The sequence below is a fragment of the Candidatus Lernaella stagnicola genome (genome assembly GCA_030765525.1).
Taxonomy (GTDB): domain Bacteria; phylum Lernaellota; class Lernaellaia; order Lernaellales; family Lernaellaceae; genus Lernaella; species Lernaella stagnicola.
On record JAVCCK010000003.1, the window covers coordinates 230687 to 288357 of the forward strand.

The window sequence follows — 57671 nt, forward strand, 5'->3', positions numbered from 1 at the left end:
CGACGCCGCAATGGTTTCCATGATCGGATGGCCGAAGAAACTGCTGGCCACGTCTTGTTTTTCGTAGAGTTCCCGCTCGAAGGGTAGCGCCACGACCATATGATCGATGCGGTCGGCAATGGTGACAATGCGCCCGGTGCGCCACGCCCATACCTGCGGGCTGATGTAGTACACGACCGGAATTCCCCGCCCCTTGGCCTGGTTGGCCAACGCTAGATTGAAGTCGGGTAAATCAAGGCAAACCAGCACGTCGGGGCGACGCTCGTCCATCGCCTTGAGAAGCGCCCGGTATACGCGGCGCAGCGCGAACAAACCCGACACGACGCCGGTGAAGCCGACGATGGCGATTTCTTCGGCTTTGCCCAGCGCGGTGAGGCCCGCGCCCACGGCTTGCTCGCCGCCCACTCCCACAAACTTTGCACCGGGGGTTTTTTCGCGGATGGCGCGGATCAGCCGGGCGGCATAGGTATCGGCGCTGGCTTCCCCGGCCACGATCATGATAAGCGGCTCGTCCGGTGGCGAAGATGACGGCGCCCAGTTTTTCGGCCGCACCAATCCGAAGCCGGTGTAGGGTTTCAACCAATCCAATAGAGCCCATGAGTTGATCACGCCGATTGCCGCGCCCACGGTCACGTCAACGGGAAAGTGAACGCCGACGTAAATCCGGCTTATCGCGATGAAGGCGGCCGGTATGAACAGCAGGTAGGTCCACCGCCGGTAGGCGTAGCTGATCGCGGTCGCCACGCCGAAGACGGCAGCCGAGTGCCCGCTGGGATAGGATCGCGAGCCTAGCTGGGCGCCGATAACATGTAGGAAGCGAAAATCGGAAAGGTTTGGATCGGGCGAGTGCAACGCGTAGATGTTCTTGTTCAGGAACCAAACGACCTGCGTCTTGATCGCCTCGGCGGCGTCGATGCCGAACCACGGTTCGTTCATCGGTCGCGGACGCATCACGAGTTCTTTGACGATTTGCACCCACAAACCGCCCAACAGCACAACGATGCCGAGTGTCAGGAAGTTTTTCGGCCAATTTTTACGGTCGAAGGCGTAAAGGCCCAGTGCGCCGAATATGGGCAACACGAGGCCGTCACCAAGGTTGGTCAGTACGCCGAAGATGGTGTCCAGCGCGGGATTCGACCACCCGCTGTTGATCAGGCAGAAGAGATAGCGGTCGATTTCGGCGATCCGCTCGACCACGTCACCACACCAATTTCCACTCGAAGTAGACCTGCGCCGCGTCGTGTGCGTTCGTGCGGAAATAGTCGCCGGTCATAAACAAGTGGCCGCCGTAGACGGCGAAAATCACGTTGTTGGAGAACAGGTAGTCGACCCGGGCGTCCAGCTCCCAACCGATTTCGGCGTCGTTGGTGTCGGGATTCTGCTCCGCCGCGCGTAGATAACCCCAACTCACGTAGTAGTGATGGTTGTCTTGAAAACCGAGATCGAGACCCAGGTTGGCGAAGATCGTATTTTCGATGCCGCCGCTGCCCAGGCCGTCGCGCAGCCGCCCCGGCACGCCGGCGCCCGGGGAAAGGTGCTCGTACACCGAGAAGTAGCCGCGAGTGATGTACTCGTCCATCAGGTCGTCACGGATACCGAAGTCGTTGTCCGGCGCGAAGAACCCTTCGTAGTCGATGGTGTCCGGGTCGTCGCCCGAACCGTACCCGGTGGTCAGCGCCAGCGTGTCCGCGCCGGTAATCGCGTAGTCGGCCTTCACGATGCCGCCGAAGCCCTTGAAATTGATGTCCTGCGTTCCCTCGACGTCGTCATTGGCCAACAGCTTGCCGAACTGGTGATCGTACTCGGCGTTGAGCGTCAGATCGCCGAATTGGCCGACCCAGTTCGCGCCGAGGTTCCATTGCTGGCTCTCTTGGCTCGTGTATTTCTCCTGCGTGAACTCCGGCAGCAGTCGCAACGGGCTGTTGGGGGCGACGACGTTCGGGAACTGCGTCACTTTCCAATCGTTCACCCAACCAAAGGCCTGCACTTTGTGGTTGTCGTTGATTTGACTTTGGATCCACGCCAAGAACGTGTCTTCATCGTCGTTCCACTTCATTTTCATTTCGTAGTTTTCGCCCTCGTACTGGCGCACGGCCCCGAGACCGGCGGTCAGCCACTTGGGGCCGAAGTAGGTGTAGGCGCCGTCATGCTCGTTACCCATAATGAGGCGGTTGCCGAGGAAATCGATCGGCATGCGGCCGAACACGAGGTACATGGGGATCGGGTAGAGGTCGATGCGCGTATACAGTTCGCGGAAATACAGGTCCACCCGGTCGAACTTGGCCTGACCGTTGCCGCCGACCACCGGCGCTTGCGAGCCCCAAACGATATCGCCCAGTTGCATGAGCATGATCAGGTCGGCGGTGTCGCCGAAGTTGAACGTCGTTTCCATCTGCAGGCGTTGATCCCACCAGCCGTAGTCATTGCTGAGTGTCGATTCAGGATCGTAGGCGAAGACGCGTTCGCCGCCGAAATTCGTATAGGCGTTGCGGGTGTTCGCCTCGACCAGGGCGCGGCTGCGGAACTCGCCGTGGAAGGTGAAATACCAACCGTTGGCCAGCGCGACGCCGTCGCGGTCGCGATCCCAATCCAAGCCCTCGATATGCCCCGGTTTCGGATTGCGCGGCTGGTTTTCCAATTCTTCGATTCGCTTCTCCAGGGTTTCGATTTTTTTCTGCAGATCGACTTGATTCGAATCGTCGTCTCGATCTTCGGTGTCGCCTTGGTCGTCCTGGTCGTCCTGATCGCCGTCGTCTGCGGCAGCGCTTGCCGCGGCGAAGCAGAACAGCACGAAAAGCACCATCAACAGGCGCAAGCAGTTACGTTGTTGCACAGCCATAGCTCCTTACGATTGCGAAACGCCGACAAGCGAAATCGCATGGGCGTCCGCCGCGGCATAGACTTTCTCGGGTTCGAGCAGCAACACGGCCCCGGCCTCCACCGCCAGCGCCGTCGCCCCAACACGCGCCAGGGTCGAGATCGTACTCGGCCCGATGGTCGGCACGTCGAAGCGCGGGTCTTGCTTCGGCCGCGAAACTTTGCACACGGTCAGGCCTCTTCCGGCGAGCTTTCCCGCGCGGCGTACGCACGCGTCAGTATGCTCGAAGGCTTCCACGGCGATCACCGTCCCGGCCTTCACGGCCACGGCCTGGCCGATGTCGTAGCCGGCGACGGCGGTTGCCACTTCGAATCCTAAAGCGATATCGCGCGCGACTTTATCCCCCGGGGTCGGCCCTGCCAAGTGGCCTTCGGGAACGAGTAAATCGGCGAGGATAATCGTCTGTTTCGCCACACGCATACCGCGGCTCTTCAACTCATCGGCGATCACGCCGAACAGGGAAGAATCCTGGCGATCGGGCAGCCGGGCCAGCATGGTCAGAGCGGCGGCGTCGAACTCGATATCGGCGAAATTCAACTGCTTGTCGACCTTGCCGATCAGCAATATTTCTTTGACGCCGTGTTGGGTAAAGTAGTCAAGCATCGCCCCGGCGTGGCCGACGCTTAACGTGACGCATTGGTCGCAATACCGGCCGAGTTTCTTTTGACCCGTTTCGGCGAATTGCACGGCGACGACCGGCCGCCCGGCCGCGCGAACGGTCTTCGCGGCCATGAGCGGCATTTTGCCCGCGCCGGCCAATATTCCGAGAGGGGCTTTTGTCGCCACGTTACGCATCCCGAATTTTCTCGAGCACTTTGAGCGCGACTTTCAAGCTGCGCAATTCCTTATCGACGCTGATCAGCCGGTCGCCGTTGGCCATGGCGTTGTCGAGAAAGTGCTGAATCTCGTGCTTGAGCGGGTTGCCGCGGTGTACGAACAAACGTTCGATGACGCTTTCCTGGCGGTAGTTCAGCGAGTTGCTCATGATCTGGTAGCTGCTGCTGGCGCCGCGGTGGATTTGAATGTCTTGTGTGGCGTAATCCAAGTGGATGTAGGCGTCGCGTTGCTGCACGTCCAGGGTGCGGATCTTCTCTTCGCTGACACGGCTGGCGAGCAACGAGCCCATCGCGCCGTTTTCAAAATCGATATGCAGGCTGACGATGTCCTCGTAATCGCTTCGCACCTTGCGGCCCATGACGTGCAGGTCGGCCACGGGTTTGTCGACCAGATTCAGGACGATATCGATGTCGTGAATCATCAGGTCCATCACGACGCCGGTTTGGACGCTGCGCCCGGTCCACGGGCCGATGCGGCGGCTCTCGACCAAAAACGGATTGCTGATAATCTTTTTCATTTCCTGCAACGCGCCGTTGAAACGCTCGACGTGGCCGATGTGCAGCGCGAGATTGCGCTTGGCGGCCAGTTCGAAAAGTTGCTCGGCTTCGGCGAGGGTCGGCGTAACCGGCTTTTCCAGCAAGACGTGGATATCGTGCTCAAGGAAATCCTTGGCGACCGCGAAATGCAGTTCGGTGGGTACGGCGATGGACACGACGTCTACCTTACCGAACAGGTTGCGGTAGTCGGTGAACCACGGGTAGTTAAACGGCGCGGCGGTGGCTTCGGCCTTTTCGGGGTCGGTGTCGCAGACGCCGATCACTTCGACTTTGAACAGTTCGCTGTAGGCTACGACGTGGTAACGGCCCATGTGACCGACACCGACGACTCCGGCGCGAATTTTCTCAGGTGTTTGCGTCAACGTTCCTTCCTCCTGGCAATGCCGCGTTCGCTGGCCGCGATGAAGTCGAGAAAGCGCTCCACTTCGGGCACCAGCGGTACCTCAGCGCATACTTTATCGATCGCATTGGGTAGCGACAGCGGTAATAGAAAGATGATGCGATACATCTGCTGTAACGCTCGCCGCGCCGCTTTGTCGACGCCGTTGCGTTGCATGCCGATGATGTTAAGACCGCGCGGTTGAGCCGGCGCGCCCTGCATGACGAGATAGGGACACACGTCCCTGCCGGTCAGCGCACCGCCGCCGAGCATGGCCATCGTGCCGATGCGCACTCCCTGATGGGCCCCGGAGTAACCGCCGAGCAGCACGCGATCCTCGATGTGACAATGCCCGGCCAGACCGGCGCAGTTGGTCAAAACGACGTGGTTACCCACGCGGCAATCGTGCCCCACGTGGCTGTATGCCATGAAGTAGTTGTGATCGCCGATACGAGTCGGCGTGTCGGGCGACGTGGCGCGGTGCATCGTCGCGTACTCGCCGAACCAGTTGTCATTTCCGATTACCAATTCGGTCTTTTCGCCGCGGTAGGACAGATGCTGCGGGTCGCCGCCCAGCACGGTCCCGGCCTTCACGACATTGTTCTGGCCGACCGTCGTCCACCGGCGGATCACCGCGTGCGACTCCAGGCGAGAGCCCGCGCCTACCACGGTGTCGGCTTCGATCACGCAGAACGGACCCACCTGGACGCCCTCGCCCAACTCGGCTTTCGGATCGATGATCGCGGTGGGGTGGATGAGCGCCACGTTCACTTCCCTTCCAGTTCGTCCACACGGCGTTCGAGGCGCTTGAGGGTCTTGAGCGCGGTCGGCATTTTGGTCAACGCTGCCAGTTCCCGTTTCCAATCCATGTGGTTCTTGGCCGGCATGCCGGCGACGACCGACCCATCGGGCAGATCCTTCGTAACGCCGCTCAGCGGGCCGACGACGCAGCCTTTGCCGATACGCCCGTGGGGCACGACCGCAACGCGCCCGGCGAGGATGGTGTCATCCCCGACGACCACCGAACCGGCCAACCCGACTTGCGCAATCAGCAGGCAGCGCTTGCCGATCAGGCAGTTGTGCGCGACTTGCACGAGGTTGTCGATTTTCGTGCCCGCGCCCACAACCGTGCGCCCGAATGTCGCTCGATCGACGCACGAATTCGCGCCGATTTCCACGTCGTCTTCGATGACGGCAATGCCCTTTTGGGGAATCTTCACGTGTTCGTCGGCCGAGCGGAAGTAACCGTAGCCGTCACCGCCGATCGCCACGTTGAAGTGGCAAATCACGCGGTCGCCCAATCGGCAGCGATCTCCGACGCGGGTGCCGGAATGCAGGCGGCAATCCGCTCCGACGACAGCGTCGGCGCCGACATACACCTGCGGCATGATGACGCTGCGCGCGCCTACTTGCGCCCGCGGGCCGACGTACGCTCCGGCCATCACCGTAGCGGTCGGGTCGATGGTCGCGGAGGCGTCGCACAAGGCGCCGGTGTCGACGCCAGGAGCGAAGGTAGGTTCAGGCACGAAGACCGCGGCGGCCTGCATGGCAGCCAGTCGCGGTTCCGGCACGATGATCTGCGTGAGGTTCAGATCGGGGATTTCTTCGCTGACCAGGACAGCGGCCGGCGTGCGGTCAGCTACCGCCGCCAAGTATCGTGTGTCGTCGACGAAAGTGATTTCGTCCTCGCGCACGTCGTCGACCTGCGCGATACCGGTCACTTCCACTTCGCCGTCGCCGCAAAGCCGCCCACCGAGCAGCGTAGCCAACTCGTGCAACTTCATTGCACGTTCCTTATTGGTTCATACGGCGGACGACCTCGTCGGTCAGGTCGACCGAGCTTGAACCGTACAGCACGACCGAGCCTTCGGTCATGACGTCTTCGACTTTAAGCAGTACGAGATCGAAGCCTTTTTCACCGGCGATTTTTTCGGCGACGCCTTTTACTTTGGCGATGACGGTGCGGAAGTTTTCGAGTTTGAACGCCTCGAGGTCCATCTGCGCCTTGTACCCGCCTTGCTGCAGTTTCCCTAACATTTGCTGCAATTCCTGCTGCTTTTGGCCCTTGGCTTCGTCGGTTAGCGCGTCTTTGGTCTTCTCGTAGCTGTCGCGCAGTGCCACGAATTCGAGTTCCATTTTCTTCAACTTGATTTTCGCTTCGCTTTGCCGCGCCTCGATATCCCGGCTGATCTGCTGCCCCTGGGAAGTCAGTTCGAGAACGCGCTGCAAATCGACGAAACCCACCTTACCGGCCCACGCCGGCGTGGCCACGGCCACCGCGAGCAGGCAGACGGAGACAATAATCCATTTTCGCATGTGCGAGACTCCTTTCGACTAGAAGAAGGTGCCGATACCAAACTCGAACACCTGATTCTCTTCGTCATCGCGTTTATACAGCGGGAAACCCCATTCAAAGCGCAACGGTCCGATTGGACTGATCCATCGGACACCAAACCCCCAGCTTTGACGGAGATCCCGAAAATCATACCAGTCTTCTTCCACAAAAGCATTGCCCACGTCGTAGAACAACACGCCCTTGATGCCGATCTGCTTGATGATCGGAATGAGCAGCTCAATGTTGCCCTGCAGGTATTTGTTGCCGCCGATGACGCTTTCCACTTCGGCGGTTGTCGTGGCCGGATTGGCCAGGTTGCGCGGGATGACGCTGGTTTCCCGCGGGCCCAAGCTGCGCGAGAAGAAGCCGCGCACGCTGTTGAGGCCGCCGAGGAAGTAACGCTCGGTCACCGGCAAACGTCCGGAATCGAGGTTGTCGGCGTATCCCGCCTCGCCGTTGACCATGATCGCAATGCCCCACACAACCGGCACGTAGCGCCGGCCCATGGCGGTGTATTTGAGGAAGTTCAGATCGCCGCCGAATGATTCGCTGGCCCATTCGGTGGAGAATGAGAGCCGCGAGCCGTCGGTCGGATCGAAAGGATGGTTGACGGTATCGCGCTGCAACGTGCCGCGGGCACTTGTGGTCGTTTTGCGGCCTTCTTGCAGCGTCAAGAACAAAGACGCGTTACTGGCGACGTTGCGGATATCGACATCTTGGTAGGTGTAGGCCAAGTGCGCCTGGATATCCAGATACAAGGGGCGACCGAGGCTGACAATCGCCGCCTTGTCCAGCCGCTGGAACGAGAAGTAATCGCGGTCGGTGTAGTTAAGTGAAAGGCCGAAGATCCAGCGCGTATCCAGCAGGTACGGTTCGCGGAAACGGATGGTGCCGTTCGTGCGATATTGACCGAGTTCGCCTTGCAGCGAGAACTTCCAGCCGTAGCCGAACAAGTTGTTGTGGCTGATCTGCGCCGTGCCGACAAAATTCTCCAAACTCGAGAAGCCTACGCCGATGATGAACTGCCCCTGCATCTTCTCAGCAACTTCAATGACCACGACCACCAAGTCCTCGCGGCTGCCGCGTTTCCATTTGACGGATACTTCGTCGAAGTAGCCCCGCCGCATCAGCAGCGCCTTGGATGCGCGGATGCCCGGACCGGAAAAGAGGTCACCTTCCTTAATAAAGAGCTCGCGGCGGAGAACCTTATCGCGCGTGCGGTCGTTGCCTAGTATTTCGATTCGCTCAATGTAGGCGAGTTTGCCCTTGTTTACCGTGAACTTGATGCGCACGCGGCGGGTCTGCGGATCGGGTTCGACGCCGGGCTCGATGTCGGCGAATGCGTAGCCAACGTCGGTGTAGCGGTTCTTCAATTTGTCGAGGGATTTGTCGAATTCCCCGCGGTTGAAGACCTCGCCGACCTCTACGCTGATCAGTTCCATCAGGTCTTCTTTTTTGAACAGCAGTTCGCCTTCGATGTCGACGCTTTCCACGTAGTACTGCGGCCCCTCGTTGATCGCCACCGACACGTACATCCAGCGTCGATCGGCCGACAGCGAGACGACCGGCTGCCCGATTTGTACGAAGTAACCCGCGTTCGCGTAATACATGCGCAGCAGTTGCAGATCCTGCGCAAACATGGTTTCGCGGTAGACGCCGCTGTTGCCCATGAAGCTGAACACATGCCCCTGCTTGGTCTGCAGCACTTTGCGCAGTTCCTCGTCGGTGAAGGCGTTGTTACCGACGAAATCGATGCGCTTCAAGAAGATTTTGCGGTATTCCGTAATACGAATGACGACCTTGACGCGGTTGTTCGGCAAGGGCTCGATTTCGTAGCCGATATCGACCATGAAAAAGCCCTCGGCCTCGTAAAGCTGCCGCACGCGTTCGATGTTTTCTTTGATTTTCGCGATCGACAGAATCGTGTTCGGTTTGAGATCGACAATTTCTTCGATCTTGTCGTCCTTGACCTTGTCGTTGCCCTCGAACACGAACTCCTTAACCGCCGGTTTTTCCTCGACGACGATCACCATCGTCTTCCCGCGGGGAGCGTCTTCGAGTTCGATGCGCACGTCGGCGAAAAATCCGAGTTCAAATATGGCCCGCAAATCCGCGTCGATGGTCATGGAGTCGAGCAGGTCGCCGGGGCGGGTTTCGAGGGCCGCAAGTATGGCGTCGTCTTCGATACGTTTGCTTCCCTCGATGCGAATGTCGGTGATGATCTCCGTCGTCGTCTGCGCCACGGCCGCCGAGGCGAGCCCGCAAACGAATAGGACCAAAATCAGGGCGAAACGAACCTTCACGACGCCTCCTCAAGTCGGCCGTCGGTCAAACGACACACCCGCGGCAGTCGTCCGGCCAAACGCTCGTTGTGAGTCACGACGATGAAACTCGCCTGCCAGATTTCATTTATTTTGAACATAAGGTCCCATAATTTCTCGCCCGTGGCGATATCGAGGTTGCCGGTAGGTTCATCGGCCAGGATGAGTTGCGGTTCCATCACCAGGGCGCGGGCGAAAGCGACACGCTGCTGCTCGCCGCCGGAGAGTTCGCCCGGCTTATGGGCCAAGCGGTCTCCGAGGCCCAGTTTTTCCAATTTTTCGGTGGCGCGATCGGCGGCGGCTTTGCGATCCAAGCCCGCAATCAACGCCGGCATCATGGTGTTTTCCAGGGAATCGAATTCCGGAATCAGTCCGTGGAATTGGAACACGAAGCCGATGGACCGATTGCGGAACGCGGAAAGAGCGGCGTCGGTTTTGTATGGACGCGGCCGGGCCGGCGCCGGTTCACTGGTGGTGTCTGTCTTCCCGTGCGGGAGGGTACTGTCGTTGTCCGCCGAGCCGTTCACCAGCCGGTCGTCAAAATAGACTTGGCCGGAGGTCGGGTGTTCCAGTCCTCCGATTACGTAGAGCAAGGTCGATTTTCCGGCGCCGGACTCCCCGACCACGGCGAGCATGTCGCCCTGCGGCATGTTTAGATTCACGCCGCGCAACACTTCGATCGGCGCACCGACATCGAAGTAGGTTTTGGTCAGGTTTTTGGTTTCCAGCAATGCCATCGTCGTCCTTATTCATACCGAAGGGTGCGAACCGGATCCAACCGTGCCGCCACCCGGGCGGGAATCCACGTTGCCACAAAAATGAAGCCCAACGAGAAAACCAGAATCATCGCCAGATCCGACACGCGCAGCGTCATCGGCAGAGTGTCGATAAAATACACGGTGGGATCGATTTTCACAATCTTGTGTTCGATTTGCAGCCAACACATAAACAACCCTATGCCGGTTCCCAAAACGCTGCCCAGCAACCCCAGGAACATCCCCTGCACCATGACGATGGCGCGAATCTGCCGGGCTGAAGCGCCCATCGCCCGCAGCATGGCGATACTCTTCTGCTTGTCCATCACAACCATGTAGAGCACCGAGAAAATGTTCAGCGAGGCCACGAACACAATGAGGCCCAGCAAGACGAACATGACGAGTTTTTCCAGCTTGAGCGCCGAAAACAGGCTGCGGTTCATATCCTGCCAGGTTTTTGCCCAGAAGGGCCAGCCCAGGTCGGCGCGAATGCGGTCGGCCACGACCTGCGCGTTCCAGATGTCGTCTAGGCGCAGTTCGATGCCGGTCACCGTGTCGCCGTAGTCGAAGAACTTCTGCGCCTCGGCCAAGTCGATATACGCGAATTTCGTATCGAAATCGTAAAATCCCGTCGCGAATTCGCCGACGATCACAAATTTGGTCGTTTTAGGCACGACGCCGAACGGGCCGATATCACCAATCGGGTTGACGACGTTCAATTCTTCCTTGTCGAAGACCCGCAGCGTCGCGGCCAAATCCCGGCCCAGAATGATACCCGGATACTTGCGGTCGCTGTTTTCGGAGCCCGGCATCGTCAAGGGCGAGTGCTTTTCGTGTAGTTCCTCGAGCGAGCCGGACTGCATGCTTTTGGCGATGTTGTTCACGCCGCTGGCGGATTCGGAATCGATACCCCTTAAAATCACACCGGTGGCGCGGTCGGCCGTGTTGGCCATCACCTCCCCGATGACAAACGGCGTCGCGGCCTTTACGCCCTCGATCTGCAGGATTTTCTTTGTTGTTTCGCGCCAGTCTTCGATGCGCCCGTTGTGCGACAAGACCACGGTGTGGCTTAAGGTGCCGAGGATTTGCTCGGTCACGTCGTCTTGAAAGCCGGTAATTACAGACAGCACGACGATAAGCGTCGCCACGCCGACCGCCACGCCGATAAGCGCAATCAGGCTAATGATCGAAAGCGCCACTTGGCGGCGTTTCGGTCGCAGAAATCGCAAACCGACAAAGCGCGAAAATCTCATCGCCTCAGGACTGTTCCTTTCTCAAGAGCGGAAATAGGATCACGTCCCGAATGCTGGGTTGATCGGTAAGCAGCATGACCAGTCGGTCGATCCCGATCCCCTCCCCCGCCGTGGGCGGAAGTCCGTATTCAAGCGCGCGAATGTAATCGCCGTCGTATTCGTGGGCTTCCTCGTCGCCCGCTTGTTTCGCGGCCAACTGATCCAAGAAGCGCTGCCGTTGATCTTCTGGGTCGGCCAACTCGTTGAAACCGTTGGCGATTTCTCGCCCGTAGATGAACAACTCGAAACGATCGACAACCTCCGGGTTCTCGTCATTCCGCCGTGCCAGCGGGCTGATTTCGGTCGGATAATGGTAGATGAAAGTGGGTTGAATCAGCCGATCTTCAACCTTCGCCTCGAATATCGCGTTCAGGAGACGCCCGGCGCTTGGCCGGCCTTCGATTATGATCTCGTGCCGCGCGCAGAATTCCTGCATGCGCTCCATGTTCTGCAGGTCCGCCTCGGTCAGGTCGGTGAACTGCGTTACGGAGTCGGCCATGGTCAGTCGCCGCCAAGGGCGTTCCAGCTTGATCGTCTGCCCCTGATAGGGGAACTCAATAGCGCCGTAAATGCTTTCACTCAGGAAGCAAAACAGTTCTTCGGTGAGTTCCATGAGCTTTTCGTAGGTAGTATAGGCCTCGTAGAACTCCAGCATCGTGAACTCGGGATTGTGCTTGATGCTGATGCCTTCGTTGCGGAAGTTGCGGTTGATTTCGTAGACCCGCTCGAAGCCGCCGACGACCAATCGCTTCAAATAGAGTTCAGGCGCGATGCGCATAAACAGTTCCATGTCCAGCGCGTTGTGGTGCGTGGTGAACGGCCTGGCGTTGGCTCCGCCCGCCAGGGGTTGCAGCATGGGCGTCTCGACTTCGATGAAATCACGCTCGGCGAAAAACACCCGCACGAGCCGCACGATCTCACTGCGAGCACGAAACACTTCGACGACGTCGGGGTTGGCAATTAAATCGACGTAGCGCTGCCGATACCGGGTTTCCTGGTCCACAAGACCGTGCCACTTTTCGGGCAGCGGGCGCAGCGCCTTGGACAGCAGCGCGCAATCCTCCGCGGCCACCGACAGTTCGCCCGTCCGCGTTTTCGCCACCCGCCCCTCAAACCAGAAAAAGTCGCCTATGTCTGCGCTTTTCTTGAATAATTTATGATTTTCGGGGCCCACTATCTTCTTGATCAGCAAGGCTTGGACACGGCCTGAGCAGTCGTACACGTCGGCGAAAACCGCGTTGCCGAAATCGCGGATGGCCTTGATGCGGCCGGCGATCGACACACGCGCGCCTGCTTCCTCGAGCTCCTCGGCGCTCATTTCGCCGAATAGCTGGTGCAACTCCCCGGCGCCATGGCTTACCGGGCGAGTCGTGGGAAACGGATTGATTCCCATCTCGCGCAGGGCCGCTAGTTTTTCGCGGCGCTGCTCGATGATCTTGTTAGTATCTTCGGGCATTTTTCCTCTCGTTTCAGCCATTCGGAAAAACGCGTCACCCTATGTTTTTTCGCGCTATCCTGTCAAGCGATCACTGCCGAAGTGAAAACAAATAGGCTTCGATAAAGCGGTCGAGATCGCCATCGAGAACGGCGTCGACATTTCCGGTTTCCACGGCGGTACGCAGGTCTTTGGCCATACGGTACGGATGCAGCACATACGAGCGAATCTGGCTCCCCCAACCGATCTCTTTTTTGTCGGCATTCAAAGCGGCGATTTCGTCTTGTTTTTTCTGTAGTTCCAGTTGGTAAAGGCGGGCGCGCAACAGCTTGAAAGCGGTCGCCTTGTTGCGGTGCTGGCTGCGCTCATTCTGGCACTGAACGACAATCCCGGTCGGGAAGTGCGTGATCCGTACGGCGCTGCTGGTCTTGTTGACGTGCTGCCCCCCGGCTCCGCTGGCTCGATAGGTGTCGATGCGAAGGTCTTTCTCGTCGACCTCGATTTCGACCTCGTCCTCGATATCCGGGTACACGAAAACGCTGGCAAACGAGGTGTGTCGGCGGCTGCTGGCATCGAAAGGACTGATGCGCACCAAGCGGTGAATGCCGATTTCCGCCTTCAGCAGGCCGTAGACATTTTTGCCTTTGATTTCAAGGGTGACGCTTTTCAGACCCGCCTCATCGCCGGGTTGATAATCGATTTCCTCCACGTCGAAACCGCGCCGTTCGGCGTACCGCAGGTACATGCGCAGCAACATCGACGCCCAATCGGCGGCTTCGGTGCCCCCGGCGCCGGAGTGGATCTCCATGATCGCGTCGGCGCTGTCGGCCTCTTCGGAGAAAAGCATCTCCAGTTCCATGTTACTCAGGGTTTTTTCGACCTTTTTCACCTTGCCGGGCACTTCGGCGGCTAAGTCGTCGTCTTGGGCTTCTTGCGCAAGTTCGAAAGTGACTTCCATTTCTTCGACGGCGGATTCGAGCCCGCGCCATTCGGCGAGTTCTTTTTCCAGGTCACTTTTTTCTTTGAGAAACGGACGGGTGGCTTCGTTGTTGTCCCAGAATCCGGGGGCAGCGATTTGTTCTACTAGTTGGCCGAGGCGGTCGCGCTTGGCGGCCAGATCAAAGATACCCCCGAAGTTCTTCAAGTTTTTCGCGTGCTTCCGAGATGCGCTCGGCAAAATCTTCCAACATCGTTATTTCTCCTTGCGGTCGCGCAGTCGGCGCGCCACTACGAATATCAAGAGACCAAGATAGATGACAATGCACAAGTAAGGGAAAAGATTTCCTGTGCGTTGATAGAGGCTGACGGTGTCCATCGCGTAGACAGTGCCGACCGGAGCGGCCTCGACGTAAAGGCCGGTTTTTTGAACCGTTCGCCCCAACGGGTCGATGATACCTGAGATGCCGGTATTGGCGGCGCGGGCCACCCAGCGGCGGTTTTCGATCGCGCGAATGCCCACCTGCGCCCAATGTTGATAAGGAGCGGAGGTCGGGCCGAACCAAGCGTCGTTGGTGATCGTCACCAAGAATTTAGCACCCAGCGCGTTTTGGCGTCGGACGACTTCGGGATAGACCGCCTCGTAGCAGATGAACACCGAGAACGGCGCTTTGGGATAAGGCATCATGGCGTAGTAGCCGCCGGTCTCGAAGTTCAGCGTGCCGGCGATTCTTTTGCGCGGCAGCCCCAGGAGGTTCGTGAAAAAGTCGAGGCCGGCCTGGAAGTGGTGCTTAAAGGGGATGTATTCGCTAAAGAGCACCAAGCGGTTTTTGTCGTACCATTGCACGTCGATGCCGGCCGGATTCACCAGGACGGCGCTGTTGTGGCTGGTGTACTGACCGCGGGGGTCGTCGCGGTTCAGCCGCTTGCCCGAGGTGGGCACTCCGGTCAACACCCAAGCGTTGTTTTCGACGGCATAGTGCCGAACTCTCTCGTTCAGCGGACGCCAGCGTCGTTGCCGAACCGGAATCGACGTTTCGGGAAAGATGATCAACTCCGCGCCCTCGGCTTTGACCCGGCGCGCCAATTTCCCGAAGTTATCGAATATCCAGGACCGATATTCCGGCTTCCACTTGCGGTTTTGATCGACATTCCCCTGCACGAAACCGACCTTGACGGCCGTGCCCTCTTTCATGCGGTTTTCGATCTGACCGGAGCGAATGACGCCGTACGCGAAGCCGGCCAGCACGATCACGACGACCGCGGTAATCAAACGGCGCGGCAGGGTCGTCCGCCGGCCGCGGCGATACCACCACAGTTCTGCGAACATGACGTTGCTTAGGGCGAAAACAAGGCCGACCGAAAGCGACCCGAACAGATCGAAGGTCTGGTTGAAGTACGGAATGTGATACGCGGCGTTGCCCAGCAGGTCCCAGGGGAAACCGGTCAGAAACCACGTCAACCAGAAATCCCAGAAAATCCAACCGAGCGGGAAGACCAGCCAAAGGGGCAGCCGGCCCTTTTTAACCGCCCAGTGCAGCACGCCGAAGTTCCAACTCCAGAACGCGCCGAGGCACAGGCAGACAACCGTCGTCACCAAAATCCCGACGGCAAAGGGAATCGGAGAGAAGTAGGTAATCGGATAGACGATCCAATAGACCTTTCCCAGACTGCCGAGAAAGCCGGCGAGGAAACCGAAGAACATGGCGGTCTTGGCACGCTCGGCGTCCATCGCCAATACGAGGACCGGGGCCAGGCAGATGAAGGCAAGAAATCCGAGCCCGGCATGCGGGAAACACAAGGTGTAGAGCGCCGCGGTCAAATACGCCGGCCACCACTCGTGTTTGAGTTTGAAGAGCAAAAACAGAAACACGGGTAGGAAAAACACCCATTGCCACTGCTTAAATAGCGGAAACCCGGCAAGAAAAAACACAAAGGCCGCAATCCCCGGCCAGTTCGACCGGGCAAAATCGAGTGACAGGATTTTCTTCTCGCCGCTTCCCAACACGAATTCTCTCTTTCACCTGTGAGTCAAAGTTGCCGGATCATAGCAAAAGCCGCCGGTCATTCATAGCTTGCCGGGACGCCAACCGGCCGTGAAGCGCGGTCGACAAAAACCGGTTTCGTCTCAATTATCCTCCCCACCTTGCCCCACGGCGCTCGATTGGTATTCTGAACGCCAAAATAAGGGGCACTTTTTGACTCGATACGGGCAGACATCTCGGATTTGGTGTGTCGTTCTCCTGCTTTTTGTGGTCGTATCCTGCAAGCCCAATGGCAACCACAGCCGCGGGGCCGGTAACCACGACGCAGAGGGGAATCGTACGCCCATCGCCGCCACGCCGCTGGCCGGACCGCCGCGCAACGTCTTGCTGATCACCATCGATTCCTTGCGTTGGGACCACGTCGGTAGCTACGGCTATGACAAACCGACGACGCCGAAGCTCGACGCCTTCGGTGAATCCGCGGTGCGTTTCCAGCGAGCCTACGCGCCCAGCCCCTGGACCCTGCCCAGCCACGCCAGTCTGCTTACCGGGCTTTATCCGGATACGCACGGCGTGGATCAAGAGCGTTCGGTGCTCGGCCCCGAATTGCCGACCCTCGGCGAAATTCTACAAGCCCACGGGTACCGGACCGGCGCGGTGGTGTGCGCACCTTTCCTTTGGACGTTTTACGGTTTGCAGCGCGGCTTCGACACCTACGACACCGAATTGATGGATTTGCTGCCGATCAAAAGCCTGCGCCGCAAAGTCGGCCCGGACGTCACCAAGCGGGGCTTGGATTGGATCGACCAAAATCGCGACCAACCGTTTTTTCTTTTCCTGCACTACTGGGACGTGCACCACGACTACAATCCGCCGCAGGAATACGTCGATCTTTTCGATCCCGGTTACGAGGGTGACGAAGACGGCTTGCGTATCGCCGAGCGAGAGCACGGGGAACTTGCGCCCGGGTATCCGAAACGCGACCTGAAGCATCTGCTTGCGCTATACGACGGCGAAATCCGTTACACCGACGATGCGCTGGGCGATCTGCTTGCCGGGCTCGAGCAGCGCGGCCTGATGCAGAATACGCTGATCTGGATCACCTCCGACCACGGCGAGGAATTTCTCGATCACGGACAGGTGGCGCACAAGAAAACCTGTTACGAAGAAGTGATCCGCATTCCGCTCATCGTTCGCATCCCTTGGATGGAGACGGCCTCGTCGGTGATCGATGACGCGGTGAGTCTGCTCGACTTTTTCCCCACCGCCCTCGACGCGCTGGGTATCAAGACGAAGCGTTTTCTACACCAGGGATTAAGCCTGGTTCCGGCCATCGCCAAGGGCAAACGCTTAGAGAGGCGTCCGCTATTCGCCGAGACCGCGACCGGCGTGCTGCCCACGGGGAACAAAAAGGTTCATTGGTCGGCGATGTTGGCACCCGACGGCGTCAAGCTGCACGCGATCCGCCCCTACGGCAAACGCCGCGGCAGGCTGAAATTCAGCATGTTTGATCTGCGGTTGGACAAAGAAGAAGCGAACGACGTGGCGGTCAACCGCCGGCAAACCGCCAACGGCATGAAGCGGCAATTTCGCTACAACAAGAAAACCCACCGCAAAATACGCAAGTCCCTACACGTGGGCGAAGACACTCAAAAAAACCTCGACAAGAAACTCGACGAAACCCTCAAGGGATTGGGGTATCTGCAGTAGGGTCATTCGTGCACGATCGCCGCTCGGGCGCGTAATGTTACCGTCACTCGAATCGCGTGAGCCGAAACAGGGCGAAATCCTTTGTCGTTATGACCGGTGAGAAGTCGGTGGCGAAGTCTCCGGTAGCCCAAGTGAATTCGACGGGGAACCCGGCGGATTCGGCGCGCAGAAAGCGGCGTTCGGACGGCGAAAGTGTCTCGACGAAGAGATACTCCACGCCCTGCTTACGAAGATTTTCCAGCCAAGCCTCGGGGTTCGGATTCGCGCGACGCCACGGAGCCTTCTCACGCGTGCGGTCCAAATCCCCGGCCGCAGCCGACTCACCGACATAATCGTGCAGCAGCTTGTCGCCGCCGTCGAGGTTGAGGTAGCGAACGCGCGTCAATCCGCCGCGGCCCGCCAGATAATACGGCCGGTTGCGCCCGGCGTAGGCCACGCATTCGGGGCGCGTTTCCCAAATGCGCTGATACCCCCGCAAAGGCAGGTGGCGCAGGGCGTTGATGTCGGTCTTGACGAACACGCCGCCGGTCGGTTGTGCGGCGATAACCGCCAAAAGCGATCCGACCGCGAACGCCACGGCCAATCCACGAAAAACGCGTCGCCGCATCAGGTAAAACACGAGGGCCATCGTCGCCAACACGAGTAGCGCCAGCGGCCATCCCCGCCACGCGAGCACCGAACGCAGGTAGCGACTATCGAAAAACTCGCCGCCCACCAACACCATCACAACCGTGGCCGCGATCACAACGCCGGTAACGTACGAGGCCACACGGCTTTCGCGCGCCTTTGCGCCCAACCACGCCCACGGCAGCAAAGTCAGCGCAACGATCCATAAGAGGAAGCGGTCTTGCGAACTGTAGGGCACGATCAGAAAATGCCACACTAGGGCCACCGGCGCGATCCAGCCGACCATTCGCCAGCGCGGTTCCCGCCAAGCGGCGATCAACCCGCCGACTACGCCAATCAGCGCAACCGGTACGAACCAAAAACCGAAGGCCTGGCCGATGACCGGCAGCGCGTCAATGAAGCTTGGCACATGGAAGGGACTGGCCAGCATCGCCTCGCGCGTGAACGCGCCGGAAAATAAACTGAGCGAGCCGAGCGAGACATGCAACGGGAACAGCGGATTGCCGGTGACGATCCAGTTGCGCACATACCACGGGGCCGCCGTCACCGCCGCCGCGCCGAGCCACCAGGCGAACAGGCGTTTCTCGCGGCGACGCACGAAGGTCACAAGCAAGGGCGCGGCCACCAGAGGCGCATAGCTGAGCGCCAGAAACTTCACCCCCGCCGCCAGACCCAGCGAAGCCCCGGCGAACAGCGCGAAACGGCGATCGCTGCGATGGGCGTGCTCCACGGCAAAGGCCAGCGCGGTCAACAGCAACGAGGACATCATCAGATCGACCGCCGGGCTCGACGCCTGGCGAATCACCCACGGCACCAGCGCGAACATCGCGGCCGGAAGGTACGCGGCGGAGTGTTTGCCTACCAACCGTCGTCCCATTGCTGCCAAAGCGGCGAGCGCCAGGATCAAAAAGGGAAATTGGCCGACTTTCGCCAGGGCGTCCACGCCGCTGAGCTTGAAGGCGAAGACGTTGTCGACCGCGCCCCGCCAGGGGGCCATCAGCCACGCGTACCAGAGTTCACCGGTGGCCGGGGCGTAACCGGGCGCGGCATCGCCGAAAGGGGTATCGATGAGAAACACGCGCCCCGCGGCGAGCCACTGCGCCGGGAAATGCAGGTGGTAAGTCAGCGCGTCGTACTCGACTGCCGGTTGGGCGAGCTTGGCGCCCAAGTAGCCCGCGTGTACCGCCGCGGCGGCCAAAACCAATCCGGCGAGGGCGACGCCGCTTCGCGACCACGAGGGGGACGCAACGCGAGTCGCGGTTGGTGGTTGGGGGCCAAACCACGCCGCCGCAGCGCCGCCCCACAACAACACCAGATAGCCCGGCACGCCAAGCAAACCGACGATCCCCAAGATTCCGCCGACGCCGGTCACGAATCCGAAGGCAATCAGTAAGGCGGCGAGTAGGCGCAGGGGGGCGTCGTCTTCCGGCACGGCCCATGCAGCAAGACGCGCGGCGACCAAAAGCACCGGGGCCGTGAACGCCGCGGTAAGCAGCAAATGATGAAGCAGATAGAGCATCACGGCATTTTGGCACGCGGGCATACGGCTCACAAGCGAGGTGAACTATGATAAGCTGAAAGGCGCATCTCAGGGAGGTTTGTATGACGACCGCGTCGCGTACCGGTTCGATGCGATCGGTGTGGATTTTGTTGCTGCTTTTGCTTGCCCTGCCCGCCACCCGTCATGCCGGCAGCAACGTGATGGTGCGCTTTGCCACGACCGTGCGGATCGTCGACGCGGGCACCACGGAGTTGGGTTCCTACGCTTCCCAAACCAATGATTTGGCCACGCACGGCGGCAAGTTCTACAACGACAAAGCGCCGGGCGTATCGCTGATCAACGTGCCCGCCTACGCGCTGGTGCGGCTAATTACGGACAACTTCGATGCCGCGCGCCACGCGTGCCGCCTCCTTACCTTGACGCTGTTTACCTTGTTTACCGCGTGGTGGCTGCACCGGCGACTGCCCGCGTGGGGCGTGGAAGGCATCACCCGCGACACGGCGGCGGTGGCGTATTGCGTGAGCACGGTCGGCTGGGCGTATTTCGCCATGCTGTTCGGGCACGGTTACGTGGCGAATTTCATCATGTTGGGCGTACTGTTTCTCGTGGATTACCGCCGCGAACCCGAATCGGTGCGCTCGCTGGTCGTGGCCGGAGTATGTTTCGGCGCGGCCATCGCCACGGAGTACCCGGTCGCGGTGCTCGGTTTGATCGCCGGGATTTACTTGCTGCTATTCGAACGCCGGGTCAGCCGCGTCGCCGTGTTCGCGGCGTTGGGCGCGGCGGCACCGTTGTTGGTGATCCTGGCGATCAATTACGCGAACTTCGGCGATCCCTTTCGACTCGGCTATTCCATCGTCAAGGACCCGCGCTATTTCGGCGCTATGAACCAGGGTTTCATGGGCATCAACCTGCCGACGCTCGGCAACTTCTTCGAGATCACGCTCTCGCCGGGCAAGGGCGTTTTCTTTTGGAGCCCGCTGTTGCTGATGGGTTTGGCGGGATTGCCGATCGCGTTCCGGCAGCGTCGCGCCGAGCAGTTTTTACTCGGCGGCATGGTCCTGGCGTACCTATTCGTCTTTTCCGGCTACTTCGAAGCCGGAGGCGGCGCCTGCCTGGCCTGTCGCCACCTGACACCGGTTTTCGGTCCGCTGATCCTGGTCGCCGCGTTGGCGGCATCCCGCAGTCCGCGCCGCGCCGATTTGTTTTTCTTGCTGGCCGCAGCCTCCAGCGTGTTGGCGCTTGTGGGTGTTTTCGCCGAGCCGCAGATGCCCGAACGCCTAGCCAATCCCCTGTGGGAATTCGCCCTCCCCTTGTGGCGGGAAGGTCTTGGGCCGGGCAATATTTTGGGCTTGCCTGACCGCGTCGCGCAGATCGCGGCGGCAGTGCTGCTGGCCACGACGTGGCTTTTCGTCGCCCAAGGTAACGGCATGTTCCGCCGGAAACGAGGCAAATGGGACATGGCGGCTCCGGCGGTCGTGTTGGCGGCGGTTTTCATTTTTCTGTTGGCGCTACCGTTTCTCCCACGTACGGAGCCGGGCTTGTATCACCAGGTGCGCGGCAACAACTTCATGGTGCGCGAGGATTACACGCGCGCCGTCGGCGAATACGAGCAGGCCTTCGCGACGCGTCCGGACCCGTGGGTGCTTTACTATCTGGCCCGCGCGCACCTGAAGCTGGGCAACGAGCAAAAGGCCGAAGCGGTGCTGGAAAAGTTGCTGGCGATCGACCCGGAGATTTTGCGGCCCGATGCAAAAAAAGGTACCGTAGAAAGCACGGACGAAGCGACTACCAACGACGCTCCGACGCCCGCCGGAGAGGATCAGACGAATGACTCGTCGGGAGCGGTGACACCGTGAATCGATTTCTATCGTTGCTTCTGCTCGGTGTGATGCTGCTGCTCGCGGCGTGGCCGCTGTTGCGCCCGTACCAAGTCGCGGGGCACAGCGCGTACGTCGACCTCTCGCGGGCCGAGGCCTTTCACCAATCGGTGTCGAACGGCGATTTCACGCCGCGTTGGGTTCCCGATTTCTACAACCGCCTGGGCAGTCCGATTTTCAATTTCTACGCGCCGCTTACCTACTACGTGATCGAGTCCTTTCGACTATGCGGTTTCGACGGCATGTGGTCGTTGAAGCTGGCGTATCTGCTCTTTTGGGCGGCCGCGGTGTTGGGAATGTTTTTGCTGGCGGGCGAACTGATCGACTGGGACGGCGCGGCGGCCGCGGCGGCGGCTTACGGCGTGGCGCCCTATTTGCTGGTAGACATTTACGTACGCGTCGGCATCGCGGAATTCGCCTGCTTCGCCTGGCTGCCGTGGATTCTTTGGGGCATCTGGCGAACCGTTCAGGATGTCGGGCGTTTCGGCCCGGTGGTGGCGTCCCTGGCGTACGCCGGGCTGGTATTGACGCACAACATTACGGCGATGATCGCCACGCCGTTGATTGTCGGCTTCGTGATTGTGGCGGCGCCCGATTGGCGGTGGGCGGGCCGCGGTTTCATAACGATCGGCTTGGGCATGGCCGCGTCGGCGTTTTTCTGGTTACCGGCGCTGGCCGAAATGAAGTACGTGCAAGCGGTTGAAAGCCTGACGGGCGGTTTCTTTCATTACGAAAACCATTTTCTGACCATGCCGCAGCTTTTCATCAACAAGTGGGACTACGGCTCAAGCCGTCCCGGGACCAACGACGGCATGGGGTTTATGTTCGGCAGTGTTTTGTGGCTGGGCGTGCTCGCGGTGCCGGCACTTATCGCCCTGCGCCGCACGCGCGAAGGCCTTGAGCGGTTCCACCTGCCCCTATACTTCGCCGGGGCCGCGTTTTTGTGCCTACTGATGACGCAGGCTTTCATGAGTTGGCTGTGGTGGCTTTTGCCGCTGATTTCCTTCACGCAGTTTCCGTGGCGATTCCTGCTGCCGGCCACGTTTTTCGGCGCGTTGCCGGTCGCGGTCTTCCCCGCGCTGGTGCATGAGCGTTACCGGCCGTGGTCGGCCTGGGCGATGGTCGCACTGATCACGATCCTCAGCATTCCGTTCTTTGCGCCACGCTACGTTTTTCACGACGTCAAACGCAACGGCTTCGTGTTCGTTCCCGCCGAGAGCGCGGATGTCGCCGCAGCGCTGCCGAACCTGGTGCGCCCGGACAAGTTCCTCACCATCCCGACGATCCGCAAGCTGGGCGTAACCAGTACGGCCGGTCACGATTACTTGCCCGTCGGATGCACAAAGCTGCCTACCGGCGAGCCGGAGCACGCCGCGGAAGCCGGCGACGAACAAGTCGAGATCATCGCGTCGCATTGGGGTTATCCCTACGTACTGGCGGAAGTTCAGGCCTCGGTGCAGGGTTCGGTAGTGATCAACCACTTCTTTTTTCCCGGTTGGGAAGCGAAGATCGACGGCGTTTTCGTGCCCATCTCGGTGGAGCCGGGGACCGGTCGTATGACCGTGACCGTGACGCCGGGCCGCCACGTGGTGGAACTGCAGTTCACCGACACCCTCGTGCGTATCATCGGCAAGTTGATTAGCGCGCTGGCGATGCTGCTAATCGCGGCGTGGGGCTTGTTGATCTTCCGCTTCGAGACGCTATGAGGACCCGTCGGATTCCCGAAGCCATCGCCTTTTTCGCACCGCTGGGGCTCTACCTGGCGACGCTGGCGCCTACGATTCACCTGGGCGACTCGGGAGAATTAACCGTCGCGGGCGCGTTGTTGGGCGTGGCGCACGTACCCGGTTACCCCCTGCTGACGCAACTGACCCACTTGGCTGCGCAACTCCCACTCGGCCACATTGCCTGGCGGGCCAATTTCATGTCGGCGCTTTTCGGGGCGCTGGCGGTATGGGCGACCTACCGCTTGTTGCTGGAAATCACCGGACGGCGTTGGGCGTCCCTCGCGGCGGCGCTGACCTTGGCGACGACCTACACGTTGTGGGAACAGTCGCTGAAGATTCGCGCCTATCCGTTGAACACGTTTTTCGCCGCCGCGGTGATCTACCTCACGCTGCGATGGCGGGCGACAGCGGATAAGCGTTTCCTGTTTACCGCCTTTGCCTTGTGCGGCGTGGGCTTGGGCAACCATGAAATCCTCTTGGTGGTCGTCGCGGTGCCCGGCGTGTTGATGCTTGCCCACCGCAGGCAACTACGTCTCGTCGATTGGTTGCTGTGTGGCGTGCTGGCGACCGTCGGCGTGACCCTCTACTTGTACCTGCCGTTGCGGGCAGCCGCCAATCCGGCCCTCAATTGGGGCGACCCGAGCACGCTGTCTCGATTTCTGGACGCCCTGCTGCAACGGCAGTACTCGCACAAGATGCTCAATGCCGACTGGGCCGCCAAGGGCGAAATGCTGTTGGTCATCGCGCGGAGTTTCACCGACGAACTCGGTCTGGTCGCTTTCGCCCTGGGCGCGGGCGGTCTCATTGCGTTGGGTCGCCGGGACCGAGCACTGACGGCCGGGTTGCTACTGCTTGTCGCGGGAAACATCGCCCTGCGCATCAACTATATCGGCGAAGACGAGATGTTCCAGGTGCGCCGGTATTTGATCAGCACGTACTTGGTGATCGTCATCGGCCTGGCCTATACGCTGGCTTGGCTGGAGCGGCGCGTCTCCGAATCGCCCCGCCGACCTTGGTTGCGGGCGGCCTTCGGCGCGCTGCTGGTGTTGATCGTCGCCTGGCCGTTGCTGCATCACCTGCGGGCCAACCAACAACAGGGAAACTGGGTGGCGTACGAGGCCTGGCAAAACACGCTGGCCCATCCCGAGCCGGAATACGGCCTGTTCGTCGGCGGCGACAACAATGTGTTTCCCTTGTGGTACCTGCAAATGGCCGAGCGGCGGCGGCCGACGGTATCGATCTTGCCGCGCGGTGGCTTTCGCGCCGACTGGATGATCGAGATGATGGCGCTTCAACTACCCGCCGACGTGGTGCGTAGCCGTCCCGAATTCTCCGGCGCGGCGTACGAGGATCCACTGTTTCTGTCGACGGTGAGCAATCTGCTTGAGTATCGCGAATTCCCCTTCGCGATGGTCTTCGATAACCTGCAAGCGCCGGCCGACAATTTGGCCCTTAGCGAGATGAGCAAGCGCGCGGCGCCCTTCCACGCCGGGGCGTTGACGTGGTGGGCGAATCCGTCCTCGGCAGACCGACAGCGCGTTTGGCGGTTCTATCAGACGGCGGCGATTACTGATCCCGATCTGCCGCGCGACCATCACACGCAGACTGTCGCGACCGACTACGGCGCGTATTTCGACCGGCTGGCCCGCGATTTGGAAGGGGCCGGCGACGCACGCAAAGCTGTCGAGGCCTACGCGCGAGCGCTGGCTGCCGATCCGCAAAACGACGCCTCGATGGCCAATTTGGGAAACCTGTACGCGCGGTTGGGCGAGTGGCCCAGCGCGGTCTTCTGGTACGAGCGGGCGTTGGAGATTGCGCCGGAACAATGGCAGCACCATCACAACCTGGCCATCATTTTCGAGGCGATGGGCGAAACCGAAAAAGCCGCGGCGGCGCGGACGCGCGCCGGGCAACTGCAATCGCTGTAGCGCCTACAGGAACTCCGCCTTCACCCCGGCGAAGGGGATGACGGGCAACTGGTAGATCGGCACGCGCTTGGGCTTGTCGAGCCCCTCTTCGGCCTCGTAATAGTACCCCCACAAATTCCGTTGGTTGTACACGTTGTAGACTTCGCTGAAGACCGTCAGGTCGACGCGCGGGTGCACGTGCCAGGTTCGTTCCACGCGCATGTCGAGACGGTGGTAGAGCGGAAAACGCGCCTCGTTGAGCGCGCCGTTTTGCGCCTGCCAGTAGCGAAAGAAGGTGCCCGGAAAAGTCTCGACCCAATCGTTGACCGGCGTGTAGGGCCGCCCGGAGGCGAGGCGGAACGTCGAGGAGAAGACCCAGTCGGTCAGGGGCCTGAAATTGGCGACCAGGTTCAAGGTGTGCCGCTGGTCTTGCTGCGGGTAATAGCTGCCGTATTCGCCGCGGCCGTCGTTGTAACGCACTTCGCCAAGGGTGTAGGCCAGCCACCCGTCCCACCAACCGCCAAGCTTCTTCTGAAAGAATACTTCGACCCCTAAGGCGCGTCCCGAGCCCGAATTGAAGTAGTTGATAGTGGGCAATCGTCCTTCCAGCAGGAATTGCGACTGCTGCAGGCCGCCCTCGTCGGAGCCGCCGATCTCCATGAAAATCAGGTCGTCGAGTTCCTTGTAGTAGCTCTCGACGCGCAAGACCATCTGCCCGCCCAATCCCTGCTCTAGACCGACAACGTAGTGCGTGGATTTCTGCGAGCGCAGGTTGGGATTGCCGATGTCCGTGTCCGTAATGAAACTGCTGTACGGAGGCAGGTAATAGATGCCCCAGGCGGTTTTCAACACGGTCTGTCGCGCCAGGTTGACGGCCAGCGCCGCGCGGGGGCTGACCACCCACCCGTTCTGCGTGGCCATGTAATGGTCGACCCGTACGCCGATGTTGGTGCGCAGCCGTTGGGGGACAACCTCGGTCTCGTGCTGGACGTACCCCCCCCAAAGCTGTTTGGGATCCTGGTCGCCGAATTCGATCGTGAATTGCTCTTGCTCGTTGGCGAAGCGGGCGCCGGGAACGAACTGGCTGAGGGGAAAACGCGCGCCGATGTCCAGGTCGACCCGCCCGTACACGGCCCCACTCTTGAACACGTTGCGCCCGAGGTCGAACTGAACTTCGTTGTTGACGTACATGCCGTTGATTTGGGCGCGGCCGAAAAAGGTGTCGGTGTCGCTGGTCAGGTTGCCGTCGGCGGTGACGATCTGGTAGCTGAGCGAGGTTTTGTATAGAAACCATGAGGTCGGCAAAAAGTTGTAGGAGAGCCCGTACATCTGCGTGATCTGGTTGTAGTACCCCTCGCCTTCGTCGATCGTGCTCGGGTTTTCCTCCAACGCCGCCTCCGCGCCGTCTTCGCTGCGGATCAGCAGCGCCACAAATCGATGCTTGTCGTTCGGGTAGAACGAGCCGCGCAGCATGACGTCGGAGAACACGGGAATGGGCACGTCGGTCCAGTCTAGAGCGCGCAGCATGTAGTCGTAATAGCTGCGGCGCGCGTTGATGATCCACGTCATCTTGTCGCCGGCCGGTCCCGAGACGAGCGCGGAGGCCGACAGTAACGACACGTCTGCAACGGCGTCGACGTGATCGCGGTTGCCGTCGCGGTAAGTGACATCGAGCACGCTGCCGGTCGCAAAGGGGTACTGGGCCGGAAAGCCGGCGGCGTAAAACGTAAAGCGCTCGACTAGGTCGGTGTCGATAATCGAAAGGCCGATGCCGAAATGGTAGGGATTGGATAGAAGTTGGCCATCGATGACGATCAGGTTTTCGTAGTTTTCCGAACCCCGCACGTACATGTCGCTCGTGAAATCGGTGCTCGCCACAATTCCCGGCAACTGCTGAATCGCTTTGGTAATGTCCTCGAATGCGCCGGCGTTGTCTTCGATTTCCTCCCGCTCGAAAGTGTGGGCGCTGGTTTGCGGCGACTGGTCGATGGGCGCCTTGTCGGTAACAACGATTTCCTTTTCCTCGAACTCCACGCCGAAGGAAAGCTCGGCGTCGGCAACCACTGCGCCGTCGCCCGGCACGGTGACGCGTCGGCGCGTCTTCTCGTAGCCCTCGGTAAAGAATTCGAGCGTGTAGGAGCCCGCCGGGAGGTTATCGAAGACATACGAACCGTCTTCGCCGGAATAGGCCGTGCGCTTGGTTTCACGCACGGTGATCTGGCACCCGAACACGACGGTGCCGTCTTGGTCGGTGACGACGCCACGCAACGTGCCGGCCCACCCGAGCGCGGGCCACAATGCAAGCAGAATGACGAGCCAAAAAACGCCGCGGCGCACGTGCGCCCTCCGGTAGTTAGATGGCGGCCGGACCTTTCGTCAATTGCCGTTGCGCCGACGCCAAAATACGGCGGCGAACAGGGGGATCAAGAGCAGCGAAAGATCGCCGACGGTTTTCTTTTGCGGTTGCCGTTGAGGTTTGGGTAGGACTTCCCATTGCCGCAGCGGTGCGGACGGATCGGGGTTTTTTTGCGGCGCAGCTTCCAGACCGGTAGCGGGCGGCAGCAGGGCCTGTTGATCCTCACCGCAGGCGTCGGCGGGGTCGCCCTCGGCGTCTTGAATCGGTTCGCCGTCGCCGATCGGCGGTTGTGGATCGGCAGAGGGAACCTCGACGAACTCGGGCTTGTCGCCGGTGCCGCAGGCGAGTCCCAGGGCGAGAGCCACGGCGAAGGCAAACAAGAGGTAACGCGTGCGCATAATCGCTCCTTATCAGTACTCAACCCCGAAGGTCGCCGCGAAGGAATGAATTTGGCCGCCGTAGTCGATGGGGCCGAAGACGTCTTCGCGGTCGTTGTCGAGGTGGCTGTCCATTAAATAGTGGAGTTGATAGACCAGATCAAACCGCACGGGCAGCAAAAAGATACCCATCGGGTCGTTGAATAGGAAACCCGCGCCCGTCGCGGCCACGTGCTTGTCGGGATCGAGAATATTCATGTAGCCGTTCATGCTCTGCGTCGGCGAGGGTTCGTAGTAGTAGCCGGCGCGGGCCGTGATGCCGAAAACCCATTCCCAATCGATATCGAAAGCGTGTTGAAACCCGAGGCGCGCATGGTAGGTGTCCAGGAAGGGCGGAGACGGCTTGTTCTCGGCACCGGTCAACCAGGCCGACCAATTGCGCCAGATGCCGTCGGCGGTAACGGTAACGGCGTCGGTGGGTTTCCAGGCGAAACCCAAGGTGGCGCTCATGGGGGAAAAGCCGGTTAGCTGATGCATGTCGACCGTGGTTTTCGGCACTTCGATTTGCTCGCCGGTTTCGCTGAGCGTAATGCGTACGACGTTGGTGAACTCGCCGCTGCCGTCCAAAGTAGTGACCTCGTCGTGCCAGGCCATTCCCACGCGCACGCCGTCGCTACGGCCGTGGGCGGGGATCAGGAACATCGCGCCGAGCACCGGTTCGACCTTACTGTAGGAAGCGGTCGCCATGCCCTGCCGCGTTTCCCAACGAATGACGGGCATCTCGATATCCGAGTGCGCAATGACGTCGGAATGGGTGTCGGATGGGGCGACGTTGATGCTGGCGCCGAAGCTGGCCCAGTCGAAAACCTTGATCGCGAAGCCCGCATAGAGGCTGAGAATGCTCACGGGCCGGTCGCGATACCGAAAGAAGTAGGGCGTGTTGGGATCGGCAAAGAGCGTAAAGGATTTGAAGTAGGCCGAGATCGCCAGCGCCAATCCGGCCGAAAAACGATCGGACACGTTCTTGTTGATGGCGTCGGAAAAATCGAAATCGGTGCTCAGCCCCACGAGTAGGAAGTCGGCCGGGAAACCGCCGCTGAGGTCGCGGCCGGGGTCCGGCGTCAGGTTCATATAGAGATCGGGGTACACGCCCTTGTACCCTATGTCGAAATGGTTGCCGCGAATATAGGAGAAGCCCGCCGGGTTGTAGAACGCTGCCGAGTAGTCGTCGGCCAGGGCGGTGAAGGCGTTGCCCATTGCCGCGTCGCGCGGGCCGACGCCGTGCTCGTCGAACATCTGGTTGCCACCGGCGAGACATGGCGGTGTCGCTCCGGGCATTAACCAAGTTCCAATCACTATGATGACTAGAGCAAGCCAACAACTGTTTCGCATGGTCGCCTTATTCCGCCGCACGACGGGCGGTTCACTTATCATCGGAACCTTTTAGCCTATTTCATCGGGAAGGCACAAGAACAGGTTATGGAATACGGGCCTGTAGCCATTGACCGACGCGGACCGTGGCGCTGACTCCGCCGCTGACCATAAACACCGAACGCAGGCGGTATCCCGCCAGTTCCCAATCGACGGTAAGCGACATTTTGCCGCGAATGCGCATCCGTTCCGACAGTACAACTTCCGCCCGGCGCATCGTAAAATACGGAATCCAAAAGGGCTTTTTCGCGCCGCGACGCCAGAAATGAAAACCGCGGGGGGTCATTACGATCATCCCGTTACCGCGCGCCAGCATTCCCCATCCAACGAACCGACCGGCCTCGGTATCGTCTTCGACGATGCGGGTCTCGAGGTAGTAGCCGCCGAATTCGGCCTCCGATGCTTCCCTGGGGTCGGGGCTTTGGAGGTCTTCGGGAAGTGGGTACTTCCGCTTCAAGCGGGTAAGAAGCCACCACCAGAAGCCGACATTGACCACAGTCACGGCGGCAAGGATGAGGACGATGAGAACGGCGACGTCCATGGCCGTTATTGGAGGTATTGCTTGATGTTGGGCTCGAAATACACAACCGGATAGCGATGCGCCGTCAGGGATTGAGCAAGGCTGCGCGTGGCCTCGACCCGCAATTCCTCGGTGGCGCGCTCGATCATCACGTCTCGAATGGAATCAAAGGGGGGCGGATCGCCGCCGAAGCTCAGTTCGTCTTTGTGCGCCTCGTAATAGGCGCGCGCGTTATTCGAGGATGCCTTGATGTCCTCCCCGAGGATTTCCTCACGCGTGACGCGGCTGAGCGTGCCGACCTCGACGATCTTTTTGCGTGTTTCGAATTCCGGGCCCGAGTCCCACCCTTCGCGTTTGACCCACGTGTGGATGATATCTTCCCCGATGATGTATTCGACAACCTTTTTGGGATTTGGGTGCTTGCGAAGTAATTTCCTGGTTTCCGGCGGCGTTTCGTCCAATCGCATGAGGAGGTTGCCGACGGTGTATTGATAATCCTGGCCGGTGGCGATCGTTTCCTCCAGCTTGGGCCAGTCTTTTTTCCCTTCCGATTGAAAGACATTGAAGCGGGACAGCAGTTCGAAATCGATCTTTACTCCCCACTCTTTGGCCAGTTCGCGTTTTTTCATATTGTACGCGTTGTCCAACATGCGCCCGAGGAGTCGGTGGCGGGTGTCCTCTTGGTGCTCGGCGAACGGATACTTCTCTTTGTCTTTGACGACCCTGTCATATTCCGCGCGGACCTGTTCGTCGGTGAGTTTGATATCCTTGAGCAACTCGACCTTCGCCAGTTCGTTGACCGCACCATAGGAATGCAGGCGCAACGACTTACGAAATGCCTTTTTCTTGAAAAACTTCCGGCGCACGCCTTCCAGGTAAAACGTCGATTCGACCACGAGCTTCTCCAGAAAATCGCGTTTGCCCTCAAGGGTGAGGTACTGGGCGCGGTTTTGGATCGGTACGCGGGAAACGGCGGCCTCGAAATACGAGTGTGTAACCTGAAACTTCCCCTTGCCGATATCGGCGAGGATCGGGTCGCCGTCTTCGGTCATCGGCTGTTGATCGGATCGTGGTCCGGTACAAGAAGCGCATGCAAATGCGCCGATTGCCAGCAAAACCATAAAAATTTTCGTCAAACGTCGCACGTTCTTCCACCTCCGATTACGGTAGCAGCTAACTAAACACAAAGCGGGCCGGTGCTCAAGTGGGCCGGCAATGAGCCGCAGTGCCCCGCTTTTGCTGGACATTCCGGGTGTTGGGGAGAATTCCGCCAAACTCTCAGGTATTTAGCCAAAATGATAATCTCCTTCTATTCCTTGACGCCTTGGTTATTGCACCTCTATAATTCCGCCTCGGAGAAGCCGTAAAATCGAATCGGTGAGAATCGATTCCTTCGATGTTCAACGAGTGCCCGCAGGCCCAAAGGAGCAATCTTCCATGAAACGCCTGATTTTGTTGTTTACCGTGGTCTTTATGTTTTTCGGCGTCGGTCCGGCCGCGGCAACGTGGTTCGACGTGCTGAACGTTGAGCCGACGCCCGCGCAGGTGGACGTCATCACCGCCGATGTCGACGGATTCACCTTGCGCCTGACGGTGCCCGGTTTCGATGTTACCGAACCTGAACCAGGGTTCGCGAAAATTGAAATTCCCGGCGCCGGTATCGCCGGAGCCGCCGGTCAGCCGCAATTGCCGACGATCACCCGCCTCGTGCGCGTCCCGCTGGGCGCCGACGTGCGCGTCACCGTGCGCGCCTCGTTCGAGGAAATCGCGCTCTCGGCCCTCAACGGCGCACCTCGGCTGATGCCTGTGCAACCCTCGGTCCCGAAGATTCCGGGGGCCCTGGAAAACGCCGTGTTTATGATCGACGAAAGCGCTTACCGGCAAACCACGTCCGTGTTCGCCTCGGGCGTGAAAATCGTTGATGAAGGCATGATGCGTGGGTACCGGGTCGTCACACTGCGGATGCAGCCGGTCAATTACAATCCGGCACGTCAAGCGATTCAAGTGGCGGGCGAGATGGAAGTCGACGTGGAATTCGAGGGTGCCGATTGGGCCGAAACCCAGTACCTCGAAGACCGTTTGGGCGACCCGCGCTCCGCGGCGATGGCTCAGATTTCGTTGGTCAATTTCAACAACTTCCCGAAGCCTTTCAAGGACAAGCCGGCGCCCTTCACGGCCACCAGTTACGTGATGATCGCCCCGGCGGCGGTATACAACAATCCGGACATTCAGGAACTCATCGAATGGAAAGCCCAGCGCGGTTTCGATGTGGTCCCCTTGACGCTGGAGGAAATCGGCAGCACACCGGCGGATATCACGTTGTACCTGCGTGACGCTTACGAGAACTGGGAACGCCCGCCCTCGTATGTGCTGGTGCTCGGCGATACGCCCATCGTTCCGCAATTCTCCGGTACGACCGGCGGTGCCCTGGCGACGGACTTGTACTTCGGATCGATGACCGAAGGCGACTACTTCCCCGACATCGGCGTCGGCCGCCTGCCCTTCCGCACGGACCAACACGTTCGGAATATGGTCAACAAGATCCTGAGTTACGAGCAGCAAGAATGGACGACCAACGACAGTTGGACACGGCACGCCACCTTCATGGCCAGCCGCGACAACTGGAACATTTCCGAAGGTACGCATAACGCGGTGTGCAGCTACTTCCTGGAGCCCAACGGCTTCTCGTGCACCAAGGTGTTTTCTCAGCACGGCGGCACGACCGCGCAGGCGATGGCCGCGCTCAACTCCGGTCCGACGATTCATGCCTACTCCGGGCACGGCTCCCAAACCAGTTGGGCCGACGGTCCGCCGATCAGCCAAGCCAACGTGCGCAACCTCACGAATCCGACGACGCCGCTGATACTGTCGCACTCGTGCCTGACCGGCAGCTACGCAATGCCCGAATGCTTCGGCGAAACCTGGGTGCGCGTGGCCCGCGGCGGTCTCGCTTTCTGGGGGGCTTCGGACAGCACGTACTGGGATGAGGACGACATCCTCGAAAAAGCCATGTTCCAAGGGTGGATGACCGGCGGCGGCAAACTCACGTCGATGCCCTGGACCAGCGCGATGCTCGATTACTCGCTGATCAAGCTGCACGAATTCTACAGCGGCGGCGGGCGTACGAAGCATTACTTCGAAATGTACAACCTGTTCGGCGATCCGGAAGTCATGCTTTACAGCCGGCCGCCGGTGGAATTCACGCCGCTGCTCCCGTCTTACGTAACGCCGGGCTCCACTTCCATCGACGTCACGGTGCCGGGTGTGGCCGGCGCGATGGTCGGCATCTACGCCGACGGCGAAACCTGCGGTTGCGGCTTCACCGACGCATCGGGACAGGTGACGGTGGAATTGTTCCGCAATCTCCCGACCAAGGCCGATGAGCTGACGTTGACCATCACCGGCGAAAACCTCGCCGCGTACAGCGTCGAGATTCCGATCGGATCGAGTGTCGATGACGATGACGACGACACGACCGGTGACGATGACGCCACCGATGACGACGCCACCGACGACGATGACGCCACCGACGATGACGCAATCGATGACGATGCGGTCGACGACGACGACACGACCGGCGCCGACGATGACGATGACGACGACGATAACGACAGCGGCGGCGGCTGCGGCTGATCGCTCAACCATAGACATTCCCATACCGGCAAAGCCTTCGGGCTTTGCCGGTATGCTTTTAACCCACCGCGTCGCTTCCTTCGACTCAAGTTTGCCAGCCGGCCCCTCGTCGCGTAGAACACGAAAGATCCTGGAGGGCTTCTTTTGACGCGCAATTCGGTTCGCGAAATGACATTCGGCCGGCGTGTAATTTACGCGTCGGGTGAACTTGGTGTTGCACTGACTCCGGCGATGGTCGTGGGTTGGCTGATGTATTTTTATCTCGGCAGAACCGATGGCGACGGCGGGAAAACCGTCCTCGTCCCCTACCTTGCCTTCGCCGCCATTAACATGCTGGGACGCATCATCGACGGCTTCGCGGATCCCCTGATCGGGTTCTTTTCCGACCGGACGCGCTCGCGCCACGGACGCCGCCGGCCATGGATTCTCATTGGCGCGCCGTTTCTGAGTTTGTTCGGCATCATGTTGTGGTACCCGCCGGATAGCGCCGCTTCGTGGCTTAATATCATTTGGCTGGCCATCGGCCTGGGCGGTTTTTGGGTTTCGTTCACGGTGGTGGTCGCCCCGTACATTTCCCTGCTACCGGAGATTTCACGCGACGACCGCGAACGCGTCGAGCTTTCCATTTACATGAGCGCGGCCGATATCATTGGAATGCTCATGGCCACAGTGGGCATCGGCCTGCTGATCAAAGCCGCCGCGGGCGGGCTTCGGCTCGGGCCATTGGCTTTCGGCGATGGCTACAAATTGGCGGCGTGGCTCCTGGCGATCGTATCGCTTTTGTCTTTCTGGCTCGTCGTATTGGGCACGCGGGAAAAGCCGGACTCAAAAGCCAAACGCGTGCCCTTTGATTTTTTCGAAGCCTTCAGTCGTTGCTGGAGCAATCCGTCGTTTTCGCCGTATTTGATTTCGATCGCCTTTTTCCGGATGTCGATCGACCTATTGCTGGCGATGATTCCTTTTCTCGTCACGATCGTGATGGGCTACGGCGAACACGTCGCCGGTTATTTACAGGGCGGCATTATCCTGCTTGCCGTGCCGCTGGTCGCCGCGCTTTATCCATTGGCCGAGCGGTTAACCAAACGGCGCGTGTTTTTGGTGTCGCAGTTTGTGATGGGCGCAGTGCTGTTCATGCTCGTCACGGTGCGCGACCTGCCCTTCTTCGGTTGGTTGGTGAACGCCGCAGTGGGCGGCATGCTGTCGGACTCGGAAGTCATGATGGCGCACGTCGTGGTGTTGTTTCTGCCGGCGTTGCTGCCGATTGCCGTCCTGTTCGCCATCCCGCGACCGATGATGGCCGACGTGATCGATATGGACACCCGCCTGACCGGGTACCGCCGCGAGGCCATGTACGTCGGTCTAGAAAGCTTTGTGACGAAACTCGCCGCCGGGCTGGCAGGTGTTTTCGGCCCGGCGATGCTGGCGATTTTCGGCGACACCACGGCCTCACCGTGGGGAATATTGCTCATCGGCCCGTTGTGCGGATTCTTTTTATTGGCGAGCGGCTTCGTGTTCCGCTACTACCCGATCAACAAGTAGACTCGCCGCGGAACATCGCTCGTCCCAAGGCCGGCGGCGCGTTATTCCACCGCCTCCAACACCGCAGCCCCCGACAACCCGCCGGCGGCACAAATCGCCAGCAGCGCCATGTTTTTATCGGTCCGGTACAGTTCGTTAACCATCGTGGTAACCATCCGCGCGCCGGTCGCCCCAAAAGGGTGCCCCAACGCGATCGAGCCGCCGTAAAGGTTGATCTCTTCCGGCGCGACCTCGCCCACCGCCTTCTCGCGCCCCAGCCGCTGTCGCGCCCAGGATTCGCTCCCGAGCATTTTCAGGACGCTGAGCACTTGCGCGGCGAACGCCTCGTGGATGTCGATGACATCGATGTCGGCCAAGGTCGCCCCGGCGCGGTCTAACGCTTCGGGAATGGAAATGGCCGGCCCGATAAGCAACTGATCGGCGGGGTCCACGGCGCCGTAGGACCAACTGCGGAATGCCGCCCGCGGCGTGTAGCCGAGCGCCCGCGCCTTGGCTTCATTCATCAACAACACGCCCGCCGCGCCGTCGGTGAGCGCGCTGGAGTTGCCGGCGGTAAGCGTGCCGTTCTTTTTGAACGCCGGGCGCAATTTCGCCAACTTTTCGAGGGAAGAATCGCCGCGCACGATTCCATCGGCGTGAATGCGCTTACCATCGGGGGTGTCGACTGGGACGATTTCGTCGGCGAAGCGACCGGTGGCAACAGCCGCGGCGGCCCTTTGATGGGATTGCAGCGCGAAGCGATCCTGCGCCTCGCGGCTGATCGCGTTTCGCTTGGCCATTTTTTCGCTGGACTCACCCATCAGTTCACCGGTCGTGCGTTCTCGAACCGAAGGGGTTCGCGGCACGAGATCGCGTCTGACGTCCAACTTGCCCAGCAATGCGAAATAGTCTTTCACCGTGGAACGCGAACTCATGAACACCGGGGCGGCTTTGTGAACGAAGCTGCGAGGCATCATGACCTCGGCGTTGCTCGTGGAGTCGCTACCACCCGCAACCACGACGTCGGCCTCGCCGCGCTCGATCATGCCGACAGCGTCGGTGATCGCTTTCAGGCTCGTGGTGCACGCGCGGGTGACGGTCGTCGCCTCCACCTCGGGCAGGCCCAGGTCCAGGATAATCTCGCGCCCAATATTGACGGCGGTGCTGGGCAGGATGACTCCGCCCCACATGATGCTGTCGATTTCCCGCCACGGCAGTTGCAGCTTCTCCAACAGGCCGCGCACGACAATGACGCCCAGGTCAATCGTGTCCAACTTGGTGAAGTCGCCAAAAGCCCTCAGGAAAGGCGTCCGCACGCCGCCCACGATAACCGCGCGACGCTTGCTGCTCTGTTGTTTCCGCTTCGCCATGATCGATCCTTTCCGCTTAAGCGCCTACGTAGTTTCCGCCGCAGATCCGCCAGATTTGCCCGCTCAGCGACCACGCGCCGGGCCCGGCTAGGTAGGTGATGACTTCGGCCACGTCTTCGGGCAAGCCGCCCTGCCCCAGGTTCGCCAAACGCCGCGCCACTTCCCGCGTCGCCACGGGAATGGCCGCGGTCAGCCGGGTCTCGATAAAGCCCGGCGCTACGGCATTCACCGCGATGCCCTTTGGCGCCAAGGTCGGCGCCAACGCTTCGACATATCCAATGACGCCGGCTTTCGACGCCGCGTAATTCGTCTGCCCCACGTTGCCGGCAATGCCCGCGATCGAGGAGAGGAACACGATGCGACCACCCGCGTTCATGCGCGGCAGCAGCTTTTCATTCACCGCCATCATCCGGACGAGGTTGACGTTGAGCGTCGTGTCCCACCGTTCTTCGTCCATGTTTTGCAGCATCTTGTCGCGCGTGACGCCCGCGTTGTGAACGACAATATCCAGACCGCCGAACTGTTTCTTCACATAGTCGGCGATGATTTTGGGAGCGTCGGCGTCGGTGATGTCGCACAGCAGCAAGGAGCCCTTGACCTCGCCGGCCAACACGCTGGCCGGGCCGTCGTCGGCCGGTCGGTCAAGCACGATGACCCGCGCCCCTTCGCGAGCGAACGCCCTGGCGATGGCAGCGCCGATGCCGCGGGCCGCACCGGTCACCAGCGCGGTTTTGCCGTCGAGCGGTCGCTGAAAGGATTCCGGCTTCGTGCCGACGACCGCGTTGGACACGGTCAGTTGCTGTCCCGACACATAAGCCGAGCGGTACGACAGCAAGAAGCGCAGCAGCGGCTCGATTCGTTCTTCGGCGCCTGGGTCGACGAACAACAAATTGGCCGTGGCGCCTTTTTTGCCGATCTCCCGCCCGGCGCTTTTCGTGAAACCAACGAGGGCGCGCGCCGCCGCCGCGGCCAGCGGATTTTTCGTCGCCGCGGGCGATGGGGCAAGGATCAGCACGCGCCCGCAAGCCGCCAAGGAGCGGACATTGTGATGGTAGAAATCGTAAACCTGTTTGAGCTGTTCAGGCTTCTCGATCGCCGTGGCGTCGAATACGAGCGCGTGCGGTTTTTTTGCCGCCGACTGCTCATCGGGTTGGAAGGCACGCGGCAATCGGCCCCAGGCTTCTCCCTCTTTTTTGAACGCCGCGATGAGTTTGTCGTCGCCGGCTAAAAAGGTTTCGGCTCCGGCCGCGGCCAGCGCGTGCGCCGCAAACCGCGTCGTCGTGGAGTGGCCAAGCTGCGCGAACACGACGGGTAGGCCCTCCAATTCCTGCTGCCGCCACGGTGTGTGGTCACGCTTGAGTTTTTGCGGCATGGGAATCGGCAACCCCATGGCTTTAATGATTTTGCGCGCCGTGGGTCGAGCGCCGAGGTCGACAAGAAAATCACTCATCATCTTGCTCCCTGATTGTGTAGTGACCGGATAAATAGGAAGGCCCGCCCGGCCCGTCGCCGATGTAGACGCCGCCCAGGTCATCGACGAATACGCCGACGTTGCCCGGCAGCACGAGCGGCCGGTTGAAACGCACGTCCCAGCTTTTCAGGTAATCGACCCGTCCCGACCAAAGCGCTTGGTTTAGCGTTTCGATCGCGCGGGCGGCGGTGGAAAAGCCGTGGAGGATCGTGTTGCGGAAACCGGCGGCCTTGGCGTAGGCCGGAATCCAATGAATGGGGTTGAAATCGCCGGTAAGAAAAGCGAATTCCAAACCAGCGTTTGGGCCGAGCCGCCAGCGGCCGATTTCGCGCACGTCGGTGGGCACACGCGGCTTATCTTTTTTTGCACCGGATTTCTCGCCCGGCTTTTTCAAAGGGATCAACGCGTTGACCTCGGCCAGCAGGGCGTCCGGGGCGGAGTCGGTTTCGGTGATGAGGCGCTCGGTGATGATGATGCGCCGTCCGTTGTCGTCGATCGCGGCTAGGTTGCCTTTCATACGCAGCGGTTCATCGGCGGGCAGAGCGCGTCTGATCTCCATGCGAAAGCCCGCGTTGACGACCCGCGACATGTCATACGGTACGGCCTGCAAAGTCTTGCTGAGCAGCGGAAAACCCCATTGCGGAAACAGATGGGGCGGCACGGTGTTTTTGTATGCGTCGGGATTACCGCCGACGTGTCGCACGTAGTCACGAATCAACGAGCGAGCCAGGGGCGGCAGGGTACGTTCGATCACCGGACCGGGTGCCGTGGGCTCGCCTTTGGCGCCGCCGCCTCGCGCGGACAGCACACCGGCTTCCAACAACGCCCGCAACACCTTTCCCTGACGAAACAAGTGGCGATAGGAGACGCTCATTTCACCCTCCCCTGCGGCTACGTGGCCGCGTTCTCGTCGGCTTCGGTTTCTTCCAGATGGGCCAACAACCGCGCGCCGGTCGTCGTGATTTCCTCGTGCAGGAATTTGCAGCGCGGTTCGGCGCGTTCGAGATAGCGCTCGAGCACCTCGCGGCGTTCGGGAAAACGTTCGGCCTGTTCCAGCAGCAACTCGCACACCGCGACGTCGGCCAGGATGCGGGTCAAGCGTTCGGCGTGGAGCATGGCGAGGGCGAAATCCGTCTTGGGATCCCACTCGCCGAAGAAGGTTTTCCATTGGCTGATCGGTTGACGACGCAGCCCGGCGATCTTTTTGCCGGCTAGGCGAGAAAGCAGAAACTGCAACGCCGAATACTGCAGCGCTTGGAGTCGGGCGACGCGCTTCGCGTCACGGTCGGAGGCGGTGCGGGCACGCAGTTTGGTGCGGGCCATGCCTTCCAGGAAACGCCGCGGATTCTTGAGCACTCCCATCAGGCTGTCTTTCATGGCCATGAGCGCTTGGATTTGACTCGTGCCCTCGTAAATCGGCATCACCAGCGCATCGCGCAGAAGCTTCTCGGCGCCGAATTCCGTGCTGTACCCGTAACCGCCGTGGATTTGGATGCAACGGCGGGCCATCTCCACGGCCTTCTCGGCGGCGAGGTATTTGACCAGCGGCGTCAATCGCCGGGCGCTGCTCACATGATGTCGGTGCTGCCGCGCTGTATCTTTCTTTTCGGCTTCGTCGGCGGGCGGGCGAAAGCGCAGGATGAGGTCGAGTTTCTTGGCCATTTCCTCGTGGTAAGCGCCGTTGACCGCCAGGGCGCGGAGGCCTTGGATATCGGTGCGCATTTCGTCGAGGTAGTCGGCGATCATTTCGTGCCGCGCGATATTCTTGCCCATGCTCGGCCGTTCAGCGGCGTAGGCGGCGGCCATGCGGTAGGCGGTTTCGCAAACGCCGATGCACTCAAAGCCGACGCCGACGCGCGCGTTGTTCATCAGTTGGAGCATGAGGCGGAAGCCGTCACCGCGCTCGCCGATGAGCAAGGCGGGCGAACGGTCGAAGTTGATCGTGACCGTCGCCGAAGCGTGGTGGCCCAGTTTTTCCTCCAGCTTTTCGAACGAGGCGTAATGCCGTCGTTTGCCGTCGGCGTCGATTTCAAACGCGGGCACGAGAAACATCGACAAGCCTTTGAGACCGGCGAACGCGTCGTTGGGGTCGGCCGCTTTTTCAGTGCGCGCGATGACGAAGTGATACTTGGCGTGGCCGGAAGTGATGAAGATTTTTTCGCCGGTGACCAGCCAATTGCCGTCTTCGTCCTGTTCGCCCTTGGTGCGCAGCGCGGCCATGTCGCTGCCGGCGCCGGGTTCGGTGATGTCCATCGACCCCCATGCCTCGCCGGAAATGATTTCGGTGATGGCGTCGGCGAAGCGTGTTTTGGAGATCATACCCGCCTCGGTGTCGAACTCGGTCGTGCCTTCCATGATGGAATATAGAAGCATCGCCATGGCCATGCCGCCGTGGAAGCCTTGATGCGTGCTGACCGAGACGTCGCCGCGCGCGAAAAGTTCGGTGCAAATCATAAAGAGTAAAAACGGCGTGTTCATGCCGCCCAGCTCACGCGGCAACGCCATGCCGTGCAATTCGAGCGCGCGAATGTTGTCGAACAGTTGCTGGAAGAGCGGTGGAAAGCGGACAACGCCGTCTTCGAGGACGGGGTGGCCATGGTCCAGTTCGGCGCTGAGGGGGGCGACTTCCTCGGCGACGAAATTGCCGACCAGGTCCAGCACACCGCGGTAAAACTCGAGCGCATCATCGACATTCCGGAAGCCGTCCGCGGCGGTCCATTGGTATTCGGTTAACTCCACCAACGGCGCCCAATCGATGGCGTGATCCACGTAGAACCGCAGGTCATGGTTGTCGTCGTAGAAATTAGCCATCACTTCTCCTTTTCGCCGAAAGCGACGGCGAACTCGGATCGACGAAGAGCGATTCGCGGGCAACGCGAACTAGTTCGGCAATGCGAGGCGCCAAGTTGGTTCTCTTTTTTTGCGGGAAGAAATCGTCGGCGGTGCGGCCCATGGCCACAGTGCCGATGACCATCATCATTACTTGAAAGACGTAGGATTCCGGGTCGACATCCGATTTGATGACATCGCTTCGCTGGCCGAGTCGGATGTAATTCGTGATCAAGTCGAGCCACGGCCGCAAGTGTTGCCGCACCAATTCCGGCGCGCCTTCAGGGCGATCAAGCATCTCCCGCACGACGTGACGGGCGCGGTTCTCGTCGTCGAGGAAAAAATCTACCAGCGCGGTGATCATGTCGGCAAAGCGGTCGTGACCGCTGGCCGTGTCGGAAAGCAGGCGCGGCAACTCGCGGCTCCAATGCTGCATCAGGTCGTCGTTGACCGCCTCGCGCAACGTTTTCTTGCTGTTGAAATGGTAGAGCAAGGATTGCTTGCGGATGCCGACCGATTCGGCAATCGCCTGTAACGATGTGCCCTCGAAGCCGTTGCTGCCGAAAAGGCGGATCGCCTCGTCCAAAATTCGACGCCTTACTTCTCCGGCCTGAATATGATTATCATGTGACATAGATGAAAACCGCCGTGACTACCAATTGGTAGGCGGAAACGTAACAATCGGTAGACAGGCAGTCAACCGCGTTTCTGCATCCAAATCGCGTTTTTTTCCTTGTTGGAGGACAGCATGTTTTCCTACGCCGACCTTCCGGAAACGAACATGGCCGCCATCGCGCTGAATCGCGCCAAGCAGCACCGAAGCCGCGTCAAGTTGATTTCGATGTACCGCGGGGGGCGGCACACCGGACGCTGGCAAGAGCATACGTGGGAAGACTTGCAGCCCGAGCAATTTAAGCTCAACGCCGCGTGGCGGAAGCTGGGGCTCAAGCCGGGTGATCGCGTGGCCATTCTGGCCGGCAACCGGCCGCGTTGGGTGAACACTTTTGTAAGCCTGGTGGCCGGGAGTTGTGTCGTCGTGCCGATCTATCCCACGCTGACGGCCGAAGCTGTCGCGTACATCTTGAAAGATTCCGGCGCGCGTTATCTTGTTGCCGAATCGGCCGACCAAGCTGAAAAGGCGTTGAGCCACATCGAAAGCCTGCCGCGGCTGGAGCGCGTTTTCGTCATGGAGTCCGATGGCGACGAAGCCGACGAACGCGTGGCGAGCTATAAGACGCTCTTGGCGCTGGGCGAAAGCAGCGTGAGCGTCCCGGACCTCATCGAGCACGTCCGGGGCATCGATCCCGACGACCCGGTGGCGATCATTTACACATCGGGCACAACGGGCCGCCCCAAGGGCGTGATGCTCAGTCACAACAACTTCCTCAGCCAGCGCCCGGTGTTGAAACATTTCAACCTGAATGAAAATGACGTGTTCCTGAACCACCTGCCCTTCTGTCATTCCTTCGGGCTGACGGCGGACCTCCTGGCGAGCACCGACGTGGGGGCCGTGTTGGCCATCGCGGACGGCATCGGCAACGAGCAAATCCGGCACGGCCTGACGACGATTCGCCCGACGGTCTTGATGAGCGTGCCGCGCCTTTTCGAGAAGCTGTTTGTCGAGGTGCAACGGGTTGCCGGTATGCGGCCCGCCTTCGCCCAAAAGATGTTCCGTAACGCATTAGCGGTGGGTAAGCAGGTTTTCGATCTACGCAATGAGGGCAAAGCGCTACCGCCGATGCTGGCGTTGCGAAACCGGCTGGCCTCACGCATCGCCGAACGCATCCGCCGCCAGGCCGGGCTGGATCGCGTACGCATCGCTTTCGCCGGGGGCGGGCCAACGAGCCGGCTGCTTTGTTACTTTTTCCAGGGCATCGGCATCGACATTTACCAGGGCTACGGCTTGACGGAAACCAGCCCCATCGTGACCGTCAACATCCCGGGAAAAAACAAGCTGGGCACGGTCGGCCCACCGATTGACGGCGCCGAAGTGGAGATCGCCGAGGACGGCGAAATCATGCTACGCGGGCCGATGCTCATGCGCGGTTACTACAACGATCCGGAGAGCACGGCGGAAGCGATCGACGAAAAGCGTTGGTTTCACACCGGCGACATCGGCCATTTGGACGCGGATGGCTACCTGACGATTACCGACCGCAAGAAGGAACTGCTGGTCACTTCCGGCGGCAAGAACATCGCACCACTGGCCATCGAAACCCAATTCAACACCGAGCAATACCTCGAGCGCGTCGTGATGATCGGCGACGATCGCAAATTCCTCACGGCGCTGGTCTGCCCCAATTTCGAGCGTGTGCGCGATTGGGCCGCTGGGAAAGACCTGGCCTTCGAATCCAACGCCGAACTCGCGGCACACCCCGATGTGCGGGCACTCATGCAGGAAAGCGTCGATCGCGTAAACGCGAGCTTGGCGCGGTACGAGCAGATCAAGAAATTCGCGGTGATGGATCACGAGTTTTCCGAGGCGACCGGCGAACTGACGCCCACGATGAAAGTCAAACGCCGAATCGTCGACAAGCTTTACAAAAGCATCATCGACGGCATGTACCCGCGCGACTAACCGCCAATCGCGCGGCACCTAGTTTCATGGTTTCGGTTCGCCTCGGGCGAGTAACGCATCGACATCGACTTCAAAAAGCCCGCAACTGGATGCCGCGAAGAGGCGGCCGCTTGTCGGTTCGAGGTGCAGGCCGCGGGCGAGTTTGCCGACGAAAAGGCGCGCCCGGCGCGTTCGGTCATGCAGGTCGTAAAAGTCCAGCATCCCGTCAACGTAACCCGCGGTGACGATCAGCCCGCGACGATGATCCAGGTACAACTCGCGCACGGTCGTTTCGGTGGGAATGCGGTCGAGCACCGCGAGGCTGTCGCCGTCAAGCACGATAATCTCGCGCGTCAACGTGCCCGCCGCGTAAAGGCGGTTGCCGGCCGGATCGTAATCCATGCCGATGGTCGGCGCGCCGACCGAGCCGCGTTTGCGAATCGTGAAGTCGTCCGCGTCGAGCAAAAGCACGTCGCTGGCGACCATCGAGGCGAAGTAGCCGGAGCCGTCGCGGTTGGGCACGAGGGTATCAAACATCCCGATGAAGCCGAGGTCGTCGTACTCCCGAAAGAGTCGCGGCTGCTTCCCGTCGCGGGGAAACACGCCCACCGCGCCGCCGTATCCCAAAACGATCAACTCATCTTTTGCCGAGTCGACGTAGACACGAATCGGCTCGTAGTCCAGATCAAGGCGTCGCACCTCGCGCAACGTGTCGTCGGTGTAATCATACGTTCGCACCGAGTGAGCGCCGCCCCGATCGAGCACCACGACATGGATTTCCTTTCGCCGCGGGTCAACGGTGATGCGCTGCGGATACGAGCCGCCCGCCTCACCGATAACCGTCGCCAATCGGGCGCTCGCGAAATCCGGCGCGGAGAAGCTGGTCACACCCACGGCGTCGTTCGCGGGCTGCTTCTTGCTCCATGACCGCAGAAAGCCGGAACGCCGTTGCTTCAACGTGAAGAAAAGTCGGTCGGCAACAGGGTCGCTTTTCACGTCGTAGGGGAAACAGGAATCGACGGCGCCGCTTCGCGCGATGTCCTCGCGGCTGATGATCGGCGTGAGGAAAGGGCTTTGCGCGACCGTTTGGCAGGCCCGGTCGCCGGAGCCGAAATACGTCAGGCCGATCGACGCGATGCCGAAGTAAGTTGGAATAAGAAGCAGTAGCGGGATATCGAGTCGTACACATCGGGGCCAGCGTTCGCGCAAACGCCATTGGGCGATCCACCACCCGGCAAGCCCGACCGCCAAGATGTAGAACGCGATGCGCTGCAGCCCGTAGCCGATGATCGTCAGCATCAGCGACGGCGCGGCCAACCATGCCAGAAAAACCAGGCCGACCGCCAGGCGCACCAGCAGCGCCGTTCTTGGCCGGGGTTGTTCCCACCATGCTCGATAGGCGGGCCGCTTGCGGAGAAGGACGTAGTGTGTCGCCACGAGGGCGAGCAGCGGCGCGAAGAAGTAGACGATCCGCAGGTAGTAATGCAGCCGGCGCGCGGCGTCGGCAATACCCATCACGTACGCGATCGGGAAAAGCAGGGCGACGTAAACGCTCAGGCGCAGAAGGCAAGGTACAGCCGCGTTTGGCTTGGCGGCGATCGGGTGGCCCATCACGACGCCGCCTTTCGCGCGACGACCGTACGGCGAATGCGTCGGCGCTCGGCATATTCCACAACGAAGCCCGCTTCGCGCAGCATCGTCAGCGGCCGTTCAAAACGCGGCGCGGCAAGGATGGAACGGTACGCGGCTTCGCCGATCGGCCAACCCAAACGCAGGCGGCGCAGGATGCCATAGCCGAAGCGGAACACGCGGGTCATCGTGTTGGTCGGGTCGATATCGCCCAGCACGAAGAGCCCGCCGGGTCGCAAAACACGATGCACTTCGCGCGCGGCGTCGTCGGGCCGGGCGAGGTGATGCCACGTGTACAGCGAGTGCACCACGCCGAAGGAGCCCTCGGAGAAAGGCAAAGGCTGCTGGATATCGGCCGCGAAGGTTTTCAGGTTGTCGAGGCTCGCTGCCTCTTGCTCGGCGAAGGCTACCATTTGCGGATCGACGTCGACGCCCGTGACTTCTCCTGGGTAGCCGCGGGCCAGACACGCCAATCCAATGCCGACCCCGAAACCGATATCAAGCAGCGCGCCTTCCCCACCGAATCTCGCGATGAGCGCCGCAATACGGCGGGCGTCACGTTGAATATCGCGGCGCCGCCGCTGCTGGGCCCAGCGGAATTGCTCGTGGCTGATGCCGTCGTCGGCGATCGTGCCATCGAGAATGGAGGCTTGTTTTGCGGGTCGTTCCGTCATTGTTCTTGATGATAATCGCAAACGGCGGCGAGAGTAAAACTCAATGGCGACAAAGGAACGAACTTCTTGACATGAAAAATGGGCGTGGCATATGATTCAACCAACGTAGAAACGCGGGGTCGGCACACGTTTGAACGGTGTTGCGGCGAGTCGGCCCGATGCAAAGGAGAACAACATGGACTATCGTCCCTCCCCGAAACCGAAACCGAAACCGCGCCCCTAAGCAAACGGTCATTGGCGTTTTTGGTGTCACGCGCGACGTCTCGCCGCCGGCGAGGCGCTCGTTGTGTGTTTTATTAACCATAACTTGGTAAGCGATTTTCAATGTGGGATTACCGTGCCGCGTTGCGCCGGTGGGAGCGCGCTTACTTTCGCTCGCGCTGGAGTCGTCTGTTCGCCGAACTGATGAGTCGCAAGGCAACCCATCTTTACGATCGCGCGGCCGACGAATTGGGATCCCTGCCGCCGGGTAGCCGGTTGGCGGATATCGGCTGCGGCCACGGGACCTTCTTGCTTCGCTACCTGCAACGCTACCCGGAGGCAAAGGGTTTCGGTCTCGACCAAAGCGCGGAGCTGATTCGCTTCGCCGACCAGCAATGCACGGCGGCCGGGGTCGATTGTGAATTCATGGTCGGTGACGTGCATGACGCGCCCCTGCCCGCCGCCGCCTTCGACGCGATGGTATCGACAAGTTCCATCTACTGCTGGCACGACCCCACGCGGGCCCTCGACAATCTATACGGCGCCCTGAAACCCGGCGGTCGTTTTCTGCTTTGGGAAATGTTGCCGGTGCGCAGTTTCGCCGACGCCTGGACCAGTCTGTTCGATCACAAAGTGTACGGGCTGAGTTTGCCTGCCTATACCGAGACTGAGATGCGCGAATTCGTACGTCGCAGCCGCTTCCAAGAAGCGAAGGTCGAGATCGACCGGTTGATTATCCGCTTTGAGTTTTCGCGCCCGCTAGCCGACAATGAGCGGTAATGAACGTACTGCTCGTTAATCCGACATCCCTTCGCGACCAGCGTGCCGGGCCTTACAGCAAGCTGATGTTTCCGGTCGCGCCGTTGGGCCTGGCCTACTTGGCGGCCGTGGCGCGCGACGCCGGGCACAACGTGCGGGTCGAGGATCAATACGCGTCGGGATGCAGCGCCTCGGAGATCGGTGCGCTGGCGGCGGAGCACCGGGCCGACGTCGTAGGATTCAGTTGTCTTTCGCCGAACGTTCTGGCGGTGCGGGAAAACGTGGCTGCCGTACGGGAGCGCCTGCCCGAAACACACATCGTGCTTGGCAACATGCACGCCGCCTATTTTGCCGCCGAGATGTTGCGCGACCTGCCGATCGACAGCGTTGTTGTCGGTGAAGGGGAAAACGCGTTTCGGATGCTGCTGCAAAAGTTGGCGGCAAACGAAGAACTCGCGGGGACGCCGGGGCTCGCGGTTCGAGTCGGCGACGAAGTTGTCACCCGCCCGACGGGCGACGGCGTGAACCCGGTGGAGGTTCCGCGACCGGCCTGGGACCTTTTCCATCTGCCCTATTATCACTGCCCACCCCGCTTCATGATGCGCGAGGTCATGCTGCCGGTGCAGGCGGCGCGCGGCTGCCCGTACAACTGCGCGTATTGCTCGCAGAACATGTTCCATCCGACTGTGCGCAAACGGCCGTTGGTGGAGGTTGTCGAGGAAATCGCCTGGCTGGGCGAAGCGTTCGGCGTGCATGGCTTTGGTTTCACGGACTCATTGTTCCCGTTTACCGAAGCCGAGGGGCTGGAGTTCTGCCACCTGCTGGACGCACGCGGCTTGGTGGGCCGGGTAAATTGGTTTACCGAGACGCGCTACGACCGCATGACGCCGCGCCTGCTACGGGAAATAAAACGATGCGGCTGCCGATTCGTCATGTACGGCTTCGAAACCGCCAGTCGTCGGCTGCTCGAGATGATGGGGAAGCAAGTCGATCCGGAGCAAGCGTTCCAGACGATGCGCTGGACCAAAGAGGCGGGCTTGGGCTCCTACGGTCTGTTCATGATCGGGTTTCCCACGGAGACCGTCGCGGAGGCCAAGGAAACGATTCGTTTTGCCCGGCGGCTGGATTGCGACGTGGTCAGCTTCGCGCGGGTTACGCCCTACCCCGGCTCACGGTTGTACGAGGACCACAAGAATTCGTTTCCGCCCGACGTTCAACCCTGGCAGTGGAACAACCAGTACCGGCCGGCTGTCGGCGAGACGATTTGGGCGATGCCGGGGCTGTCGCACGAGCAAATCACGGGCCTGGTGCGCGACGCCATGGTTTCCTACTACCTGCGCCCCCGCATTATCCTGCGCCACTTGCGTCGCGGTACGTTTTCGGCGCCGGAGTTGGCGACCGCGGCTTGGTCTCTCCTGCGGGAAATGGGCGGTAAAGTGCTCGGCGGTTTTCGGCGCGGGAAGGTCAGCGCCGCACCGCGGCCCGAATAATTCTCCATCCCTGCCGCACGGTTTGCCGTAGCGACTGCCAGTCACGCAGCGCCGCCAGTCGCCGCAGAATGTACCCAACGCGGAAGTAGAAGGAACGCATCATGCGGGCCTGCGCGCTCTCCAAAGCCGCGTAATCCAGTTCGGCGGCGTACGATTGCGACCCCGGTGAGAAGGGATCGATACTCTCGCCAAGCAGGCCGGCCCCGGGTCGTGGGGCGAAAAGGTTGAATGAGGCGAAATCAAGCGGCAGCGACAGGGCAAGGCGCCGCGTCTTCTCGAGGGTGCCTTCGGTTTCGCCGGGCAAACCGAGGATGAAATGACCCACGGTTTGAATGCCGTGGCGGCGGCAGGCGCGAATTGCTTCGGCGGCGACGGCCGGCTCGTAGCGGTCTTTGTGATCGCCGAGTAGTTGCCGATCGCCGGTCTCGATTCCGAAGCCGACATAGCGGCAGCCCGCGCGGGCCATCAGCTTGATCTGGGCGGGCGAAAGCTTGTCGGGCCGAGCGAAGCAGAACCACTGAAATCGCCATTCCTTTTGCAGCAGAAGTTCGCAGAAGCGTTCGACGTGGGCGTCGCTCCAGTTGAATGTCGCCTCACGCAACTGCAGGCTGGGCACGTGCTGAGCGTGCAACCAAGCCAGTTCCTCGGCGAGGTTGTCCTCATCGCGCGGTGCGAAATGAATCATCCCCGTATTGCAAAAGTCGCAGCGATACGGGCAGCCGTGCATGCCCACGGTGCTCGCTACCGGCTCGGGCAAGGGCAAAGCGAAGCGATAGGGTCGCCGAAAGAACATGTCGTGCGAGGGAAGCGGATAGGCAAAGGGCTCGGGTCCCGGCAATCGGCCGTCGATAATGTCCTCGCCGTCGCGGTGGGTGACGGAGGTGCCCGGCGGGAGACGCCCTTCCCGCACAAAAGTCGCGAGATCGGGCGTGGTGAGGTCGAGCAAAACACCGTCGATAAACGGATTTTCGGCCAAGGTGCGGCTTGCTTGGAAACGCGGCCAATCACCGCTGACGAAGAGCGCGGCCCCGGTTTCTTGTTTCGCCCGGCGCAGGAATTCGACGTCTTCGGACCACGATAAGAGGCTGGTTAAAGCGACAATGACCTCGGGGCGGCGGTGATGTAGGTGGGCCAGCGCCGCGGGCGGATCGAGGCCTTCGATGATCGCGTCGAGCAGAGAAACTTCGGCTACCTGAGAAAGCCATCCGCTTTGCACGACCAGATCAAAAGGTTGCCAATAGTAGCCGGCCTTATCGATGCTGCCGCAATAGCAGTCACGCAAATAGCGCTTGGAACCGGGCGGATTTACCAGGGCCACCCCGACCGCATGAGCCGGGTTATTTCTGGCATCCTCCACCTTAACATCATGCAAAATCGACCGCCCGCTGTGTGCCATTAATCGTTGCTTTTCCAATAGTTCCGTTCTACCCTCCCAACGGGAGGACTAGGCAATCCGACAGTTTGGGACCATAGCATCCCGAAGGTGGAACATTGGGCATGTGCGCATCGGTTAAGGAAGTTTCGGTGTGTCCCCGTTCGACGCCCACTTGGTTGTCTATTCAAGGATTTGTCCTCATCCTCGCCGCTTTTGCCGCCGCAGTTCCGGGGTTGCGGGAAGTGCTGGCAAACGGATATATCGGCGCCGGCATGAACGGTGCGGCCCTGTCGTTGTTTCTCGCACGTTATTGGCAATGGTTTCCGTCCTTGTTGATCGCCGGCCTGCTTTGGTTCGCGGTGGCGTATTGGAACCGGAGACGTAAGGCAACGCTGCGATATTCGATGATTTTCGCGGCGATGGTTCTGCTTGTTACCGTCGCGCTTCATTATGCTTCGACGTTGCTGGTCACTGCATTTCTTAGCGACTATACGATAAACCTGCAAATGGCGGTACACCAGTTTCCGGAAGCCGTGCGCGAAACGCTTCTCCGCCAAATCGAGCTGATGTTCGGCGGCATGCGGCGCGATCCTTTGGCGATTTACGAATTCTTTGTCACCGGAAGATGGACCGGAATGGTCACGTTCGCGTTCTTCTTCGCCGGAGCGTACGGATTGACGCTCATGGGCGCTCGGCTCGGGGAGCGGCGCCTATGGCAGCGTCTCGATCGACAGTTCACGCCGATGAAATGGGCTACACCAGGGTCGATCTGGCTGCCCGTCATCGGGTTGTTGATCGCCGGGGCGATGGGCGTGCTGAGTCCCTCCGCGCTCACCGCCGGAGAGGCTAGCCGCCCCAACATCATTCTGGTCAGTATCGACACGGTGCGCGCGGACCACGTCTCGGCCTACGGGTATGAACGGAGCACGACGCCCAACATCGACGCGTTGGCCAAACGCGGTGTCCTGTTCGAGAAGGCGATCAGCCAAAGCAGTTGGACGCTGCCGGCGCACGCGTCGATGCTGACCGGCAAATACCCCGTCGAACACGACTGCACCGCCGTGGAGGGCACTGTCTTGCAGGCGCGCGAAACCACGGTGGCCGAACTGCTTGCCGACGCCGGTTACCGCACGATCGGGATCACGTCGTCGCACTTCGTGAGTGGGATTTACGGCCTCGACCAAGGTTTCGAGACTTTTGCTTTTCGGCAGACTGACGCGGCCAAGCTGGTCGACGCGGCCATTGCGCAACTGCGACGCACCGATGACAGGCCGTTCTTTTTGTTTCTGCATCTCTTCGATCCGCATGACCCTTACACGCCGCCGGAGGAATATGCGGAGCTCTATCTTTCACGCGGGGAGTTGGAAGAAGTCAGCGGCAACCTGAATCACGACATGCTCAAAAACGGGCCGCACGCGTTCAGTACACGACAACTGGAGATCCTCAAGGGCCGCTACGATGCCGAGATACGCTACTCGGACAACGAATTGGGCCGCCTGTTGGACGAACTGCGCCGGGCGGGTATGGATCGGCAAACCGCGATTATCGTCACGTCGGATCACGGCGAATCGTTCAATGAACACGGCATCATGGCTCACGGCACGAGCCTGTACACGGAGGAACTGCACGTCCCGTTAGTCATCAAGCCGCCGCAAGAGCTAAGTGAAGGCAAACGAGTGGGAGGCCTCGTGGAAGCCTCTGTGACCATCGCGCCAACGATTTTGGAATTCGCCGGGGTGTCTCACGACATTGCGGGTCGTCCAAGCTTGCAGTCGTTGTGGCGGCGCGACTCGTTGGACGAAACGGCGCACGCCGAAACCGCTCTCTCGATCTTCCCGCTATACAGTTATCAAGATGCCGATTGGAAAATCATCACGCCGGCGCAGGCCACGGTTGACGATTCCCTCCCGAGTCAATTGTTCGATGCAAAACACGACTGGGCTGACGAAAAGAACGTCGCCGCGATCCATCTTGACGTCGTGCGGCGATACGTGGACGACCACGTTTTTCCTTATATTGCCGTCTCCGGCACCGATCCGACGGCCCGCAAAGTGAATCTCTCCCCGCTGGAAATCCAGAAGCTTCGCTCACTGGGCTACCTGAGTCGCTAAGTTTCCCGAACCTCATGCGGACGCACGGCCGGCTCGACGATCGCCGGCCACCGGCGTTTTGAGCGCGATCGATAGAAAACCCGACGCAACGCAAAGATGCCGTAGTTCCAGATCGTTTCGTAGTGAGTGGAAATCAGCGGAATGCGTTTCTTGCGAAAGCGAATCCAGGCGAAAAAATCCGCGAACACCATCTGCACCAACCACAGCGGGAATTTTGGCACGAACCGTAACCGCCGCTTTTCGGCCAGGAGCCACGAGGTAACGCGACGTGGCAGGCTTCCAGCGAACAGCAGCAGATTGCTCAGGCGCCGAAATTTGTCGTCGGTCATGGCGTCGGGCAGGATGAATGTATGACTCGATCCTCGCGTCTCGATTTCCCGAACCTGCTGCGCTGTGACCGCCCCCTCCCGCAGCGCCGTTTCGATGAGAGGAATTTTCGGGTAGTAGCGCAGGAAGAAGGCGATGGTCAGGTCGGGCGGGTGGTCCATGTACAAACGAATCAATTTTCGGACGTCGTCGCCGTCCTGACCCGGCATGCCAAAAATGTTGTCGGCGACGACGAAGATGTTCGCCGCCCGCAGCAGATCGAGCGCCGTGACCACCGCGCCGTCAAAACGCCCGCGATCCCCGGGGTCGCTTTTCACGCCGGGCGCTTGGGTGATGCCGACCCAGGCGTTGGTACAGTGGCTTTCCTTGAGCAGGGCGACGGTTTCTTCGTCGATGGAATCGGGCGATATCCAGCAGAAGTAGGGGATGTCGACATGCCGCCGATATTGTTCGGCGAACTCCCGAAACCACTTGCGGTTGACGATCAAGGCGTTGTCGTGAATCAACACGGAACGCGGCCGGTAGCGCTCTTTCGCCTCCACCAACTCGGCGATGAAATCCTCGACACTGCGCGCCCGGTAATAGGGGCCCAGCCCTTTGTACATCGGCGCCAGGAAGGAATGGCAGCAGTACTTGCAGCGGTTCGGACAACCGCGGGAGGCGATGGTGTGGTACCGCCGCCGATACAACTTCGGCCAAACGTGCGCCAAAACGTCCTTGTCCGGCCACGGCAGGGAATCCAGATCGGTGATCAAAGGCCGCAACGGGTTAATCTGAACGTCGCCGTTGCGAAAACCCAGGTTGCGAATCGACGTGACCGAACCGCCGTCCTCCAGCGCGCGGGCCAGTTCGCCAAGCGCTCCCTCCCCTTCGCCGACGACGACGTAGTCCACCTCCGGATAGGCCAGTACTTCGCGCGGCACCGACGTCGGGTGTATGCCTCCGAAGACAATCGGTATGTCGAAATACGCCTTGATGGCTCTCGCGCGATTCAGCGCCCATTGGAAGTAGTCGGTCACGACGGAGAAGCAAATCAACTGCGGCTGATAATCGGCGACGCAATCAAGCAGCGGACGTTGGTAGTCGAAAACGCGCGCCAGCGCCGGAATGGGCGCGAGGCTATCGGCGAAAAGCGCCGGATCAAAGAAGGCGCGCACTTCGTGGCCCTCGCGTTTCAGGTAGGCCGAGAGCGCCTCGATCGCGAGTGTCACCTGCACGTGTTCGACAAATAAAATACGCAATATCCTGCCTTTCGTCCCGGTACTCCGCCGCTGAAGGTAGCAGCAAAGCCCATTCCGGGCAAGAAACCGAGCCGCCCCGACGACGCGACAGTTGATTTCAGTGCGACCGCGATCTACCCTGCCACTGGGGGTTTTTCACCCCGCCGCCACGGGTCCGAGCACGAGGTAACCGACCGCATGAGCCAGTACGACGTCGTGATGATCAACACCCCCCTTGTACGGTACGGGTTCAACTTGAGCGGCGTGGTCTCGATCCCGCACCTGGGCTTGGGTTATCTCGGAGCCGTCTTGGATCGGGCGGGGTATCGCGTCGCGTATCGCAACGCGCAGTTTACGCCGGAAAATCCGCTGCTGCATCCCGCCGGTCTGCCGGATGCGCCGATCTATTTTCTGACGGCAAAAATCACGAACCTCGCGCCGACTCACGAAATCGCCGTTGGCCTCAAACGCCTCAAGCCCAACGCGCGCGTCGTTCTGGGCGGACCGTGCAACATTGTCCAGCCGGATTTGCTGTTCGAACAGTTCCCCGCCTTCGACCTACTGGCGACCGGCGAAGGTGAAGCGATCGTCGTGCCGCTGGTCGAAGCGTTGCTGGCGGGCGGCGACATGGATGCGCTCCGTGCGGTGCCCGGCATGGCGATACGGCACGGGGATTCCACCATCGACACCGGCCCCGCGCCTTCGGCTGACCTGAACGAGAAGCTCTTTCCGCTGCGGCGATTGTGGCGGCATCACCCGCTGCGCTTGCATCCACCCTACGGCATCTTTCCGCCTGCCACGCTCATGGAAACGGCTCGCGGCTGCAGTTACAACTGCCGTTTTTGCTGCATATCGAAAGAACCCCGCTCTCGGCCCATCGATTGGGTCGTCGAAGAAGCGCGCGAATTGGTGGAAGACCGCGGCGTGCGCGAGATACATTTCGTCGACCCCACATTCACGATGGACCCTGACCGGGCGCTGGCGCTTTGCCGACGGTTGCAGGATGTCCGCGGCTCGCTGCACTGGAGTTGTAAAACCCGCCCGGATTGTGTTTCACCGGCCTTGCTGCGCGAGATGGCCGCCTCCGGCTGCTACATGATCGCCTACGGCATCGAGTCGGCCGCTTCGGAAGTATTGGATCAAGTCAACAAGTCGATTGACTTGGAACAGACGCGGCGGGCACTGGAAGAAACCCACGCCGCCGGGATTCGCAGCATCGGCTATGTGCTCGTGGGTTCGCCGGGGGAGACCAGCGCCACGATTCGCCGGACCAATCGCTTTATCAGAAAGGCGAATACGTGGTTCGTGTTGTTCGGCGTCTACCTGCCGTTGCCGGATGCCGAACGGGAGCCCGATAAAGCCGCGCTGATTCCGGAAATCATCCGCTATTACACAACCGGTCGATCGAAAGAATTTGAGACCGTCGCACCGGCGGGCTTCACTCACCGGCAGCTCAACCGCTGGCTGCTACATTCGGTTCTGAGTTTCTACTTCTATCCACCCGCCGTTTGGCGGATCCTGCGGGGCTTCGGATCGCTAAGGGAAGTGCTGCACTATGGACGCGGCGCGGCGTTTTTGGTGGCGGAACTCGGTCGCTTTGCCCTCCGTCGCTTCCGGAGCCGTTTCGCCCGAAACGTGCAGTTCAGCGACAGCAACAAAGCTTGATCGTTACGGCCGGCCCGTCAGCCTCTCGAGGTTGCGCGCGACGATGCGCTTTTCCTTTTCCTCCGATGTCATTACCGACGACTGGCAGATAAGGAAATCGATCAGTCGCGAACCGCGCAGCGCGAATAGCCAGCGAACGAGCAAACGCAACTGGCCCTTCGTCTCCCCGAGATAGACGCCCTGACGCCGCCACGCCCGCCAGAGACGCTGCGGCCATACGCGACTTGCCACGGCGACCAGAATGTGAACGGAGCGGCGCAACACCGAATCACGGTGAAAATGGGACAGGTGAATAAAGTTGTAGAAGCTATCCTTGATCGGCATCTGTTCGTCGCGTGCCTGCCGCTCCAGGTCCGTAAATAGATGCGGTTCCCAGTTCGTCGTGCCGAACCCGTCACTGATCTTGGACGCTTTCATAAAAACCCTTAGGTCGTGCGTGAAAGGTTGGCCCGAGTTCACGATGAAGTTGGCGTAGAGAAAGATTCCGGCGCGGCGCGTGATTTCGTACACCTCCGGGTGCTGCGCGACGGTGAATCCTGGCGGATATCCCTTGTTGAAGTACTCCAACCCCTCGTCGGTCAGCGACTCATAACCGACGAGAATCCGGGCCAAGCCGCCGCGCCCGGCCAGTTCGAACAACTCGGGGTCGCGCAAAATGGAGTCGGCGCGCACGAACGCGTGAAATTTAATGGGGGCGCCGCGCCGCGCGAGTTCTTCGAATATCTCCCGATCCCGCTTGGCGTAGACGCCGAAGTTGTCGTCGACAATCCCCGCCTCGTCGACGCCACGTGCCTGCAACTCGGTAATTTCGTCCAGCACGCGCGCAGCGGATTTCCTCCGCTGCCGGTTCTTCCAAAAGTAAGGAACGAAGCAGAACGCGCAATGGTTCGTGCAGCCGCGCGAGAACTCAATCGCCGCCGATTTTCCGCTGCGGGAATGCGGCGTGAGGTTGGCGTTGTACAAGCTCAGGTTGCAGATCGACCAATCCGGCGGCGGGCTGTCGTCCAGGTTCTCCAGAAAGGGTGCGTCGGGATTGTTGCGCATGGAGCCGTTGTCACGATATGTAATGCCACGCACCCGCGAAAGGTCGCCATCGCCTGCAAGGGTTTCAATCAGCTTGGTGAATTCCGTTTCCGCTTCGTGGCGGAACACCGCGTCGGCACCGCGTTCGACCCAGGGCTCGGGGTACGCAGTGGCGTGCGGGCCGCCCAGAATAATTTTCGCTCGTGGATTGTATTGTCGAATCAATCGCATGGCGATTTCGACGCCGAGTGCGCCGCGACTGTTAATGGATTTCATCGCGACGATGTCCTGTCGCTGAATCAACTCGATGAATTGCCGCCGCGTGATCGACTCGTTGAAGCCGTCGAAAAACGAAACGTTGGTGCCCTCGGGCGCCAGGCGCGCCAGTAGCGGAAACGCGACCGAAGGAATGTTGCAGAAGTCGCGTGCCGCATCAAGCGGAATCGGCCACGTATCGAAAAACCGAGGTGGATTCAGAAACAGCAGATTCATCCGCGGCCCCTATCGCTCGCCGTCCACGCGCACCCGCGCGAGGATCTGCTCGATCCGTTCCAATTGCCGTTGCACTGCGGAATCATCGAATCGAACGCTTTGGTCGGCAAAATGGCGGCAATGGCCACAGGTATCACAGTCGGTGTCCAGGCAATCGATTTCCCTGAAACGGTCGAGAAAACCATCGAGCACGCGGTTATCGATCTCCACCTGCGGCGTTTGTTCATAGTACTCCAGTAATAAGTGCGCGAGGTCGCCGGGCATGCGGCCGAAAGAGGCGAAAGTGTTGCGACCGCGAAATCCGGGCAACCGCGACGCCACCGCCGCCATCGCTTTGAACAAAGGACCCGGCACGCGGCGGGCCAGTGCGATCTTGCGGGAAAAGCGCGGATCGTGTTGGCGCTGATACTCCACGTATCCTTCTATGGAGTTGAGGATGTCGAGCAAATTGCCGTCGTAGTGACGTTCGTGGTACGCCGTGGCGCAACGCACGATCCAGCCTGTGGACTTATCGCGTGTGGCGAGTTTGACGACGTTGACGCCCATCTCTTCGTACGTGTCGAGGTCTTCGGGACGCAGCCACCGCGCCTTGAGAAATTCTTCCGGATGCCGGTAACGGTCGCCGGTGCAGCGCAGCACCCAGTAGTTGTGAGCGAGCGGCGATCCGCCACGATCGAACCCCTGGGAATCGTGCGCCACCGCGCAGCCGTGGAAAGGCGTATACATGCATTTGAACAGGCACAATTCGTTGCCGACCAAAGTAAAACGCGCGTCGGTGGCGGCGCGGGCGGCTTTGAGGAACTCAAAATTCCGGTTGGCGTCGAAGGGAAAGGCCACTTCGGTGACGCCCGCCGCCAAGTAGTATTGCAGGCGGGAAATCGAATCAATCTGACAAAAGACGGAGGCCTTGATGGCCACATCGGGAAAGCGTCGCGACAGCAAGTCGATCAAAAACGGCGACGCCACCGTGAAGCCGGTGACGCCCCAATCAACGAGTTCGGCTGCGTAGTCGAGCAACGTGTGTTGGTGGCGAGCGATAAATTCGTGGTTGCCGTAGCATGCCGCGTTGAACAGGTAGGAAAAACGGAATCCGGCGTCGCGAGCGTTCCGAATATGCTCCTGCACGCGTTCGGCGGAGAGGTGCGGTAACACCATTTTGGGCCGTCCGCCGCCGAATGGCGTTGCGCTTGTCGCGCCGTACAATTCGGCGACGTGCAAACCGCGGAGGCGCTCGATGAGGTCGTTATCGAAATTCGTGCCGACCGCGAGAACAAGCTTCGTTGTTGTTTCTTCTGCCATGTTCCATCTCGAACCGGCTGACGTACGCCGTTTCTTTTTCGTTAGTCGAGCCATCATTATAACATGGCGTTTCGTCGGTCACCAAAGAAAGCCGGCGGTCGTTACGGTGTGTCGCTTTTCTCCACGTAGCCGGTGCCCGCGGGTTGGTTTGTCGCGATTCCCAGAGCGTTGAGTTTCCGCGCCACAACTTGCCGGTAACGATTGAAATCCTGCTTCATATCGGGAAAGCCGTGCGCGGCGCAATTCACCACGGTTACTTGACGCGGCGGATTTCGAAGAACG

42 protein-coding genes (2 of these 42 running past the window's edge) are annotated in these 57671 nt (G+C 60.4%); 11 read left to right on the plus strand and 31 right to left on the minus strand.

The window, feature by feature from the left end; genetic code table 11:
• From lpxB to lnt, 13 genes are all read right to left on the minus strand, one after another.
• Positions 1-1197, minus strand: partial view of a lipid-A-disaccharide synthase gene (lpxB, locus tag P9L99_01570; GenBank protein ID MDP8222023.1) — the 5' portion only. It extends 654 nt beyond the left edge of the window; the window shows 1197 of its 1851 coding nt (coding positions 1-1197); its start codon is at positions 1195-1197; the stop codon falls past the left edge of the window.
• Position 1198: 1 nt separating this feature from the next.
• Positions 1199-2839 carry a hypothetical protein gene (locus P9L99_01575; GenBank protein ID MDP8222024.1) on the minus strand — a complete coding sequence of 547 codons (1641 nt, stop codon included), beginning with the start codon at positions 2837-2839 and terminating at the stop codon, positions 1199-1201.
• A 6-nt stretch (positions 2840-2845) separates the two neighbouring features.
• On the minus strand, positions 2846-3664 hold the full coding sequence (gene lpxI / locus P9L99_01580) for a UDP-2,3-diacylglucosamine diphosphatase LpxI (GenBank protein MDP8222025.1): 819 nt from the start codon (positions 3662-3664) through the stop codon (positions 2846-2848).
• Between the two features lies 1 nt (position 3665).
• Complete coding sequence (locus P9L99_01585; protein ID MDP8222026.1) at positions 3666-4634, minus strand: Gfo/Idh/MocA family oxidoreductase; 969 nt, start codon at positions 4632-4634, stop codon at positions 3666-3668.
• Positions 4631-5422: an acyl-ACP--UDP-N-acetylglucosamine O-acyltransferase gene (gene lpxA, locus P9L99_01590; protein MDP8222027.1), complete on the minus strand. Its 792-nt coding sequence runs from the start codon at positions 5420-5422 to the stop codon at positions 4631-4633. Before lpxA ends, P9L99_01585 begins: the two co-directional genes overlap by 4 nt.
• Positions 5419-6435, minus strand: a complete 1017-nt coding sequence (lpxD, locus tag P9L99_01595) for a UDP-3-O-(3-hydroxymyristoyl)glucosamine N-acyltransferase (GenBank protein ID MDP8222028.1) — start codon at positions 6433-6435, stop codon at positions 5419-5421. Before lpxD ends, lpxA begins: the two co-directional genes overlap by 4 nt.
• Before the next feature lie 10 nt (positions 6436-6445).
• Positions 6446-6967: an OmpH family outer membrane protein gene (locus P9L99_01600; GenBank protein ID MDP8222029.1), complete on the minus strand. Its 522-nt coding sequence runs from the start codon at positions 6965-6967 to the stop codon at positions 6446-6448.
• Positions 6968-6985: 18 nt separating this feature from the next.
• Complete coding sequence (gene bamA / locus P9L99_01605) at positions 6986-9289, minus strand: outer membrane protein assembly factor BamA (GenBank protein MDP8222030.1); 2304 nt, start codon at positions 9287-9289, stop codon at positions 6986-6988.
• Positions 9286-10044, minus strand: coding sequence for an ABC transporter ATP-binding protein (locus P9L99_01610; GenBank protein MDP8222031.1), 759 nt, complete (start codon positions 10042-10044; stop codon positions 9286-9288). The genes bamA and P9L99_01610 overlap by 4 nt, the downstream gene beginning before the upstream one ends.
• Positions 10045-10052: 8 nt before the next feature.
• Positions 10053-11315, minus strand: a complete 1263-nt coding sequence (locus P9L99_01615; protein ID MDP8222032.1) for an ABC transporter permease — start codon at positions 11313-11315, stop codon at positions 10053-10055.
• Between the two features lie 4 nt (positions 11316-11319).
• The gene (gene lysS, locus P9L99_01620) at positions 11320-12810 is read right to left on the minus strand and encodes a lysine--tRNA ligase (GenBank protein MDP8222033.1); all 1491 of its coding nucleotides are present in this window, start codon (positions 12808-12810) and stop codon (positions 11320-11322) included.
• A 70-nt stretch (positions 12811-12880) separates the two neighbouring features.
• The gene (gene prfB, locus P9L99_01625) at positions 12881-13933 is read right to left on the minus strand and encodes a peptide chain release factor 2 (protein MDP8222034.1); all 1053 of its coding nucleotides are present in this window, start codon (positions 13931-13933) and stop codon (positions 12881-12883) included.
• A gap of 48 nt (positions 13934-13981) precedes the next feature.
• Positions 13982-15733, minus strand: coding sequence for an apolipoprotein N-acyltransferase (gene lnt, locus P9L99_01630; GenBank protein ID MDP8222035.1), 1752 nt, complete (start codon positions 15731-15733; stop codon positions 13982-13984).
• A gap of 190 nt (positions 15734-15923) precedes the next feature.
• Here lnt and P9L99_01635 point away from each other — a divergent pair, with 190 nt between their 5' ends.
• Positions 15924-17420 (plus strand): sulfatase, encoded by a 1497-nt coding sequence (locus P9L99_01635; protein MDP8222036.1) that lies wholly within the window; start codon positions 15924-15926, stop codon positions 17418-17420.
• A 43-nt stretch (positions 17421-17463) separates the two neighbouring features.
• On the opposite strand, the gene P9L99_01640 is transcribed toward P9L99_01635, so the two are convergent.
• On the minus strand, positions 17464-19590 hold the full coding sequence (locus tag P9L99_01640; protein MDP8222037.1) for a hypothetical protein: 2127 nt from the start codon (positions 19588-19590) through the stop codon (positions 17464-17466).
• 59 nt (positions 19591-19649) lie between these two features.
• Here P9L99_01640 and P9L99_01645 point away from each other — a divergent pair, with 59 nt between their 5' ends.
• Genes P9L99_01645 through P9L99_01655 form a run of 3 tightly spaced genes read left to right on the plus strand, consistent with a single transcriptional unit; the run spans position 19650 to position 25083 of the window.
• Positions 19650-21407 carry a tetratricopeptide repeat protein gene (locus P9L99_01645; protein ID MDP8222038.1) on the plus strand — a complete coding sequence of 586 codons (1758 nt, stop codon included), beginning with the start codon at positions 19650-19652 and terminating at the stop codon, positions 21405-21407.
• A complete protein-coding gene (locus P9L99_01650) occupies positions 21404-23134 on the plus strand; it encodes a hypothetical protein (GenBank protein ID MDP8222039.1) in 1731 nt (576 codons plus the stop codon). The genes P9L99_01645 and P9L99_01650 overlap by 4 nt, the downstream gene beginning before the upstream one ends.
• Positions 23131-25083 (plus strand): DUF2723 domain-containing protein, encoded by a 1953-nt coding sequence (locus P9L99_01655; GenBank protein MDP8222040.1) that lies wholly within the window; start codon positions 23131-23133, stop codon positions 25081-25083. The genes P9L99_01650 and P9L99_01655 overlap by 4 nt, the downstream gene beginning before the upstream one ends.
• Before the next feature lie 3 nt (positions 25084-25086).
• On the opposite strand, the gene P9L99_01660 is transcribed toward P9L99_01655, so the two are convergent.
• From P9L99_01660 to P9L99_01680, 5 genes are all read right to left on the minus strand, one after another.
• Complete coding sequence (locus P9L99_01660; protein MDP8222041.1) at positions 25087-27399, minus strand: TonB-dependent receptor; 2313 nt, start codon at positions 27397-27399, stop codon at positions 25087-25089.
• Positions 27400-27438: 39 nt separating this feature from the next.
• Complete coding sequence (locus P9L99_01665; protein MDP8222042.1) at positions 27439-27816, minus strand: hypothetical protein; 378 nt, start codon at positions 27814-27816, stop codon at positions 27439-27441.
• A gap of 12 nt (positions 27817-27828) precedes the next feature.
• The gene (locus tag P9L99_01670; GenBank protein MDP8222043.1) at positions 27829-29133 is read right to left on the minus strand and encodes an outer membrane protein transport protein; all 1305 of its coding nucleotides are present in this window, start codon (positions 29131-29133) and stop codon (positions 27829-27831) included.
• Between the two features lie 139 nt (positions 29134-29272).
• Positions 29273-29767, minus strand: a complete 495-nt coding sequence (locus P9L99_01675; GenBank protein ID MDP8222044.1) for a hypothetical protein — start codon at positions 29765-29767, stop codon at positions 29273-29275.
• Between the two features lie 5 nt (positions 29768-29772).
• On the minus strand, positions 29773-30798 hold the full coding sequence (locus tag P9L99_01680) for a hypothetical protein (GenBank protein ID MDP8222045.1): 1026 nt from the start codon (positions 30796-30798) through the stop codon (positions 29773-29775).
• A gap of 385 nt (positions 30799-31183) precedes the next feature.
• Between P9L99_01680 and P9L99_01685 the strand changes: the two genes are divergently transcribed.
• Both P9L99_01685 and P9L99_01690 read left to right on the plus strand, forming a co-directional pair.
• Positions 31184-33379, plus strand: a complete 2196-nt coding sequence (locus tag P9L99_01685) for a C25 family cysteine peptidase (GenBank protein ID MDP8222046.1) — start codon at positions 31184-31186, stop codon at positions 33377-33379.
• A 144-nt stretch (positions 33380-33523) separates the two neighbouring features.
• Positions 33524-34918 carry an MFS transporter gene (locus tag P9L99_01690; GenBank protein MDP8222047.1) on the plus strand — a complete coding sequence of 465 codons (1395 nt, stop codon included), beginning with the start codon at positions 33524-33526 and terminating at the stop codon, positions 34916-34918.
• Positions 34919-34959: 41 nt separating this feature from the next.
• On the opposite strand, the gene P9L99_01695 is transcribed toward P9L99_01690, so the two are convergent.
• From P9L99_01695 to P9L99_01715, 5 genes are read right to left on the minus strand one after another with little or no spacing between them, the layout of a single operon-like run.
• Positions 34960-36267 (minus strand): acetyl-CoA C-acyltransferase, encoded by a 1308-nt coding sequence (locus tag P9L99_01695; GenBank protein ID MDP8222048.1) that lies wholly within the window; start codon positions 36265-36267, stop codon positions 34960-34962.
• Between the two features lie 16 nt (positions 36268-36283).
• Positions 36284-37717, minus strand: a complete 1434-nt coding sequence (locus P9L99_01700) for a 3-oxoacyl-ACP reductase (protein MDP8222049.1) — start codon at positions 37715-37717, stop codon at positions 36284-36286.
• Positions 37710-38612, minus strand: a complete 903-nt coding sequence (locus P9L99_01705) for a MaoC/PaaZ C-terminal domain-containing protein (GenBank protein ID MDP8222050.1) — start codon at positions 38610-38612, stop codon at positions 37710-37712. Before P9L99_01705 ends, P9L99_01700 begins: the two co-directional genes overlap by 8 nt.
• 17 nt (positions 38613-38629) lie before the next feature.
• Entirely contained in the window at positions 38630-40549 is a 1920-nt protein-coding gene (locus P9L99_01710) for an acyl-CoA dehydrogenase family protein (GenBank protein MDP8222051.1), read from the minus strand.
• Positions 40542-41153: a TetR/AcrR family transcriptional regulator gene (locus tag P9L99_01715; GenBank protein MDP8222052.1), complete on the minus strand. Its 612-nt coding sequence runs from the start codon at positions 41151-41153 to the stop codon at positions 40542-40544. The genes P9L99_01710 and P9L99_01715 overlap by 8 nt, the downstream gene beginning before the upstream one ends.
• A gap of 162 nt (positions 41154-41315) precedes the next feature.
• On the opposite strand from P9L99_01715, the gene P9L99_01720 reads away from it, so the two are divergent.
• Positions 41316-43145 carry a long-chain fatty acid--CoA ligase gene (locus tag P9L99_01720; GenBank protein MDP8222053.1) on the plus strand — a complete coding sequence of 610 codons (1830 nt, stop codon included), beginning with the start codon at positions 41316-41318 and terminating at the stop codon, positions 43143-43145.
• Between the two features lie 24 nt (positions 43146-43169).
• On the opposite strand, the gene P9L99_01725 is transcribed toward P9L99_01720, so the two are convergent.
• Together P9L99_01725 and P9L99_01730 are read right to left on the minus strand one after the other, a co-directional pair.
• Positions 43170-44735 carry a hypothetical protein gene (locus P9L99_01725; protein ID MDP8222054.1) on the minus strand — a complete coding sequence of 522 codons (1566 nt, stop codon included), beginning with the start codon at positions 44733-44735 and terminating at the stop codon, positions 43170-43172.
• On the minus strand, positions 44735-45427 hold the full coding sequence (locus P9L99_01730) for a class I SAM-dependent methyltransferase (protein ID MDP8222055.1): 693 nt from the start codon (positions 45425-45427) through the stop codon (positions 44735-44737). Before P9L99_01730 ends, P9L99_01725 begins: the two co-directional genes overlap by 1 nt.
• A 324-nt stretch (positions 45428-45751) precedes the next feature.
• Here P9L99_01730 and P9L99_01735 point away from each other — a divergent pair, with 324 nt between their 5' ends.
• Positions 45752-46408, plus strand: coding sequence for a class I SAM-dependent methyltransferase (locus P9L99_01735; GenBank protein ID MDP8222056.1), 657 nt, complete (start codon positions 45752-45754; stop codon positions 46406-46408).
• Positions 46408-47877 (plus strand): radical SAM protein, encoded by a 1470-nt coding sequence (locus P9L99_01740; GenBank protein ID MDP8222057.1) that lies wholly within the window; start codon positions 46408-46410, stop codon positions 47875-47877. The genes P9L99_01735 and P9L99_01740 overlap by 1 nt, the downstream gene beginning before the upstream one ends.
• Here P9L99_01740 and P9L99_01745 read toward each other — a convergent pair.
• Positions 47852-49195: a radical SAM protein gene (locus P9L99_01745; protein MDP8222058.1), complete on the minus strand. Its 1344-nt coding sequence runs from the start codon at positions 49193-49195 to the stop codon at positions 47852-47854. The two genes, P9L99_01740 and P9L99_01745, sit on opposite strands and share 26 nt — an antisense overlap.
• Positions 49196-49401: 206 nt before the next feature.
• Here P9L99_01745 and P9L99_01750 point away from each other — a divergent pair, with 206 nt between their 5' ends.
• On the plus strand, positions 49402-51363 hold the full coding sequence (locus P9L99_01750) for a sulfatase (protein MDP8222059.1): 1962 nt from the start codon (positions 49402-49404) through the stop codon (positions 51361-51363).
• Here P9L99_01750 and P9L99_01755 read toward each other — a convergent pair.
• On the minus strand, positions 51360-52931 hold the full coding sequence (locus tag P9L99_01755; GenBank protein MDP8222060.1) for a radical SAM protein: 1572 nt from the start codon (positions 52929-52931) through the stop codon (positions 51360-51362). The genes P9L99_01750 and P9L99_01755 overlap by 4 nt on opposite strands.
• Positions 52932-53108: 177 nt before the next feature.
• Here P9L99_01755 and P9L99_01760 point away from each other — a divergent pair, with 177 nt between their 5' ends.
• A complete protein-coding gene (locus P9L99_01760; GenBank protein MDP8222061.1) occupies positions 53109-54575 on the plus strand; it encodes a radical SAM protein in 1467 nt (488 codons plus the stop codon).
• Between the two features lie 3 nt (positions 54576-54578).
• Here P9L99_01760 and P9L99_01765 read toward each other — a convergent pair whose 3' ends face one another.
• From P9L99_01765 to P9L99_01775, 3 genes are all read right to left on the minus strand, one after another.
• Complete coding sequence (locus tag P9L99_01765) at positions 54579-56090, minus strand: radical SAM protein (protein MDP8222062.1); 1512 nt, start codon at positions 56088-56090, stop codon at positions 54579-54581.
• Between the two features lie 9 nt (positions 56091-56099).
• Complete coding sequence (locus P9L99_01770; protein ID MDP8222063.1) at positions 56100-57389, minus strand: U32 family peptidase; 1290 nt, start codon at positions 57387-57389, stop codon at positions 56100-56102.
• 101 nt (positions 57390-57490) lie between these two features.
• Positions 57491-57671 carry the 3' end of a hypothetical protein gene (locus P9L99_01775; GenBank protein ID MDP8222064.1) on the minus strand. It continues 2135 nt past the right edge of the window, so the window shows 181 of its 2316 coding nt (coding positions 2136-2316); its start codon lies beyond the right edge, outside the window; it ends in the stop codon at positions 57491-57493.

Excerpts from the sequence above, each read along its gene's own strand:
- P9L99_01575 (MDP8222024.1), bottom strand. The coding sequence starts at position 2,839 with ATGGCTGTGCAACAACGTAACTGCTTGCGCCTGTTGATGGTGCTTTTC.
- lpxD (MDP8222028.1), bottom strand. The coding sequence starts at position 6,435 with ATGAAGTTGCACGAGTTGGCTACGCTGCTCGGTGGGCGGCTTTGCGGC.
- P9L99_01600 (MDP8222029.1), bottom strand. The coding sequence starts at position 6,967 with ATGCGAAAATGGATTATTGTCTCCGTCTGCCTGCTCGCGGTGGCCGTG.
- P9L99_01610 (MDP8222031.1), bottom strand. The coding sequence starts at position 10,044 with ATGGCATTGCTGGAAACCAAAAACCTGACCAAAACCTACTTCGATGTC.
- P9L99_01615 (MDP8222032.1), bottom strand. The coding sequence starts at position 11,315 with ATGAGATTTTCGCGCTTTGTCGGTTTGCGATTTCTGCGACCGAAACGC.
- lysS (MDP8222033.1), bottom strand. The coding sequence starts at position 12,810 with ATGCCCGAAGATACTAACAAGATCATCGAGCAGCGCCGCGAAAAACTA.
- P9L99_01640 (MDP8222037.1), bottom strand. The coding sequence starts at position 19,590 with ATGCCCGCGTGCCAAAATGCCGTGATGCTCTATCTGCTTCATCATTTG.
- P9L99_01645 (MDP8222038.1), top strand. The coding sequence starts at position 19,650 with ATGACGACCGCGTCGCGTACCGGTTCGATGCGATCGGTGTGGATTTTG.
- P9L99_01655 (MDP8222040.1), top strand. The coding sequence starts at position 23,131 with ATGAGGACCCGTCGGATTCCCGAAGCCATCGCCTTTTTCGCACCGCTG.
- P9L99_01665 (MDP8222042.1), bottom strand. The coding sequence starts at position 27,816 with ATGCGCACGCGTTACCTCTTGTTTGCCTTCGCCGTGGCTCTCGCCCTG.
- P9L99_01670 (MDP8222043.1), bottom strand. The coding sequence starts at position 29,133 with ATGCCCGGAGCGACACCGCCATGTCTCGCCGGTGGCAACCAGATGTTC.
- P9L99_01675 (MDP8222044.1), bottom strand. The coding sequence starts at position 29,767 with ATGGACGTCGCCGTTCTCATCGTCCTCATCCTTGCCGCCGTGACTGTG.
- P9L99_01680 (MDP8222045.1), bottom strand. The coding sequence starts at position 30,798 with ATGACCGAAGACGGCGACCCGATCCTCGCCGATATCGGCAAGGGGAAG.
- P9L99_01685 (MDP8222046.1), top strand. The coding sequence starts at position 31,184 with ATGAAACGCCTGATTTTGTTGTTTACCGTGGTCTTTATGTTTTTCGGC.
- P9L99_01695 (MDP8222048.1), bottom strand. The coding sequence starts at position 36,267 with ATGGCGAAGCGGAAACAACAGAGCAGCAAGCGTCGCGCGGTTATCGTG.
- P9L99_01700 (MDP8222049.1), bottom strand. The coding sequence starts at position 37,717 with ATGAGTGATTTTCTTGTCGACCTCGGCGCTCGACCCACGGCGCGCAAA.
- P9L99_01705 (MDP8222050.1), bottom strand. The coding sequence starts at position 38,612 with ATGAGCGTCTCCTATCGCCACTTGTTTCGTCAGGGAAAGGTGTTGCGG.
- P9L99_01710 (MDP8222051.1), bottom strand. The coding sequence starts at position 40,549 with ATGGCTAATTTCTACGACGACAACCATGACCTGCGGTTCTACGTGGAT.
- P9L99_01720 (MDP8222053.1), top strand. The coding sequence starts at position 41,316 with ATGTTTTCCTACGCCGACCTTCCGGAAACGAACATGGCCGCCATCGCG.
- P9L99_01725 (MDP8222054.1), bottom strand. The coding sequence starts at position 44,735 with ATGGGCCACCCGATCGCCGCCAAGCCAAACGCGGCTGTACCTTGCCTT.
- P9L99_01730 (MDP8222055.1), bottom strand. The coding sequence starts at position 45,427 with ATGACGGAACGACCCGCAAAACAAGCCTCCATTCTCGATGGCACGATC.
- P9L99_01735 (MDP8222056.1), top strand. The coding sequence starts at position 45,752 with ATGTGGGATTACCGTGCCGCGTTGCGCCGGTGGGAGCGCGCTTACTTT.
- P9L99_01740 (MDP8222057.1), top strand. The coding sequence starts at position 46,408 with ATGAACGTACTGCTCGTTAATCCGACATCCCTTCGCGACCAGCGTGCC.
- P9L99_01760 (MDP8222061.1), top strand. The coding sequence starts at position 53,109 with ATGAGCCAGTACGACGTCGTGATGATCAACACCCCCCTTGTACGGTAC.
- P9L99_01765 (MDP8222062.1), bottom strand. The coding sequence starts at position 56,090 with ATGAATCTGCTGTTTCTGAATCCACCTCGGTTTTTCGATACGTGGCCG.
- P9L99_01770 (MDP8222063.1), bottom strand. The coding sequence starts at position 57,389 with ATGGCAGAAGAAACAACAACGAAGCTTGTTCTCGCGGTCGGCACGAAT.